The sequence below is a fragment of the Komagataeibacter diospyri genome (assembly GCF_006538165.1).
Lineage (GTDB): Bacteria > Pseudomonadota > Alphaproteobacteria > Acetobacterales > Acetobacteraceae > Komagataeibacter > Komagataeibacter diospyri.
The window spans coordinates 397390-443702 of the sequence record NZ_BDLU01000032.1; the positions used below are offsets into that span (position 1 = coordinate 397390).

Genomic DNA, 46313 nt, shown 5'->3' on the forward strand with positions numbered 1-46313 from the left:
TGACCACATCAAGGTCCAGCCCGGCATAGACATCCACATCCTTTTCCGGGCCAAGATGGATCATGCGCCGCCCAAGGGCTGCGAACCACGGGTCATCGCGGCTGGCCAACATGCGGTGGGTGCATTCGCCACTGGTCATGATGGCGTCATACAGATCCGCACTGATCCCCATGCGGCGCAGGTTTGGTTCCACCGTTGCAGTCCGGCGCGGCGCATTGGACAGCAGCACGACACGACGACCGGCTTCGCGCAGGCGCTGCAGACATTCCAGAACGCCGGGATAGGGCTGCACGCCATTATGCACCACACCCCACAGGTCAAGGATGTAGCCGTCATAATCCCCGTTCAGCGTGGACAGCCCGTCATGCCATTTCATTTGAGAGCGGTTCCCTTGGCATCGGCCAGTGTCTCGAACCCTTCCGCACGCAGCGCGCGCAGGGTTTCGGCCTTCAGGCGCGCGATGATGCCTGGCCCGTCATAAACATAGGACGTGTAGATCTGCACAAGGTCGGCGCCCGCACGCACCCGGTCCACGATATCCGCACCGGTTTCGATCCCGCCACAGGCCACCAGCGCCACACGGCCACCAGCCACCTGTGCCACGCGGGTCAGCATGTCCTGCGCCAGCGCGCGCAGCGGGCGTCCGGACAGGCCGCCGGTCTCGCTGGCATACGGGCTACGCAGTCCCGCCGGGCGGGAAATGGTTGTATTGGAGACGATCAGCCCCTGCGCGCCACCGGCAATCGCGGCCTCGACCACTGCGGGCACATCATCATGCGCAATGTCGGGCGATATCTTGACCAGCAGCGGCGGCCGTTCGGGATGGGCGGTATTGATCGCGTCCAGAATACCCTTCAGCCGCGTGGCCTCCAGCAGGTCGCGCAGGCCCGGCGTGTTGGGCGATGACAGGTTGATGACGATGTAGTCGGCATAATGCTTAACCCGCCCGACCAGCATGGGATAATCGCGTTCGGGGTCCGCGCCGGTCTTGTTGATGCCAAGGTTCGCTCCAACCGGCACCTGCGCGCCCGGCGTGCGACGCGGGGATGACACGCGGTGCAGACGTGCCAGACGCACGGCAAAGCGGTCGATACCCTGATTATTGAAGCCCATGCGGTTGATGATGCCGCGGTCTTCCGTCAGCCGGAACAGGCGCGGCTGCGGGTTGCCGGGCTGCGGACGCGGGGTCACGGTCCCGGCTTCGACAAAACCGAAGCCCGAACGCGCCAGCGGGCGCACGACCAGCGCATTCTTGTCAAACCCCGCCGCCATGCCGATAGGGTTGGGAAAACGCAGGCCCATGGCCCGCACCGACAGCGCCGGGTCATCTTTCCCGGGGCAGGATACCCCACCCAGTCCAAGCTGCAGGGCATCAAGGGCGACACGATGGGCGGTCTCGGGTTCCAGACGCCGCATGAGCGGCAGGATCATACGCGACATAATATTCATGACTGGGATTGTTGCCGCAATTCAGCGTCGGGGGAAAGGGGCAACTAACCGTGCGCGGGCTTTGTCGTGTCCACGGGCCCATGTACATCGGTGGGAAAGCGGATCAGGTAATAGGGTGGCACCCGCAGGTCATGCCCGCCATTCAGCCCTCCCAGACGGTTCCACTGTCCCAGCGTGCAGTAAACCATGTCGCCATCAACGAATATTCCGTCAGGCGAGAGAATGCGCGGATCATGCACCATGGTATCGAACGTGCCATCGGCATTACGGCGGAAAATGGCGTCATGTTCGAAATTGGTGGTGTAGATGCGACCTTTTGCATCAGTGGCCAGACCATCAGCCACGCCCTTTTCCCCAAGGTCGCGGATACCGGCGGCAAGTTGCACATCGGTTTTGGAAAAATCGGCCAGCAGGTCGGTGGGAATACTGTACAGCCGCCTGCTGGTCAGGGGGCTGTAATACAGCGTGGTGCTGTCCGGGGACAGGGTAATGCCGTCAACTCCACCCCAGACAAAGGCGGGCGGGTGCTGGGGGGGATCGAACACCAGAGGCCGTCCCTCCACCACTGCCATGAAGGGGCGCTCCGCCTTGATGGAGGGATGATCCGCCAGCACCCTGCGCTGCCGGCCTGTTGCAATATCCACCACCACAAGGGCAGGCGAGAGACCAAAGGAGGAATCGGTCACGTACACCGTGCCCTGCGCCCCATGCGTCAGGTCCACCCGCAGGTCGTTCATATGACTATCCGCAAGCAGGGTCGGCGCATGCAGGATGATGCTGGCGAAGATCCGGTCCGTTTCGGGGTCAATGCCGATAACCTTCGCCGCCCCTGGTGCCAGTGGCTGTCCCGCCAGCTTACCATCATCAATGGCCCATAACCGTCCCCGCGCATCCGTCGTCATGCCATGCACGGACATGAGACGGTTTGCAGGCGGCTGATCGGACGGCATGCTGTGCGTCACATCGGGATAGGGATACAGCTTTCCGCCCTTCAGTTCCGCAAGGGTCGCCCCGCGATGATTGACCGCGTGGCGGGGAAAGCCCACAAATATGCGCCCATGCGTCACCGCGATACCCGACGGGCCGGGACCATCAAACCGGGCCACGATGTCAAACGGGCCTGACGGGGCCACGCCATGATCACGGTTGGTGGCATCCCGCGCGGGTTCAGCCGCACGGGCGACACCGCCCATACCCATGGACAATGGCAGGATGGCACGGAACAGGTCACGCCTGTGCATGGACATGGTCATCGTCTTCCCCGGTGCTGGCTTGTACGGCCATTCATGCAAGTCCGGGGGACAAGGGCAATCGGCCCCGTCCCCGCACATGCTTCACAATCAGTTCATGGGCAGGGAGACGGGCGGATGTTCGGGCGACAGGGTGCGCCGTATCCGCGCGACATCCGCAACCGTTACCGCAGGCGCGTCATTGCCCCATGCCGCACGGATGAAGGTGACGGTATCCGCCACGGTCTTATCGTCCATACGCGTGGCAAACCCGGGCATGACAAAGGCGGAGGGCGCCTGCCGCGTGGCACGCAGGGTATTTCCCTCCAGCACGATACGGATCAGGGAGTCGGGTCTGGGGTCCATGACCACCGGGTTGCCCGCCAGTGGCGGGAACGTGGTGGGATAACCACGACCGTCGGTACGGTGACAGGCAGCACAGCTATCGACATAGGCACGGGCGCCACGGGCAGAAACATCACCCGCGCGCAGGGCATCGGTTACCGCAGGGTCATAGATCCAGCCCTGCGCCACAGCGGGCGCGGTGGGTGACAGGGTCTTGAGGTAGCGTGCGATCGCCAGCCGGTCATCGTCCGTCATATGCTGCGTGCCATGGCCGATGGCATCCGTCATGCCGCCAAATGCCGCCCCCAGCGGCATGCGCCCGGTGGCCAGAAAACGCACGATATCATGTTCGTTCCACCGTCCCAGTCCGGTGCGGTTTTCGCCGCGCAGGCTGACGGGACGCCAGCCATCCACCGCATCGCCCCCCGACAGGTACAATGGCCCGTCCACCGCCGTCAGGGCCTTTTCCTGCATGGTCAGGGCACGTGGCGTATGACATGCACCGCAATGACCCGGTCCTTCGACCAGATAGCTGCCACGGGCCACCAGCGGGTCGGCAAAGGTGCGGCGATCCATGTCGCGCAACGCCGCCTTCGGATCAGGAGCAAACAGCATACGCCAGATGGAAAGCGGCCAGCGCATGGACATGGGCCACGACATGCCATCCTGCACCACCGCGTGCGGAACAGGCTTCACGCCCTGCATGAAATAGACATACAGCACATGCACGTCCGCATCCGTCAGGCGTGCATATGACGGATAGGGCATGGCCGGGTACAGCGTGGCCCCGTCACGGCGGATGCCCCGACGCAGGGCACGACTGAATTCGGCCTCGGAATACTGGCCGATACCGGTCTGCCGGTCAGGGGTGATGTTGGGGGCATACAGCGTGCCGGTCGGCAGGTGAAAGGCCATGCCCCCGGCAAAGGGCGCGCCGCCTGGCACGGTGTGACAGGCTGCGCAATCAGCCGCGCGGGCCATGTATTCCCCGCGCGTGATCGCATCATCCCCGGCCTGATCATATGCCTGATGATCCTGTGCCATATCCTGCGCCCGTGCCGGTGGCATCCCCATCACCACCGCCGTCAGTATGCCAGCCAGCAGGCACAGCCGCTTTCCCCACGCCATGCCCCTCATCCCGCCAGCGGCCCGGGATGGGCAAGGTAGGTCGTGCGGATATGATGGGCCGCCCAGTACGCCAGCGCCGCAACCATGCCGGTCGGGTTGTAGCCTGTTCCCTGTGGAAAGGCGTTCGCCCCGATCACGAACACATTATGCACATCCCACGACTGCAGGTAGCGGTTGAGCGCGCTTGTCCCCGGATCACTGCCCATCACGGCCCCTCCACCCAGGTGGGTGGTCTGGTACTGACGGGTGTCGAACGGCTTGCCGAATTCGCGCCGGGTCAGGTTGACACGCCGCGCGCCCATGGCTTTTGCCACGTCGCCGATCCTGTCCACCACATAGCGGTTCATGCGGATGTCGTTGTCTTTCCAGTCAAACGTCATGCGTAACAGGGGCTGCCCGCAGGCGTCCTTCCATGTCGGATCAAGATCGAGGTACACGTCCCGATAGGCCATGTTCGCCCCGTGGGCATCAATGCGCAGGGAATGACGGTAGGTGTCGATCATGCCCGCCTTCCACGCACTGCCCCAGCGCGGCGTGCCCGGCGGTCCACCGGAATGGGCGGCTGCAATCGCCTTCACGCCCGCCTGGTTCACCCAGACCGGCGATCCCCCTACGAAACCCAGCGGCCCATGGTCGAAATTCTCGCTGTTGAAATCATCAAACGCGACGCCACCGCCGCCTGCGCCGATATACTGGTTGGTATCAATACCGCGATCGAGCCAGACATTGCTGGTTGTCACGTTCTGATAGACAAAATTGCGTCCCACCACCCCTTCGTTACGTACGGGATCATAAGGTTTGCCGATGCCTGACAGCAGCATGAGCCGGACATTATGGAACTGGAACGCAGTCAGGATCACCATTTCCGCAGGCTGGGTCACCACACTGCCGTCAGGGTCGATATAGGTCACGCCGGTCGCACGCCTGCCGTCCGTGTCCAGTTCCACCTTCAGCACATGACAGCCCGCGCGCAGTTCAAACAGCGGGTGCCGCCGCAGCACCGGCAGGATATTCACGTTGGGCGATGCCTTGGAATACATGTAACAGGCATACCCGCTGCAATAACCACAGAAATTGCATGGCCCCATCTGCACGCCGTACGGGTTGATGTACTGCCGCGACGCATTGGCCGCAGGCAGGGAATAGGGATGGAAGCCCACTTCTTCCGCCGCCTTGCGGAACAGGTGGGCAGTATAGACATCCTTCAGCGCGGGCAGCGGGAAATGGTCGGAACGCGAGGGGGAAAACACATTCCCCTTCCCCACGACCTGTCCCTTGACCATGTAGGCTTCGCCCGATGTGCCAAATACCTTTTCCGCCTTGTCGAAAAAGGGTTCCAGTTCCTCATAACTGACGCCGTAATCCTGAAGGTTCATGCCTTCGGGAATGAATTTGGCGCCGTATTTCTCGATCACGCGCGTGCGCAGGCGCAGGTCATCGGGCGGCATACGGAAATGCACGCCAGACCAGTGCAGGCCCGCGCCCCCCACGCCCTCACCGGGCAGGAAGGCGGCCATGCGGCGATAGGGCAGCGCCGTCTGCTGGCTGTTGTTGCGGATGGTGACGGTGTTTTTTGACAGGTCCTGAAACAGTTTATAGCGGAAATTGGCCTCCAGTTCGTCAATCGAGGCGGGATAGGCCCCATCCGCCGCCGTGCTGCGGTCCGGCCCGCGTTCCAGCATGACGACCGACCGCCCGGCCTCGGTCATTTCCTTGGCCATGATGGACCCGGCCCAGCCACCGCCCACGATCACCACATCAACCGGGTGCAGCCTGCGTGCGTCGTCGCTCATGCCGTTTCTCCCGATATGGACACACTGCCCAGCGGGTAATGCACGCCGTAGCGGTCCACCCAGTCCATGAAATCCGCCCGCGCACCGGGAAAGCCGAGCATGGTCCAGCCGCCAAGCCCGGTATTGCCACCATGGATGGGGTCCGAAAACGCGCCTTCCATCACATTGGCCAGCAACTGGTCAAAGAACACGGACGATGGCAGGTCGCCAAAGGTCATGCCGCCATTTTCCGCCCCACGCAGCAGGTCATCCTGCAATGCGGGCGCAAGGTCCGCGAACGGCCTGCCATGGCGGGTGGCGGCGTGGGCGTTCATGCCCGCAATCCCGCGCCGGTACAGGTCACGCGGGGCATGGGGCAGCTGGTAGCCAAGGTTGTCCGGCCCCTGCACGAAGGGGGCCTGCATGTACCACTGCGCCCCATGGGCGTAGGGGGTGTCCATCTGCATGTCGATGAAACGTGGCACATCCAGCGCCACTGCGCCGGGACCGTTTGCATCAGCCGGGATCAGACGGTCGCACGCAGCGATCAGGAAAGCCCATTCGGCGGGATTGAAGAAACGCGGGACATAGGGTGCGGGGGGACTGGAATGGGCCGGAAGGGAGGCAAGAACCGTACTGCATGCAGCAATCCCTGCCAGTCCCTGCATGAACCGCCGCCGCGACGAAGTGAACCGTAAATCACTGATACCCAAAAACGCCTACCTGCTGTGCCATGTCATTGCTGCTCCGAACGCTCACTATATCCGTGAGGTCTGGATAAATGCCTAGACCATTTTTTCGACATATTGATTAATGCAAGAAATATTGATCACGAAAAAATGGATGGCGGACAGGCCTTTCCACATGCCTTGCAGCATCCTGAAACGCCTGTTCCAACAGACTGCGGATCATAGGGAAATTTTTGGTAAAGCTTTTGTCAAAAAGCTTCAAAGGACACCGCAATTGTTGAAAAAAGGCAGAACTCGGAACTTTTATTATTTTACATCAACACGTTAATTTTAAAAGATCGCTGATACAGGCCGTACTCTTGACCCGTTGCGGGGCGCACCATATCCACGCAGGCATGCGCTCTGCTCTTTTTTTCATGTTACGAAACCTTGGCATCACCTGCATCGCATCGGTAACCGACATGGCCGTAGGTTATCCACAGGCGCTGGTGCGCCGTGTCGGGCATCCGGTCATGTGGATCGGGGGGCTGATCGGCATGCTGGACCGGCGCCTCAATACACCAGACACCACTCCGGCACGACGCCGGGCCAACGGTTTTGTGGCCAGTGTGCTGATTGTATCCGTGCCCACGGCAACCGCCATGCTGGTGGATCGCGCCATCCGGCGTATCCTGCCCCGGTGGCTGGCACTGCCGCTGACGGCGGTACTGGCCAGTTCCCTTGTCGCCCAGCGTTCACTGCATGACCATGTCGAGGCCGTGGCGATACAGGCACATGACAGCCTGCCCGCCGCCCGGCGTGCGGTCTCCCATATTGTAGGCCGTGACCCCGAACAGCTGGATAAGGCAGGTGTGCTGCGGGCCGCGACCGAAACACTGGCCGAAAACTTTTCCGATGGCATCGTCGCCCCCCTGCTGTGGATGGCTGCAGGCGGGCTGCCGGGCGCGGTCTTTTACAAATCGGTCAACACGGCTGACAGCATGATCGGCCACCGCACGCCCCGGCATGCAGCCTTTGGTTACGCGGCGGCAAAGCTGGATGACCTGGTCAACCTGCCCGCATCCCGCCTGTCGGCGCTGTGGATCATCCTTGCCGCCCTGACCCTGAAGGGCATGAGCGCACGGGACGCCTTGCGCATTCTGTGGCGCGACGCCCGCCACCACCGATCCCCCAATGCCGGTTGGCCCGAAGCCGCGATGGCGGGCGCGCTGGGCATACGTCTGTCCGGTCCGCGCGCCTATAACGGTATCAGCGTGGCGGAACCATGGGTGGGCGATGGGCCAGCCGCGTTGCGTCCTGCCGACCTGCACCGGGCCCTTGCGCTGTACCGTCGCGCCTGCCTGCTCCAGACCGTGGCGGGATTTTCAGCAGTGGGCATGCTTGCCCGTCACCTGTTCGCTCGCAGGCGTTGAAAGACTGTTAAAAAAAAACAACTCATCGATCAAAAAAAAACAATAAAAGTTTTGGAGCGCCGTCTTTTTCCAAAAAGGCAGCGTTCCATGAAGTCTATTAAAAATCTTCACCAAAAAACTTCATTTTTAATATTATGTCATGCACTGACTTTTCTGGCAGCCCTTATTTATTACCAACGGGACGGGCCAGTGCCAGCAGGCTATCAATATCCAGATGTGTTTCCAGATGATCGGCCAGCATATCAAGGGCTGCATCCACCGTCGCATCATGGTCATGCCCGTCCGAGTGACCACCCAGCCGTGCCAGCAATGCCGCCCGCGTCCCGCCACCGGCCAGCAGGCCATGGACATAGGTACCCCATATCCGTCCCGATGGGCTGACCGCGCCGTCATACCGCCCGCCCAGATCAATCAGCGGCCGCACGTCGTGATCGGGGCCGGTGGTCCGGCCGATATGCATTTCATACCCGCGCATGGCGGTCCCTTCGGGCAGCAGGCGGCCGGTTACATCCTCCAGCCGCTTGCTGCCTTCCATTACTGTGATGACGTCCAGCAGGCCAAGGCCGTCCACGGTGCATGGCCTGCCCTCGATCCCCAGCGGGTCGGCAATGCTGCGTCCCAACATCTGGTAGCCACCGCATATGCCCATGACATGACCGCCACGCCGCACATGGGCATGGATGTCAATATCCCATCCCTCGTCCCGCAGCACAGCAAGGTCGGCGATGGTGGCCTTCGCTCCGGGCAGGATCACAAGATCACATGGCGGCAGGACCTGCCCCCGCTGCACCATGGCAAGACTGACCCCATCTTCCGCCGCCAGCGGGTCCAGATCATCAAAATTGGCGATCATGGGCAGACAGGGCACGACAATGCGCACGCCCTGCGTCCCGCTGCCCCTACCGGCATGCAGATCAGCAGCATCTTCTGCGGGCAGGTCGCGCACGCGGTCAAGGAAGGGTACCAGCCCCACGGCCTGCCACCCGGTCATGTCGGCAATCGCCGCCATCCCCGCATCGAACAGTGACGGATCGCCACGCATACGGTTGACGATAAATCCCTTTATGCGCCGCGCATCATCCGCGGCCACAACCGCCTGCGTGCCCACGAGGCTTGCGATCACTCCGCCACGGTCAATATCGCCCACCAGAACGACATTGATGTCCGCCGCCTGCGCAAAGCCCATATTGGCGATGTCATCAGCCCGCAGGTTGACCTCTGACGCAGATCCCGCACCTTCGACCAGCACGATATCCGCCTGACCGGCAAGGGTGCGGAAACTGTCCAGCACCTCGGGCATCAGACCGCGCTTGAAGGACTGGAAATCTTTTGCCCGCACCTGCCCGCGCATGCGCCCGCGCACCACAAGCTGGGATCCGGTCGTGCCCTGCGGCTTGAGCAGGACGGGGTTCATATCGACCGACAGAGCCACCCCGCAGGCACGCGCCTGCAGCGCCTGCGCGCGCCCGATCTCGCCCCCGTCTGCTGTTACCGCCGCGTTGTTGGACATGTTCTGCGGCTTGAACGGACGCACACGCAGGCCACGGCGGGTCAGTGCGCGGCACAGTCCCGCCACCAGAACCGACTTGCCCACGCTGGACCCGGTGCCCTGAAACATGAGCGCGCGCGGGGCCATCAGAATTCGATCCCTGCCTGCGCCTTGACCCCTTTCTTGAAATGGTGGGCGACCTGCGTCATTTCGGTGACCAGGTCGGCGGCCTCGATCATGGCGGGACGGGCGTTGCGCCCGGTCACGACAACATGCTGCATGACGGGACGGGCCGCGATATCGGCCAGCACTTCATCAACCGGCAGGTAGTCATACCGCAGCGCGATGTTGAGTTCGTCCAGTATCACCATCGCGACATCCGCGCGCTTCAGTGCCGCGCGCGCCTGATCCCACGCCGCACGGCAGTTGGCGATGTCGCGGGTGCGGTCCTGCGTGTTCCATGTAAAGCCCTCGCCCAGTGCATGCCATTCCACCTGGTCGCCAAAGCGTTCCAGCGCCTTGCGCTCCCCCGTGTTCCACGCCCCCTTGATGAACTGGATCACCACGATGCGCCCGCCATGGGCCAGCGTGCGCAGCGCCATGCCGAAGGCTGCGGTGGACTTGCCCTTGCCCGCACCGGTATGGACCGCCAGCAATCCCTTCTCAATGGATTTGGTACTGACCTCCCTGTCCTGCACCTGCTTGCGTTTGGCCATTTTTTCACGGTGGCGGATTTCTTCGGGGGTAAGGGTCATTTCATCTCCATCGGCAGGCCAGCCACCACAAAAACCACACGCGCGACATCCCGTGCAACCGACTGGTGCAGCCAGCCTGCCTCATCACGGAAGCGACGCGCCAGCGTATTGTCGGGCACGATCCCCTGCCCCACCTCGTTCGACACCAGCACGGTCGGGCCCGCACGGCGGCGCAAGGCCGCCAGCAGCGCCTGCGTGGCCCCCGCAATATCATGTTCGCCCAACATGAGGTTGGTCAGCCACAGCGTCAGACAGTCCACCAGCACGGGCGACGTACCCGCTCCATCAAGGGCTGCGGGCAGGTCCAGCGGTTCTTCGACCGTATGCCAGCCTGTCCCCCGCCGCACCCGGTGGTGGGCCACGCGCGCGGCCATTTCCCCGTCATGGGGCTGACAGGTGGCAAGATAGGTCCATGGCGCGGGCCACCGAGGAAACAGGTTTTCGGCAAAACGGCTCTTGCCCGAACGCGCACCACCCAGCACGAAAATGCAGCCCTGCATGCCGGACATCGTATCAGGTTGGCCCGCCGCCTTCATTTTATCCTCCGCCATCTTGCATCCGGGCGCATAAGACCACACAACGCTGCCCATGCCATCCCATCTTTCCCATCCACGCGACATGGCCGCGCTGCGCCAGCTATGCCACGACCTGCCCCCGCCCGACATGGCGGCCGACGCCGCCATAACCAATCATGACAGCCAGCTGACCAAGCCACCTGGCAGCCTGGGACGGCTGGAAGACCTGGCCCGCTGGGCGGGACAATGGCAGCGCACCGCCCGCCCCCGTGCCGAACGGGTGGATATCATCGTCTTCGCTGGCAACCACGGCGTCACCGCGCAGGGTGTGACACCATGGCCTGTTGATGTCACGCGCCAGATGGTTGAAAATTTCCGCAATGGCGGGGCCGCCATCAACCAGATCGCCCGCGTAAGCGGCGCACGCCTGCATGTGCTGGAAGTTGAAAGTCTGCGCCCCACGGCCGACATGACCCATGCCCCTGCCATGGATGAGCCGACCTTCCTGCGCGCGCTGGCCTGCGGCATGCAGGCCGTGCGGCCGGATACGGACCTGCTGTGCCTTGGGGAAATGGGAATTGGCAATACGACCCCTGCCGCCGCCATCTGTGCCGCACTGTTTGGCGGGGGTGGCGCGAAATGGGCCGGGCGTGGCACCGGACTGGATGATGCGGGCGTGCGGCGCAAGGCTGCGGTGATCGACCGCGCGCTGGACCACCACGCCACGCACCTGACAGATCCGCTGGCCATCGCGCGTTACCTTGGCGGGCATGAGCTGGCGGCCATTATGGGGGCGGTCATCGCCGCGCGGTACAGGAACATTCCCGTGCTGCTGGACGGATTCATCTGCACGGCAGCCGCTGCCCCGCTGGCGCGGCTGAATCCTCATGGACTGTCCCATACCCGCCTGTCACACTGTTCAGCAGAAGGTGGACATGCACATCTGGCGGCGGCACTTGGACTGTCACCACTGCTGGAACTGGAACTGCGACTGGGCGAAGGGTCCGGCGCGGGGCTGGCCATTCCCCTTGTCCGCGCCGCCATTGCCTGCCTGTGCGGCATGGCGACGTTTGCTCAGGCGCAGGTCAGCGAAAAGGAATGACCATCATGGGCCGCCTGCGTGCCGACCTTGTCTGCGGGATCGGACTGCTGACCCGCATGCCGGTGGGATGGCTGGCGCATGACGGCCTGCCCTATTCCATGACGCGCAGCATATGGTGCTGGCCACTGGTTGGTGGGGGCGCTGGGGCCTGTGGCGGGCTGCTTTACGCCGGGCTGCTATGGCTGGGCATTGCGGCCCTGCCAGCTGCGGGGTTGGGTGTCGGGATGCTGCTGCTGGCCTGTGGCGGCCTGCATGAAGACGGGCTGGCGGACATGGCCGATGGCTGTGGCGGCGGGCAGGACCGCGCGCGCAAGCTGGAAATCATGCGTGACAGCCGGGTGGGCAGTTACGGCGTCATGGCGGTGGTGATCGCACTGCTGGTGCGGGTTACGGCACTGGCCGCCATGCCGGGCGCGATGGCCATCATGGCCATGTCGGTGGCAGGGGCGCTGGCACGTGCGGTCATGGTGGTGGTGCTGTGGCGGCTGCCGCCCGCACGCAGTGACGGGCTGGCCAGTTCCATGGCGGCCCTGCCGGGGTATGCGCTGGTGGCCTGCATGGGGCTTGCCGGTCTCTGCGCCACCGTGCTGCTTCCCCTGCCCCGCGCGACCCTTGCCTGTGCCGTGGCGATCGGGACGGCTGTCATAATGTGCCTGTTTGCGCGACGACAGATTGGCGGCCAAACCGGAGACGTTCTTGGTGCAACGGCAGTTGTGACGGAATGTGCGATCCTGGCTGCCCTGTCCTGAGTCCGGGCGGCCCCTGTTCGATCACCCGCACCGATCCCATGGGCGGCGACGGAGCCAGCAGACTGCCGGGCATGCCATGGACCATCCCCTGCATGAGCCGCAGCGGCCCCCCGTGGGTCAGCACGGCGCAGGACTGGCCATACTGCTGCATTTCGGTCCAGAAATGCCGCACCCGGACATGCAGCTCGCGACCGCTTTCCCCTCCGGGAGGCGTGAAATCACTGACATCGGCCGCCCATGCATCAAGTGCTGCACGTGAAATGTGACTCCATGGACGGCCCTCCCATTCGCCAAAACTGATTTCACGCAGACGTGAATCCACCTTCAGCTCCAGATTCATGAACCGCGCCACCCGTTCCGCCACCATCTGGCAGCGCCGGGCCGGTGAGGAGAACAGAATCCTGCATCCCACCCCCTGCATGACGGTGCGCAGGCCATCGGCCATGCGCTCCCATCCATCCGCCAGGGCAACGTCCCGCTGGCCGTAACACAGGCCTTCCGCCCCCATGACGGCGGGATGGCGCGCCAGCACAATTGCAAAACGGTCAGTCATCCGCTCCTGCCTTCCAATCTGTCCTGATGAACATCCGCGAAGTTCGTGAACATCGCCATAAGTTGGATAAGGGGGCAGCCCCCCGATAAGGACATGCCACTTTTTTGCCTCAGGATGTCGGGGCAGGATCAATACCGACAAACAGGACTAAATAAAGACTGTTTACAAAAAGATATGTATTCTGCATATCGGCATCTGTACATTAACACATTCCAATTTGCTGATACCCCGGGTCTGTTCATTCCCGTTTCCAGACCGGAAGGATAACGAGCATCATGCGGATATGGGCCAGTGCCTGCCTGCTTCTGTGCCTGCCGGCAAGCGCGAGCGCCGCAGGCCTGTTCAGTGCCGTCCACCCCACGCTGGCGTGTGGGGATGATGCCATCCTGCGTGCCCTGTCAGACCGGACCATCAGCACGCAGCAGTCACCCGCATGGCGCAAGACGCTGATCCGGCAGGGTGACTGCCATAGTGTCACGCCCGATATCCGCTGGGAAAAAATAGCCAACCGCAACGGCCTGCCACTCATGCGGCGCGTGCCACCGGTGCCGGGGCTGCCGCCGCTGTATTTCATGACGGGCGATATCGCCCCGATCGGCTCCATTCCGGCCGCGATGGCTGAAGAACACCCGATGGTCCGTGCCCCGGTCGCTCCCCCCGCGCCCGCTGCAGTCGATACTCCTACCCCCACCGGCCCGCAGCATACCGAAGCGGACGACAATCCGCCCGCCACCCCGCCAGTGATCGTGCAGCAGGCGGAAACGCCGCGACCGACCGACATCTTTTTCATGACGCGCGGTTTCCAGAAACTGGGCTCGCTGATCCTGACCCTGATGCTGGTCTGCGGGACGGGATGGATCATGGTCCTGATCCTCCGGGCATGCTGGCTCATGGCGCGGCGGCGCAAGGCCGTCAGGATCTGTCTGGAACTGGCGCAACGGCATTCCGCCATGCTGGGGCGGTGGTACCAGAATGCGCATGACACGACAGCGGCCGCCCCCGGGCACACGTCATGGGCGACGTATCTGGATCGCTTCACGCGCAGTACCCTGCTGCCCACACTGACACGACACGGATATCACGCGCTGTGGCCCAGCATATGCAGGACCGTGCAGGGACATATCACCACCATGGCCGCCAGCACGGCCACCAAGCCGCCCGCCGCCGCCATTACCCCCAGCACCTATCACCAGGACATGAATCAGGCGGAATACGCCGCCTTCTGTTCACAATGGATTGAAAAGGCGGGATGGGACACCCGCCCCCCCGTGGCCACGGGGCTGGGGTCTGTCATCCAGTGCAACCGCAACAATCTGAAAATGCTGGTGCATTGCTGGATGGACCGCAAGCCGGTGCATGATGACGTGATCTGGCAGGGCATAAAGGAAAAGACCGACAGCAAGGCCAGCGTGGGCGCGATCGTATCCAATGCGCCCTACACACAGGAGGCGCTGCTCCTGGGCAAGAAGCACCGCATTTTCCTGCTCCATCATGAAGATGTGTTCAAGTTCGTATCGGGCATAGAAGTGCCCGATGTCGCCTGAAACACCCAGAGGGCCGTAGTCCCTATTCCTTCCGTGCCTGACGGGCGGCGAGCGCGTTGAAGCACAGCGCCGCACCCTGCGCCTGAACAGGATTGCTATCCAGGAAACGGGTATCATCCTCACGCTTCTGCCCGGTCATGCGCTGGCTGCAGTAATCGAACAGCGCACGACTGTCACGCACGCGCGTGCAGTTCAGCAATCCGACAAAACTGACATATCCCGCATGGTCATGCAGTCCCGTGACATAAGCCGCGCACTGTTTAAGGACAGGCGGAGCGATCCGTTGGGACATGATGGTGGCATATGCCGCTTCTTCACGCGTAGTGCAGGCATTCACGCCCGCGCTGTCGTGGTGAAGGGTGCAGTACTGCGCCACCGCCCCATGCAGATATCCCCCTTCGGACGCACTGTGCGCCCACTGCGCATCCGCCGCACGGCGGTAACTGAACACCGCTGCGGCACGATCTGGCGTAATGCTGCGAAACGGCACGGCACGCGACCCGCAATACAGGGTCATGCGATAACTGTCCGCATCATCCGGCTGGCTGGCAAAATCCAGATAGACCGGATTCAGTGGCGGCGGACAGAGCATCCGCCCCGATGGCAGGGTCGGGTTCTGTCCATAATCCACCCTGTATACAAGATGGCCGTCCCCGCCCCGTTCCAGCGAGACTTCCAGAAGTTCACCGTTCGTAAAATCGATCCCGCTTTCCGACAGCCGCAATTCCCCTGTCGTGGCGGCGGTCTGGTGATCCTGCGGGCGCAGCACGAAATACTGCGGAGCATCCTGTGTCAGTTCACTGCCTTCAAAACGCTCGTTATCGGCACGGGCGGGCATTGTTGCCAAACCGGCAACCACAAGCCCCCCCATGATTACACCAAGACACAATGTCCGCTGCGCAGAGTCCTTTTTAAGCATGTCGAAAGACTTTCTTAACGATTAATTATTGTGCATTTACTGCCAAAGTTTTGATAAAAATGTCTAATTTTTAATCATAATGCTTTTATTAAGGCATCCATACTTGTCAGCCGTTATTTCGTCTGACAATGTTCATGACAGAACAACCAATTGATGCTGCATGATATTTCTTTCCGTTTCTGACCCGTTCCACCCATTGCCCCATGCACATGCCGTGTTTTCACCGGTTATGACATCCCGTCGGGTCATGAAAACAGGAACTGCTTATTTTTTAAACAATTTCCCGACCGAAATCGTAAAGATGCCTGTTGAGTTCGTGGTGCATCCTTCCCTTTTCCTTCCTCCCGCGCCGACCATGGCGGAGACCAGAGCATGAGCAAACCGGACCCCGCGCTGGAAGACAGCACCCCCATCCTGCCAGAGGAGGATGATGGCTATCACAAGGGATTGGGCGCACGCCAGATCCAGATGATCGCCGTAGGCGGCGCGATCGGTACGGGCCTTTTCATGGGGGCCGGATCGCGCCTGCAGGTAGCCGGGCCATCGCTTGCGCTGGTCTATCTGGTATGTGGCGTGTTTTCATTCCTGATCATGCGCGCGCTGGGCGAACTGGTGATGCACCGCCCCACCTGCGGCAGCTTTGTATCGTATGCACGGGAATTCATGGGGGAAAAGGCGGCCTTTGTGGCGGGCTGGCTGTCCTTCATGAACTGGGCCATGACCGGCATCGTCGATATCACGGCCGTGGCGATGTACATGCATTTCTGGGGCACGTTCGCCGCCGTGCCACAATGGGTTTTCGCCCTTATGGCGCTGTGTATCGTCACCACGCTGAACATGGTGGGGGTCCGGTGGTTCGGAGAAATCGAATTCTGGTTCTCCCTCATCAAGATCGTGGCGCTGTGCCTGTTCCTGATCACTGGCAGTATCATTCTGGGCGTGCGCATGCCGGTGGGCGACCATACGACGGGGCTGCACCTGATCGCTGATAACGGCGGCATCTTCCCCCATGGCCTGATCGCCAGCCTGCTGCTGGTGCAAGGCGTGGTGTTTGCCTATTCCGGTATTGAACTGATCGGGACAGCAGCAGGGGAATGCGCGGATGTACGCACGGTCCTGCCGCGCAGCATCAACAGTGTCATCTGGCGTATCGGTCTGTTCTACGTGCTGTCGGTGGTGCTGCTGGTCAGCCTGCTGCCATGGACGGCCTATCATGGCGGAACCAGTCCGTTCGTGACCTTTTTCCAGACACTGGGCGTACCCGGCGTCGATACGATCATGAACATCGTGGTGCTGACCGCAGCGCTGTCCAGCCTCAATTCCGGCCTGTATTCCACCGGGCGCGTACTGCGCGCCATGGCGCTGGGCGGGGCGGCCCCGCAATCCCTTGCCCGCATGAATGCAAGCTCGGTGCCCGCCAACGGCATCCTGCTGACCGTCGCGGTCTATCTGGTTGGGGTCGGGCTGAACTATATCGTCCCGTCACAGGTGTTCGAAATCGTGCTGAACATGGCAGCAATCGGCATCATCAGCACATGGGGCTTTATTGTCATAAGCCAGATGAAGCTGCGTCAGGCCGTCCGCAGCGGACGCATCAGGTCAGCCGGTTTTGAAATGCCGGGCGCGCCCTTCACCTCATGGCTGACGCTTGGCTTTCTGGCCAGCGTTCTGCTGCTGATGCTGTTCGATTACCCCAATGGCACCTGCACGCTGGCCACCATGCCCGCAATTGCCATCATACTGATGCTGGGATGGAAATACCTCAACCCCAACGACACGACACCTGACAGCGCGGGCGAACAGCCGCGGATTCCGACAACCTGAAAAGAAACTGGCGGGGGAACTGCCATTCCCCCGCCAGATCATCCGGCCTGTTGGCCCAGGAGCACAGCATTGATGTCCTGAGATCCCCACATACCCGCTGCTGCAGAGCATGTAGCAGACATCCCCTACCCCTGCCCCCAATACCAATAAGGCCCGCCACGCACTGCCATGCGTGAAGGGACGCCCCGATCAGGAAATGGCCACAACCATGCTTTCCTTCATACGTGCCCGCGCCGCCACACGGCGGGGCAGCGCATTCGCGCGCAATGCAATCGCATTACCACATGATGCCGGTCGCCCCTGTAGAAGAGCATCATATATTTCGATACCGGAATCAATGTTATTTGTTGCGGTATCGATCGCATCGACCTTTTCCGCCCTGCCCGCGGCCCATGCGGGCGGCACGGGCAACGGCACGGCTGCCGGGTCACAGGGACTGCATGAAGATTATGCCCAGTGGTATACCGGGTCTCTGGTATCGCCATCGGGCGCCCTGACGAAAAAGGGCGTGTTCGCGTGGGAACCCTACTTCGCTTACAGCCAGCCCGTCGGGTATCTGGACAGCACGGGACAGGGCATGTCGCTGAAGGACAAGGCGCATAGCGTGTCGAACTTCACGCTGTACAAATATTCCATCACCAATTCGATCAGCCTGCAGATGACACCGGACATAAGCTATGGCTGGCGCAAGGGGGGGCATGGCGGCACGACCAGCGGACTGAAAATGGGCGACCTGCCAGTGGATGTAATGTGGCGCTATCTTGATGCAGATCCGAAGCGCTACATTCCCGCCCTCAGCCTGTTTGTGGGGGTCGCGTTTCCATCGGGTGACTATACCAAGCTGGGCCGTGACGAGGACGGGGTGGGTACCGGCACCTATACCTTCCGCGTGGCGCTGACGGAACAGTCCACCTATACCCTGCCCGGTCACCATGAACTGCGGCTGCGCATGTGGGGCACGTTCCGCCGCGCACTGACGCAGGCACATATTGCCGATATCAGCAGCTATGGCACCTCGGCCGGGTTCCGGGGACTGGCGCATCCGGGCATGTACGGGGAAAGCGGCTTTTCGCTGGAATATGGCGTCAACCAGAAATGGGTGATCGCCATGGACATGGCCCGTGACTGGGCCAACGGGTCCGTAGTGCATGGTTACAATGCACAGGGAAAATACCAGAACATTCTGGGGCAGGCATCGGGTGACTGGGTCATTGCCCCCGCGATTGAATACAACTGGTCCCCCCGCTTTGGCGTCATTGCCGGTGTCACCGCGATGTTCGCGGGGCATAACACCGGGCAGGTCATTTCACCGCAGGTCGCCTTCAACAGCGTGTTCTGAAATTTTTCCCATAATTTTTTGGATAAACAATACAACGGTTCCGGATACCGCTTTTTGAAAAAAGCTTCACCAGAACCATCTTACTCTGCAACCGCCACTTACGGCATATCGAACAGCGTCTGGATGGCATCCCTGTCCACCCCGGCCATCAGCGCAAGGGCCAGCAGGATACGGGCCTGACGTGGCCGCATGTGACCGGCGGCCAGGATGCCACGGGAATATAATTCATGCCGACGGACCGCGCCGCCACAGTACCCGCTACTGGCCTGCACCACGACAATGCCCTGCGCCACCGCTTCATCGATCGCCACGTTTTCCGCTGGCGTACACATGCCTGGCACCATGCCCGCCGAAACGATGCCGCACGCCCCTGCCCGTATAAAGGCCCGTATGCCCACGCCATCCGCCCCGGCATGGCTATAGCTGATATCCACGCGCGGGATTCCGGCACCGCTGCCATATCCGGCTGGCCAACCGACATGGCGGCGATAGTTTATCGAACGCCCGAAAAAAACCCGGTTGGCCTCGATCATGCCAATCGGCCCGAAATCAGGGGAACGGAAGGTCTCAAGCTGGTATGTTGATACCTTGGTCACTTCCTGCGCGGCATGGATTTCATTATTGGACACAACCAGCACACCCCGCCCGGCAGCGTCCGGGCATGATGCCACCTGCAGGGCGGCATACAGGTTGGCCGGGCCATCGGCACTGATGGCGCTGGCGGGGCGCTGTGCGCCCACAACCACCACGGGACAGGGCAGATCCAGCACGAGATCAAGGAAACAGGCCGCTTCCTCCAGCGAGGATGTGCCATGCGTGATGACGATACCATCCAGATCCGGCTGGACCGCAATGGTCTGGTTCACGACGCTGGCCAGATCGAACCAGCGCGCCAGCGTCATCTCCACACTGTCACAGCTTGAAAAGGGAATGTCGCGCACCACGAACCGCTTGCGCACCGCCTGCGGCAGGGCGCCCAGCAGGTCACCCCCGCCAATGCTCGCGCCAATTTCCGCGTAATCGACCGTATCACGTGGGTCCATGGACCGCCGGGCGATGGTGCCGCCGGTCGAGATAATGGCAATGACAGGTCGCTGCATCTGGCTTTTCCCCCGGTCCGTATCCTGCCCGTGAACAATCACGTAGACATGAGAGAGACTGTTTTGAAATAACTCATTGATAGATAAATATAAAAGTTTCCCGGTGCCACCTTTTTTCAAAAAGGCGGCGCCTGACGAAGCCTTTTGAAAAAAGCTTCACCAAAAACTTCTTTACAATTTATGCAATATTTCAAAAGAGGCCTTCTCAGACGGTCTCCTGGCCTGTCAAACCGGAACTACTGATAGGGCCCGGGTTCCGGTTCCCAACCGGTCAGCAGATGACGCCCGATTTCGGCATTCTTCCAGTCCACCGGGTCATGCAGCGACAATGTGCGGGCATCGCGCCAGTAACGGTCCAGACCGTTCACCTTATCCGTGCCCCGCGCGCCCGCCGCCGCTGGCGCATCCGATGCCGCACGCAGGGCCGCGCGGGTTGCGACCGAACGGGCCGCGCTGGCAGCCATGGCGACCGCCTTGCGCGATGTCTGCCCGCTTTCATACAGTTCCAGCATCGTACCCGACTGCATTACGCTGCAATAGGCCGCAAACAGGTCCGCCCCGATTTCACCCAGCAGGCGGCGCACGTACGGGTCCTGATCCGCGCTGTCTACGCCCGCAGCCCCCCACGGTCGGGCACGTTCAGGCACGAAGGTACAGACCTTACGTAGCGCTCCGATGCCAATACCGGTCAGGATGGCGCTGAAACCGGCCTGAAAACGCAGTGAAACATGCAGGGGCAACACCGCATCCGGGTCCAGCGCATTCCACAGATCCGTTACCCTGACATCTTCCAGCGTCACGGTGCCGGAATCCGTTGCGCGCTGACCCATGCGGTCCCAGTCATGGTGAAAGACAAGGCCAGGCGCATCGCGCGGCACAAGGTCCATACGCACGCCAGCGCGGACCGATCCCAGCCGTTGCGCCCGCACGGGGTCAAAGGAAGACACCGCAATCAGGTCCGCCCCGGACGCGCCGGTGGCATAGATCTTGCGCCCCGACAGGAAATGCGTGCCATCGGGACAGGGCCGCGCCAGTGTTTGCAGAAAGCCATCAGCCGTGCGCCCGTTTTCAGCCACTGCCATACCAAGGATGGCATGATCGTGCATGATACGATGCGCCAGACGCTGGCGCAGGTCGGGTGGAGAATAGATAAATATCTCACGCACCAGATCATCATGCACCTTGTAGATCTGGGCTACTGCCGGGTCGGCCACGGCAATACGCAGCATGAGTTCAAGCGACAGGCCCTGCGCCATGCCCAGCCCGCCCCATGCGCATGGCACCGCCAGCGCAAGAATACCCGTGGCCTTCAGCGCCGCCATTGCCTGATGGGGATAGCCCCCCGCGCGATCATGGGCTGCGGCGGCAGGTGCGATTTCGGTATCAAGCACGTGCTGCACACGCAGAATCACCTCCCCCACCATCCCGGCGACCTGTCGTGCAGGAAACAGATCTCGCAGCAATGGCGGCAGCGGATGATCGCGCTTTGGTACACTCGTCATGGAAAAAAGATAGGCATAACGGGACGGGCCATCAACCGCCCCGCCCTGTCCGGATCAGCCGCCTGCCTGCCTGCGGGCGGCGGCGCGTATGTCGCTTAACGTCAGCAGCCAGATCACGAATCCGCCCATGGCCAGGCAGCTACCGACCCAGCCCACGGATTCCCAGCCCAGACCCACACTGATCGCCATGCCACCCAGCATGGGACCGATCGCGTTGGCCATGTTGAACGCGCTCTGGTTCATTGCCGCCGCCAGCGCCTGCGCATCGACCGCGACACTCAGCAGACGCGACTGGATCACGGTACCCAGTCCGCCACCACAGCCGATCATGAACACGATCGGCATCATGCCCCACACGGAATGCACCGAACCGGGAAAACCGGCCAGGGCGGCGGCATTGACCAGCAGCGTGCCACCAATGGTCGGCATCATCTTGCGATCCGCCGCCCACGCGCACGCCATGGTGCCCACCGTCATGCCCACGCCAAAGACCGCCAGCATGACCGGGGTCATGTAGGCCGGAGCACGGGTCACTTCCTGCAGGATGGAAGCAAGATAGGTATAGACGCAGAAAATACCCCCGAATCCCACGACGCCAATACCCAGCGTCAGCCAGACCTGCCGGTTGCGCAGGGCGCGGATCTCGGTCATGGCGCTGGCATTGGGACGCGGTGGGTCGGTGGGTACAAAGCGCATGATCAGCAGCATGGTCAGAAGCGCCAGCCCCGCAATCAGTACGAAGGCCCAGCGCCAGCCCACCAGCATACCCAGCCCGTTGGCCATGGGCACGCCACCAATGGTGGCGATGGTCAGGCCCAGCACGACCCTTGCCACTGCCTGTGTGCGTTTATTTTCCGGAACCAGAGAGGACGCGACAATACCCGCTGTACCAAAATACGCGCCATGCGGCAGGCCACTTATGAACCGGCACAGCAGCAGGCACAGGTAATTGGGGGCCAGCGCGGTCAGGCCGTTACCAATCACATACAGGACCATCATGCCGATCAGCAGGTATTTGCGGCTGTATTTGGCACCCAGCATGGCGATCAGCGGGGCGCCGACACATACACCGGCGGCATAGGCCTCGATCGCATGACCTGCCTCCGGCACGGTTACGTGCATGCCTGCTGAAATCATGGGCACAAGGCTCATGGCCGCGAATTCGGCCGTGCCGATGGCAAATCCCCCCAGCGCCAGAATAAAGAAGATCAGACCGGGATGACCGGAAGGCTGCACGGGCGCACGAACGCCCCCACGCGCGATGGTGATTGTATCAGTCATGCATGTGCTCTGGACAAAAATAAAAAAAGCGCACTTTCGCACGCCGTTACTTTTGTGGCCGATACACCCATGCCGGGTTACCTACAAGCCTGTGCGAACACATCGCTTTGCACCGACATTCCCCGATCAACGGCCATAAAGGGCGAAAAATGTTTCTTCCGCTTTCCAGTGACATATTTTGTCAAAAGATTATGGGGGATTGCACACCTGTCCGCAGTGTCCTGACCCGTCCTGTTACGCGGCTTCCGCCTGTTGCCGGATACGGGCCAGCATACGTCGCCGGATCAGACCACTTACAGGTCGGATCAAATACCAGTACGGCGCGAAACGTCGCCTCAAGGCTGGCGTAGGACACGATATGCGTGTTTCGGTGACCAGCAGGGACTGGCCGCCTGCCGCGTGTTCGACCCTGAAGCCCATGACCAGCCTGCAGACATCCCGACGCCGGCATGCGGCAAAATCCGCACGTGAAGCAATATCCAGCAGTCCATAATCCATCCGCCAGAACGCCCCGACCAGCCCCATGGCCATTTCCTGATCACCCACACGACCAAGGGGTATGAAAGCATCCAGATCCAGCGTCCTGCGCTGCGACAGGCCCAGCAGCCGCGCGGGCTTTTCACGCATGCTGATGGCAATACGGATCAGGGGATCGTCATGGGCACGATAGCGGCTGACGCAATCCAGAATGACCTGGCCCGTGGCATGGATGGCCACGGCGTGGCGTTCCCTGAACGTAAAACAGGGCAGCAGGTCATCAAGCAGGGGCATCATCATGGCTTCATGGAATAAAGGGGACGTTCCAGCCCCATTCTACAGGCATAAAAAAAGACGCCGAAGCGTCTGGACCCGTCTTGTTTCATCATGCCCTGCTGGCCGCCGGCCATTCCCACATTACGTGGGAATTCCGGCTGCAGGGGTATCAGGACAGAAACCCCCTGGCTCAGGCAGCGCGATCGGACACGATGGTAGCAACCATCAGGGCAGCGATCATGGGCAGGAAAGCAACCATGGTCAGGGAAGACATGGCGTTCACGGAATGGGCAATCATGGTGCTGACGTTTTCAATAAACATGTTTCAGTTCCTTTGGTGTCGAGTTGGTAAGCCGGAAGGAACACCAGAACCGAAATACTCGCAATCGAAATCACACGCCAATCGGAGGCGATTTACCGATCATTACATGATGAGAATATTATAACTGTCCAACAAATACCCAACAGACGGTAGAGAGATAGTTATCTATTCCAGAAAAAACAGAATATATGCCAAAAAAAATGGCAAACCCTTTTATAGGCTTGCCAGCAGCGATATGAGGAAGATTAAACTCCATGCAAATGCATAAAATTTAACCATCAGACTTCACGATTTCGTGATGTTAAGCTGGTCTTTTTTGCCTGCTACCGGACCGGACGGGAGGCATCTGGACCCTGCTTTGCAGCGGCACAAAAAAAACATTCGTATTTTCAATAACCTGCCTGACCTCTCCCGTCCAGCCTAAAAACAGGTCATTCCTGATTAATCGAAAAATGACCTGTCCGCTGTCCATCAGAATGATTCGGGGGTTTCGATTCCATAATCGTACCGCCGCACCGCCCGCCCCATCACATCCAGCCCGGCAGGAGCATCCATGGGGATAAAGCCAACCTCGATAAAGGCCAGCCCTTCATGCTGCGCCACCTGTGCCAGCGCGGTATCCAGTTCGGCCTGATTCTCCGCCTTCAGCGACAGTATGGCTGCCGCATCGCCCCCCATTGCCGCAGGCAGGGCCGCGTAATTCCAGTTGGCGATGTCATTGTAGGCAGCCTGCGGCCCAAGGATCATCCGTTCGATGGTATAGCCACCGTTATTGATCAGAAAGATCGTGATATTGCACCGGTGCCGCAGCAGGGTGGACAGTTCCTGCGCCGTCATCTGGAATGACCCGTCCCCGATAAACAGCACATGCCGCCGGTCCGGCTGGGCCAGACATGCCCCAAGACTTGCAGGCAGCGAATAGCCGATCGCGGCCCAGACCGGCTGGACCAGCAGGCTGCACCCGGCAGGCAGCCGGGCGTGCAGCATCGCCACCATGGATGACCCGTTATCAGCCCCCACGATGTCACCCGGTCGCAGAAAGGCTTCGACCTGCTGCCAGAATACCGCCTGCCCCCATGGCTGCGCACCAGATGACGCCAGCACGGCATGGTCGGGGGATACGGGCAGCGCCGGGCGCGCAGGCTGTTTGCCAGAGATGTTCCGCCCCACGGCACCCAGAAGATCGGCGGCCGTAATGCCCTGCATGTTTTTGCCATCACAGGTCAGGCTGAACGGCTGCACGTCAATCAGCGCGCCGGGCTGCAGTTCCTGTGAGAAATAGCCCGAGGTGGAATCGACAAACCGGACACCCAGACCGATAACGCAATCAGCATTCTTCACATAATCCGCCACACCGGGGGCAGATGCCTGCCCTCCATACGGCCCCAGCCATAACGCCCCCGTTTCCGGCAGCAACGTGCGCGCGGAGGAAAGGGCAGCATAGGGAATGCCGTACTGCGTACATAACCGCAGCACAAGGTCATGCAATCCGTACTGACGCACCATGGCGTCCACCAGCACCACGGGCTGACGTGCCTGCGCAATACGCTGCACGACCCATCCGGCCGCCTGCGCCAGCAGGTCGGGATCCGATACCACAATCGCTGACGGCGGCGGCGGCACGTCAATGCCCACGTAACAGATGTCGGATGGAAACTGGATGTAGACCGGACGTTTCAACGCCTGCACGGCATGCAGCACACGATCGGTTTCCGCCACGGCGGTTGCCGGCTGCAGGCGGGTGCTGGCTACCGTAAACTGCCGGTAGCAGGCCATGACATTGTCATAGTCACCATCGGCCAGGGTGTGATGCACCAGTGCACGCGACCCGATGGCGTGCATGGGCGGCATGCCCGAAATCACCACCACCGGCACACCTTCCGCACAGGCCCCTGCCACGGCTGACAACGCGGACAGGTCACCCACGCCATAAGTCACCAGCACGGCCCCGATACCCGTCATCCGGGCATCGCCATCGGCTGCATAGGCCGCATTGAGTTCATTGCAGGTGCCAATGAACGCGATTCCCGGCGTGCGTTCGATCAGTTCAAGGAATTCGAGATTGTAATCACCGGGAACGCCGTAAATGCGCGAAATACCGAGTTGCTGGAGCCGGTCCAGCAGCATACTTCCGATTGATCCGCGCATGCCGTCACTTCCCTAACCTGTTGCCTCCCGGCCTGAATTGGCCGGACGGGATTCAATAGATATCAAAATCATTGTTTCCCGTGGATGAAAAGGCCATGCGACGTTCGGTCAGGTTCAGGATCCATGATGACATGTCCGAACGCGTGCGGGGAAACGGCAGGCGATGCACCATGGAGCGCATGCTGTAGAATTTGCGGTACATGGTCTGGATGCGCTGTTCCATCTGGCCGGGCGTGCAGTTCTTGGGCCAGATATGGCAGACCTGCCCGGGCCAGCGGTCGATGTCCTCGGGATCGATGATCCGGCCCGCCTTTTTCATCCGTTCAAACAGGGCCGTCCCCTTGGTGGGGGTCAGGATGTTGAAATAGGCCGCAGGCACCTTGTGCGCCTCAAGAAATGACAGGGTAGCGTTATAGACATCGGGATGTTCATCATCATAACCGAATATGAAGTTGAGCGAGTAGCTGATGTCACGCTTGCGCAGGTTATCGAACATCTCGCCATAACGGCTGGCCTTGTTCCAGCCCTTTTTCATGCCCTGCAGCATCTCCTCGTCAATGCTTTCGATGCCGATATTCACGTGCATCACGCCGCTGCGCTGTGCCAGGTCAAGGAAATCGGTATCAAGACACAGATTGGATGACCACAGCGTGGACCAGCGGATCTTCAGCGGCACCAGGCCTTCCATCAGTTCCATCGCGCGGCTTTTCTTGCCGCCGAAATTGCTTTCCCCGAAGAAGAAGTGACTGCCCTTGTTCTTGATCCGCTCCAGTTCGGCCACCATCTGGTCCACCGGCCGCCAGCGGTAGCGCCCGCCAAGGTAAAAACGCTCGGAACAGAAATCACACACGAACGGGCACCCGCGCGAGGACTGCACGGCAAACGTGCGGAAGGGGCCGAATTTCTTCAGGTCCAGCAGATCGTAACGCGGCGCGGGCAGGTCATTGAGTTCCTTCAGCGGCGCTGCGCGATAGATCTTCTGCAACCGGTCGGCGGCCGCGTCCTCCAGCATGGTTTTCCAGATCGGTTCGGCTTCACCCACGCCCACGGCGTCACAGTGTTCGGCAGCCTCATCGGCATAGAAGAAGGCATGCGGCCCCCCCATGATGACCTTGACCCCACGCCTGCGGAATTCAGCCGCGATGTCATAGGCGCGCGGGGAATGCAGCGTCCAGGCAGACAGGGCGACCACATCCACCGGCACGTCAAAGTCAATGTCCTCAAGCTGTTCATCAAGCAGGGTCACGGTCCATTCCCGTGGCGTCAGCGCCGCAAGGTATGGCAGGGCAAGCGGTACCATCTGCCGTCGTCTGGTCTTGAAAATGGTCCGGTCGGTCTTGGACCGGTAATGCGATGGCTGGATAATCAGCAGCTTGAGATCTGTCTTGGACATGCTTCAGCTCTATGGACCCGAATGTGGTAAGGAATATCCTGATAAATAACTCTTTCTCATATCGTACGTTTTTTGTCCCACATGTCCAATGCACGAAATAAACAGCACCTAATCATTCATATTTGTATAGAATTCGTATATTTCACCTATCAAAAAATTGCATGATTATTTATTGTATTTATATAATTGTTACTTTTTTATTATTTACATGATTTGTTATTATTATTTACCTCACCGTCTAAGCTGGAATAATGCACATATCTGGTTAAAGCCTGCTGCATATCTACATTCCAGGTCAGCAGACGCACGCTACCCGCGATGGCCGGACACATCGCATCAAGCTGACCCATCCTCCCGTCCGCAACAGTACAGACGCACGCCGGCACCCGCCCATCCAGCGGGGGCGAAGGCGCGCGGCATGCCCAGACCGGAGACATTGCGGACAATCATCATTTTTTAAGGAAACATCTGGCGGACTGCCAGCACACCGGCATGGTCCGGTTCAGCCTGCCGTGCCACAATCCAAGGCATCCGGCAGGCCGCATTGCAGTGTCATTATCAGCGCAATGGCGCTTTTGCCCCGCAGTGTGCAGGCATTACGGTCCCGGCCAGTCCATATCCGGTGGGGTGCCCGTGACGCCATCATGTTCCAGCATGTCGATAATGGCGGCAGCCGTTTCCTCCACCGAGCGATGGGTCACGTTTATGACCGGCCATTTATATCGCGTGCACAGGCGCCGCGCCCATTGCAGCTCTTCCTGCACGCCCTGCGGGTCAATGTAGGGTTTTACCGAAGATTCGGACATGCCGGGGGTTGCAATCGAACGGCCCGGTAACATCATTCCCACGCGCGAACGCCGGATTTCCAGCAATGTATACGGGTCGATCGTCAATCCCACTACAAGGCCGGGAAAGTCACGCAACCCCGTGGGCAGCGGGGCATGGGGCACCAGCGGGATATTGGCGGCCCGGATCCCGCGATTGGCAAGATAGAAACATGTCGGCGTCTTGGATGTACGCGACACCCCCACCAGAACCACATCCGCCTTGGTCAGGTCGGCTGTCTTCTGCCCGTCATCATGGGAGATGACGTACTGCATCGCGTCGATACGCCGCCGGTAGGTATCATCCATCACATACTGGCCGCCGGGGTGGCGTTCCGCCACGATCCCGGTCTGCTGCTCCAGGAAATGGATGGTGCCATCAAGGATATTCTTGACCTGCACCCCCATGCGCGCGCACCCCATGCGCAGCATGTTCTGCAGGTCCGGTGAGGTTAGCGAGGACAGTACCGGCCCCGGTTCATCCCCGATCCCGGCCAGCACGCGCGAGACCTGTACACGTGTGCGGATCAGGTTCCAGTTACGCGGCGAAAACGCGGCGGACTGGAACTGGGCGCTGCAGGCGCGCATGACCGCCTCCAGCGCCTGTCCTGTCGCTTCGGAGACAAGATGCAGGATAACTTCGCCCATGGCCCTGCCTGACAGGACGCCCCACCCACAGGTGGGACGTCCTTTGTTTGTGGTATGTTACACGACGCGAGACAGGCCTGTTTAAACTGCCTGACCGGCCTTCTGCCGTGTGGCCAGAGCTGCCTGAGCTGCAGCAAGACGGGCCACCGGCACGCGGAAGGGCGAGCACGAGACATAATCCAGCCCGACTTCATCAAAGAAGGCAATGGAATCCGGGTCACCGCCATGTTCGCCACAGATGCCCAGCTTCAGGTCCGGGCTGGTCTGCCGCCCACGTTCCACACCCAGACGGACCAGCGCGCCCACGCCATCACGGTCGATGGACACGAACGGGTCGCGCGGCAGCAGGCCGTGATCGACATAGTACGGCAGGAACGATCCCGCATCATCACGGGACAGGCCGAATGCCGTCTGCGTCAGGTCGTTTGTCCCGAACGAGAAGAAGTCGGCATATTCCGCGATCTTATCCGCCTGCAGCGCCGCACGGGGCAGTTCGATCATGGTGCCGATGTAGTAGTTGAGGTTGGTACCCTCTTCCTGCAGCACGCGGGCGATCTCATCTTCGGCGGTCCGGCGGGTGGTCGCCAGTTCCGCCTGCGTCGCCACCAGCGGAATCATGATTTCAGGACGGATGGGCTTGCCCAGTTCCTTTTCAACCATAACCGCCGCCTGAATCAGCGCACGGACCTGCATGGCATAGATTTCCGGGCTGGTCAGGCCAAGGCGGCAGCCACGATGGCCCAGCATCGGGTTGGTTTCAGACAGTGCGGCACAACGCGCGCGCACGTCGTCCACGCTTTTGCCCAGCGCCTGCGCAACCTCGACCATTTCGGCTTCGGCATGCGGCAGGAATTCATGCAGCGGCGGGTCCAGCAGGCGCACCGTCACCGGCAGACCCGCCATAATGCGGAACAGGCTGGCGAAATCATCACGCTGGAACGGCAGCAGGGCGGCAATGGCCTTCTGACGCACGCTTTCGTCATCAGCAATGATCATCTGGCGCACGAACCCGATCCGGTCGGGACCGAAGAACATGTGTTCCGTACGGGCAAGACCGATCCCTTCCGCGCCGAAGCGGCGGGCAGTGCGCGCATCGTCCGGCGTTTCGGCATTGGCGCGCACGCCCAGACGGCGCACCGCATCCGCCCAGCCCATCAGCGTGTTGAAATCATCCGACAGCGCGGGTTCGATGGTCGGCACGCGACCAAGATAGACCGCCCCCGTCCCGCCATCGAGCGTGATCCATTCACCCTGCGCCACGGTGTGCGAACCGACCGTCATGGTCCCCGCCGCGTAATCGACATGGATGCCACCTGCACCCGCCACACATACCCGGCCCATGCCACGCGCCACGACGGCGGCGTGCGATGTCATGCCGCCACGGGTGGTCAGCACGCCACGGGCGGCGTGCATGCCATGCACGTCCTCGGGCGAGGTCTCGATCCGCACCAGGATCACATCCTCACCCTTCGCAGCGCGGGCTTCGCATTCTTCCGCCGTGAATACGACCGCACCAGCCGCGGCACCCGGCGATGCGGGCAGGCCACGGGTCAGCTGTACGCGTTCGGCCTTGGGATCAAGGGTGGGATGCAGCAGCTGGTCAAGGGATGCGGCCGGCACGCGCTGGATGGCGTCTTCCTGCGTGATCAGCCCTTCGCGCGCCATGTCGATGGCGATCTTGAGTGCTGCCGCAGCCGTGCGCTTGCCGTTGCGGGTCTGAAGGATGTACAGGACGTTGCGCTGGACGGTAAATTCGATGTCCTGCATGTCCTTGTAATGGGTTTCCAGCACGGACCGTACACGCAGCAGTTCACCGTAGGCTTCGGGCAGCGTGGTTTCCATCGGGTGCTGACCGGCCTCGGCACGGGCACAGGCCATGGGCTGCGGGGTGCGGATGCCCGCCACCACGTCCTCGCCCTGCGCGTTGATCAGGTATTCACCGTAGAAAATGTTTTCGCCCGTGGACGGGTCGCGCGTGAAGCACACGCCGGTAGCGCAGTCATCGCCCATGTTGCCGAACACCATGGACTGCACGTTGACCGCAGTCCCCCACGAGGCCGGGATTTCATGCAGCTTGCGGTACGTATTGGCGCGCGGGTTCATCCATGAGCCGAATACCGCGCCAATGGCGCCCCACAGCTGGTCATGCGGATTGGTGGGGAATTCGGTCCCGGCATGGGTGGTGATGATATGGCGGTAGTCCACCACGATGGCGCGCCACTGGTCAGCCGTGATCGCCGTATCGTCTTCCACGCGGTTCGCGCGCTTGAACTGTTCCAGCACGTCTTCGAAATGGTGATGCGGCACACCCATCACGACCGAGCCATACATCTGGATGAAACGGCGGTAGCTATCCCATGCGAACCGCGCATCACCGGAGGAGCGGGCAAGCCCTTCCACCGTTTCGTCATTCAGGCCGAGGTTCAGCACCGTATCCATCATGCCCGGCATGGAGACGCGCGCACCCGAACGGACCGAGACCAGCAGCGGCGCATCCGCATCGCCAAAGCGCAGGCCCATTGACTGCTCGACCCGCTGCAGGGCCGCGGCCACCTGCGCCTGCAGGTCCGCGGGGTACTTCCGGCCGTTTTCATAAAAGGCCGAACAGACTTCCGTTGTAATGGTAAAGCCCGGCGGCACAGGCAGGCCGTTCGCAGCCATCTCCGCCAGGTTGGCACCCTTGCCGCCCAGAAGGTTGCGCATGTCCGCGCGCCCCTCGTTCAGGCCATCTCCGAAGCTGTATACCCATTTGGTCATGTCTGTTCGTTCCTACGCGCGTCCGTCTGTCAGAAATGACGCCTGATCCGGAACAGGGTAAAAAAACAGGCGACCGCGCTATTAGTATTGTTTGTTGTTGGCAGGTCCGGGCATTGAAAATAACCGCCACGGGCAACTCCGGGCAATCACTATTTTACTGACCCGTGCGCTTCATGCCGATGGCCACGGACGTACGACAGGCAGGACCGGCCAAGCAAGGCCACGAATAATATTGTTATTTTACAATATGTTATAAGATTAATTTTATTGCAGCAGGATAAAATGGACAACGCTGCAGTCACTAAAATATTATATTTAGTGATATAAGTTATACATTTTATTAATTTATTCCTGGTCAGTTCAGTCCCGGCAATCCACGTTCAATGGTTGTGCGATGCAACAAGAAGTTTGCGCACCGCACAATAATAAAAACGTAATTACAAAAAATATCCTTAAACATTTCAAAATTACTTTGAAACTATCTTAATTATGTTGACACCCGAACCTTATTTCCAGAAACATCCCCTGCGGCCACACAAAAAACAAGAAGTCACGGTCAAAATGAAAAAAGCCATACTCCTTCTCCTGCCCTTTGCGGGCCTCCTGTGGGTTCCATTGTACAACCGGCATGATCCGGTGCTGTTCGGCTTCCCGTTCTTTTACTGGTACCAGTTCGCGTGGGTGCCCGTCACATCTGTCCTGATCTGGATGGCATGGAAAACGGACCGTCAGTCATGAACACATCAATCCTGCCTGATAACGCCGCCATCAGCGTATTCGTCGTGTGTTTTGTCGCGACCATCGTGCTGGGCAGTACGGTTCGGCTATGGCGCCCGCTGCTGAACCGCCACAAGGCCGTGAACCGCCATAGCGAAGGAGAGGAATGGGGACTGGGCGGGCGCGAATTCGGCGCCTGGGTCACGTGGTTCCTGGTGGGGGGGGATTTCTATACCGCCTATACGGTCATTGCCGTGCCGGCGCTGGTCTATTCCACCGGCGGGTTCGGCTTCTTCGCGCTACCGTACACTATTATCGTCTATCCCTTCATTTTCGCCGTCATGCCCCGGCTATGGACCATCGCGCGCGATGGCGGCCATGCCACGGCGGCAGATATCGTACGCGCGCGCTTTGGCAGCCGGTCGCTGGAACTGATGGTGGCGCTGAGCGGCCTTGTCGCCGTGCTGCCCTATATCGCGCTGCAGCTGATCGGCATCCGCACGGTGATCGAGGCCCTTGGCTTCACCGGCATGCTGCCGCTGCTGATCGCGTTTGTCTCCCTTGCCGCCTATACGTGGCTGGGCGGGCTGCATGCCCCCGCGCTGACCGCCTTCATCAAGGACGTGATGATCTACATCGCGGTGCTGGCGGCTGTCATTATCGTGCCGATACATCTTGGTGGCTACGGGACCATGTTTCAGTCCGCAGCCGGTCACCTGCCCAGCCTGCCGGACGGCCATATCGTGGCACAGGGGCAGGTGGTGCCTTATGCGACGCTTGCCCTGTCCTCCGCCTTCGCCGCTTTCCTGTATCCCCATACGCTGACCGGCATCCTGGCGGCGAAGTCGGCTGATACGATCCGGCAGAACGCGGTTTTCCTGCCCGCCTATACGATCGTGCTGGGGCTGATCGCGCTGCTGGGGCTTATGGCGCATGCGGCGGGGATCGTGACCACGTCTTCGTCCCAGGTGGTGCCGCAGCTTTTCCTGGCGATCTTCCCGTCATGGTTTGCAGGGTTCTGTTTCGCCGCCATCGCGGTGGGGGCGCTGGTGCCAGCTTCCGTCATGGCGATCGGGGCGGCCAACCTGATCATGCACAATATCCTGCCCCACCGCAGCGACTCGGTCACCGGTTCGCGCGTGGCCGGATTCGCGGTCAAGGTCGGCGCGCTGGGCTGCGTGATTTTCCTGAACGCCAAATTCGCCATCGACCTGCAACTGCTGGGTGGCGTCATTATCCTGCAGACCTTCCCCGCGCTGATCATGGGCCTGCTGCCGCTGCGCCTGCCTGCGCCCGCACTGATCGCGGGCTGGGTGATCGGGTCGGTTGCGGGACTGGGGCTGTGCTGGGTTGATGGGCTGAAACCGGTGCACCCGGTGGTCTTTGGTGGCTTTTCGGCCTCCGTTTCAACCGGGTTACTGGCGCTGGGCATCAATATCGCCGTGACCCTGATGCTGGGGGTCGTAATCCGGCTGGCGCTCGGGGCGTCCCCGTCCACCCTGCGGCCGGGCAGCATCCGTCGGTAAATATCCCCCAATGTTCACATGACACACATAGGTCATGTGAATGCCCCTCCTGTTTCCACAAGAACACGGCCCCTGTCACATAACCGGGGCCGTTTTTGTATTTACCAACTGCCAACCCACGTCAGGCCATGAACCATCCGGCGGGTCTGGTGGCTGTCTGGAAAACCAGATCAGACAGCAATCCTGCACTCATCAAGAGACTGTCTTTGGATCATCGGGCAGATTAATAAGGAAGTTTCTGATGCAGCTTTTTTTCAAAAAGCTTCAGAAAACGCCACCTTTATTGGGACCTGTCAGGAATTATGCTTTTTTGAATCCTCTGAATATGAATCAAAAACCATATAAATCGCTTCATCCTGACCGATGTCCAATGGGCAAAAATGGAGCAGCTGTGCGTTGGTAAAAAGACAGATCGCGGACGTAGCGGGAAGGATAATCGCCTCTTTATCGAAGTGGTCTTATGGATCGCCCTGACGGGCAGTCCGTAGCGGGACCTGCCACCGTATTGCGGACACTGGAACCCGGTTTACCTGCGCTACACCGACTTGGACGAAGCCGGGGTTTTTCAGCGAATTTCCGAAGCTGTCTCTGGCGATACCGATATGGAATATGGGAGGGTACGACGGTACGGTGATCCGGGTTCACCGCCATGGGCAGGGGGCAAAAGGGGGACCGGAAAAAAGGGGTCAGACGCAGTGTAACGGGATGGTCAACCAAGATCATCGCCATGACCGACGCTCTGGGTAATCTGCTCCGCTTTACCCTCATTCCCGGCCAGCATTACGACACGGTCGGGGTTGCGCCCCGTCTCCAACGGCGGATTTCAGGAGGCTTCCTGCTGACAGGGCGTTTGACGTCCACTGGATCGTGTATGCCATCCGCGCGCAAGGCGCCTGCGTGGTCATTCCCCAGCACAAAAACCGTCTCGACAGACGCCCGTTCGATGGGGCCTGTTCAAAGTGCGCCATCTCATTGAGAACTTCTTCTGCAGGCTCAAGGCGTTCAAGCGCATCGCCATGCGGAGCGACAGGACAGACAGATCATTTGCAGCCATGATCCACCTCGTCGCCGCAATCATCAATTCACGGCAATTCCCAACAGGCCCTGAAAAAAGCAACGCCTAACATTTTTGTTGTTTTTAAACAGCCACTTACATTGCCTGTGGCTGGATATCAGCATGCCGGTGCATGGTGTCCGCGATGGTTGCGCGGCCCTGACGGGCAATCTGCCGCAGCAGGCACACCACGCCGGGCACGCAGTTACCGCACTGAGCGCGACATCCCTTGGATTCATAAACTTCTTTAGGCCGGACAGCCCCATTACGCGCGGCTGTTTCAACATCTGTATCGGTCAGCATATTGCAGGAGCAGACAAACATTTATCTATCCCAATCGATGATGTGGGCACACCATAATCACGAATGAGAACAAATCGCAATACACTTATTTCATCCTGTCTGAAACCGGTGGAGATTTTCCTGTCCCACGGCGGAGCCATATATATGGCTATTCATTACCATTACGTGCGATAATTTTTATGACATGCCAAAAAAACATGACGGGCTTCATGCCATGATGAAGGTCAGCGCCAACCCGGCATACTACCTTGCAGTTTCATAGGTCGCCTGAAACAACTCGTTGATAAATAGAAATGAAATTTGGCGGACACGACCCTGTTTCAATAAGGTGGTGTTTTCTGAATCCTTAAAGCTTCGCCAAAAAACTTCTTTATAATTTGCAGGACATTTTCAAAGCGGGCGTTTCAAACAGTCGTTCAGCCATTCGGTTTGGTGGCCGTAACTGCGGGGCAATATCCATCCGCCCGCCACCATGCCAGAACCCTGTCCCTGTCGTCCCCTGCCAGCGTGAGGGGCCATTTTATTTCGTGGCACGACATCGTGACAATAATGGGTGCAAGGCTGAAGCCTGTGATCCGTAACCCTGATGAAAATACAATGATCAGGCCACAAGCGCATCGTTGCACATGCCGGACGAAGTCGACAGAATAAACAACAATATCAGTCACCGGCACTGGTGTAGCCATTGTCATACATCCATACCAATACGGGGTGATGGGCATGAAAATATATTCCGATCAGGAAACCCGCGACTTTCTTCCGTTTTCTCCCCTGGTCAATGCGCTGGCACTCGCCATGCAGGAACTGGAACGGGGCCAGATCCAGTGCCCGGAACGGACAACCGTGCGCACCCATGACCATGCTGGCGCGCTGATGACCATGCCCTCGGTTGGCCGGGATATCATGGTTACCAAACTGCTGACCCTGTTTGGCAACAATCCCGCCCTTGGCCTGCCAACCATACAGGGACAGGTCATCTGTGCCGAAGCCCGCACCGGGCGTTTCCTGTTCACGCTCGATGGGCCAACCGTCACCATGCGCCGCACCGCAGCCGTCAGCATGCTGGGCATCCGCACACTGGCGCGCGGCCCGGTCCGGCGCGTGCTGGTGATTGGCACCGGCACGCAGGCGCTCGCCCACCTGCAGGCATTATGCGCCCTGTATCCCGGTATTACCGTTGTCATTCGCGGGCGTACACTCCAGCGGGCACTGGATTTCTGCACGCTGCACCAGACACCCGCCCTTACCCTCCGCCCGGAAGGCACGCAGGAGGAACCGTTTGATGTCATCATCACCGTCACGGCCAGCACGTCGGTCATTTATAATGAACCTGCGCGCGCGGACTGCCTGATCATAGGTGTGGGCGCCTACCGGACCGACATGGTCGAAATCGGCCCGGACACCATCGCGGGTAGTGCGCTGTATGTGGATGACGCCATCGGCGCGCCAGTCGAGGCAGGGGACCTGTATCAGGCGGGCGTGGACTGGAACGATGTCCATTCCCTATCCCGTGCACTGGATGACGGGCCGCCTGCGGATGGCAGGCCTGCCTTTTTCAAATCGGTCGGATGTTCCGCATGGGATCTGGCGGCCTGCCGGGTGGCGCGCCTGCATGGGGCGGAATGAACCCGTACAGGCGTCCCTTTTTCATCCCCTGAAAGCCAGTTTTAAAATCAGCTTGAGAAACACCCTGCAATCATAGGAAAGTTTTTTGATGAGGCTTTTTTAAAAAAAGGCGGCACCTAAAAACTTTTGTTTTTTATCAATCAGTTGTTTCCGATCAATCTTTGATAGGATAATGGCCGTGAGCCAGATACCCAGTCCCAACCAGACAATCTATGTCGCGCATGAATATTACAATATTCACGCGGAACTGGAAAAACGCCCCGGCGCGCCCCGCTGCGTGCAGGTCCAGACATTCGCCCAACTGGAACAGATCATACCACAGGCGGAAGTGCTGGTGGTTTCCATGTTATGGCGCAACGCCCTGTTGCAGCAGGCGCCCCGACTTAAGCTGATACAGTCCATCAGTTCCGGGGTGGAACAGTTTGACCTGACACAACTCAGGACACGTGGCATCCATCTGTGCAATGCGCGTGGGGCGAATGCCGCGGTGGTTGCGGAACATGCGCTTGCCCTGCTGCTCAGCCTGTCACGCCGTCTTTATGAGGCACGTGACAACCAGCACCGCGCCCACTGGTCAGGCACCGGCATGGACGCGCGGCCCCGCCTGCAGGAACTGACCGGAAAAATGGTACTGATCGTAGGCATGGGCACCATTGGCAACCGGCTGGCGCAGATCTGCCAGGCACTGGGCATGCGCGTCTGTGGCATGCGCCACAGCCCCCGGCCACTGGATATTCCGGGGGTGGCACAGGTCAGGCCCGATGAACTGCATGCGGCCATAGGTCAGGCCGACCATATCGTGCTGACCTGCCCCCTGACCCCGCAGACCGAAGGGTTAATGGACCAGCGCGCCTTTGCCGCCATGAAACCCGATGCCTGCCTGATCAACGTAGCGCGCGGTCGTGTCGTGGATGAAACCGCCCTGACTGCCGCCCTGCGCACGAACGCCATCGCGGGCGCGGCCCTCGACACCTATGCGGATGAACCGCTGCCGCCCGCTTCCCCGTTGTGGCAACTGCCCAATCTGGTCATGACCAGCCATGTTGCGGGGGAAACGCAGTTCTATGAACACAATGTCGTGGATATCCTGCTGGATAATGTCAGGGCGCTGGAAACCGGGGGACCGTTGCGTAATCAGATTGTCTGAAAATTTGAAGCATAAAGATCTGGTGAAGCGTCAGGAAACGCCGTCTTAAAAAAAAGACGGCGCCCAAAAACTTTTATTACCTTTCAAATACTTTCCCTGGCAGGCTTTTTCAGCATAATCAGCGCAAACAGGTATACAATCAGTCCACCCACTGAAAACAGCGCGCCCCCCCAACCCAGCGCACCATAACCAAACTGCCGCGCCAGCAGGAAGCTGCCCCCGGCCGCCCCCACTGCATTGGCAATATTGAACGCTGAATGATTGAGGGAGGCTGCGAGTGTCTGCGCATCCCCCGCAAAATCCATCAGACGCGTCTGCAACGCAGGGCCAAGCGCATTGACGAAGGTTGGTACCAGAAATACGTCAGCCATCAGGGCGATCTGGCTGTGCAGGATATAGGGAAATACCAGCATGGCCACCGCACTGCCCGACAGCGCGATCAGTGCAGCAAGATCAAGGTTACGGTCCACCAGCCATGCGCCCGCATTCGCGCCCGCCAGCATACCCGCGCCCCATACCACCATATACACCATGCTTTCCCATTCAGGCACGTGGGTCACGTTCTGCAGCACACTGGTCAGGTAGGTATAGATCGTAAACATGCCGCCAAAGCCGATTGCCGCAGTCAGCAGTGTCAGCAGCACCTGTGCATTGCCCATGGCGCTGACTTCCCTGAAGGGCGAATTCTGCCGGTTCGGCTGATCGGCGGGAATATAACGCCACACCCCCAGAAACGTGACGCAACCAAGGATCGCGATCGTCAGATACGCCATACGCCAGCCAAGGTGATTGGCGGCGAATGTTGAAAACGGCGCCCCGATCAGGGTCGCAATAGCAATACCCGACAGCACCCGCCCCACGGCCCAGCCCCGTCGCGCGCGTTCCACCATGGATGCGCCAACCAGCGCGGAAATCCCGAACAGCGCCCCGTGCGGCAGGCCGGTAATGAAGCGCGCGACCTCCACCAGGCCCGGCGTGGGCATGACAATGCTCAGGACATTCCCGAAACAGAACAGCAGCAGCAGTACCAGCAGCAGTTCTCGCCGCGAAAGCCGCGCGCCCAGAATGGTGATGAGCGGCGCGCCGATCACAACCCCCAGCGCATAGGCGGTAATGACATAGCCGGCATCCGCCACGGACAGTTTGAGGGATGCCGCGAATTCCGGCAGCATTCCCATAATGGCGAACTCCCCCGTTCCCACGACAAACGTGCCAAACGTCAGGATGAAGAAAGCGGCTGTTTTCCCGTGGGGGGACGTGACCTGCGTGATCGTGCCTGCAGCCTGCGTATTATCTGACATGATGGACCATCCACAAACGGCAATCAGGCGGCAGGCTGCGCGGCTGCGGCACGGGCGATGGCAATGTCATCTTCCGTGCTGGCTCCCGACACGCCGATCGCACCCATGACAGACCCATCCGTCCCTTTCAGCACGACACCACCACCGAAGCTGGTCAGGCCGCCATTGGTGTTTTCCAGGCTGTAAGCCCCGCCATCAGGATGCGCAATCTTTGCAAAATCAGCGCTGTCCATCTGAAACAGGACGGCCGTTCGCGCCTTTTTATGACTGACCTCGATCGCACCCAGCGGGCAGCCATCCATGCGGATGAAAGCCATGGGCCACGCGGCGGCATCCACGATGGAAATACTGACGCTGACACCCAGATGGTCCGCTTCGGACCGGGCGGCGGAAAGCAGGGACATGGCATGGGAAAGCTGCATGGTAAAACCCTCTGTCTTACGAAGAATAAAGACAGGTTAGACACACGCCCGCGGAATGGAACATGCAAAGACGTGACCGCGTCATTTCTTCAACATTGTTGAACACCCGCCTGTTCCACCTGCTTCATCATCATCCACCCCAGTTGCACAAGGCGTGCGCGGGGCAGGCGTGACGCCGGGCCGGTCAGGCCGATGCTGGCGCGGACTTCCCCCTGTTCCCGCCATGGGATGGCGACACAGTTCCAGCCCGGGCGACAGGCCTCGATATCGATCGCGTATCCCTTCACCCTGACATCCTCGATCCGGGTCAGGGTGCGTGCATCCAGTGCGCCAGTGCGGGTCGCCATGACCCGTTTGCGCAGGCCGGGCACGAACGCAAGGAACACCAACCCCACTGCGGAGCCTTCAAGCTGCTCATGCAGCGGTGGCCTGCTGTCCGTTGCCGCGTCACCACATTCGACCACCTCCAGATATGCGGCTTCGTCCCCGCTGGGCACGGCAAGATAGACGGTCATGCCGCTGTCACGTGCAATCGCCAGCATGACGGGACGCAGTCGCGCGCGCAGGGCGTTGTCGTCGCCCGCGATGCGCGCGAGGTTCAGGATGCGCCCACCCAGATGGTAACGCACATCCCCGTGCCTGCGCTGCACGTATCCCAGATGGTCAAGGGTCTGGAGAATGTTGTGCGCCGTCGTCTTGCCCAGTCCCGATATCTCGGCAATTTCCTGCAGGCGCGCGTGACCGCCCTTCTGCGCGATGATTTCCAGAATGGCAGCAGAACGTTCAATGGACTGGATCAGTCGGGGTGTTTTTTCCACGGGGTACTTTTCCGGCTATATCAGGGACATCCCGCCCCCTGTCTTCGCATTACGCTGCCGGGCCCCGGAGTGGAATGGCCACTGCAGGATTTCATTATTCCGAGACAGCCCCGAACAGAACAGAAACCGGAAGCGTTATATTATTTTACAGGTCTGGAAATAATATGCAGATCGTATATATCTTCTTTCATGCGCCTGACCCTGCATACAGATTACGCACTGCGGACACTGATCTATCTGGGGATCCATACGGATCGCCTGACATCCATCCGTGAAGTAGCGCAGGCCTATGGCATTTCGGAAAACCATCTTGTCAAGATCATACACAAACTGGGTCAGGCGGGTTTTGTGGAAACCATACGGGGCCGGAATGGCGGGCTGAAGCTGGGGCGCCCGGCAGCCAGCATCGTGCTGGGCGATGTGGTGCGGCATACGGAAGAAGACATGGCCCTGGTCGCCTGCATGCACCCCGTGGATGAAGGCGGCAGGTCCAGTTGTATCCTGGCCGATGCCTGCCGCCTGCGGGGCGTGCTGGCGGAAGCCCTTGGGTCCTTCATCGCCGTCATGGACAATTATACGCTTGCTGATGTCATAACAGACCAGGAACGTGAGCGCCTGCCACGTCCCCTACCCGTCTAATACCCATACGCCCGTTGGGGTTGTGGAATAAACTCCATTTTACAATTCCACTGCCATAGGGGCCAGTTGCTGACACAGGACCGGAAAACTGGCATTTTTCCCCCGCCTGACATAATCCCGGTTCATGCGGGACCACGATTTTTTGCACGTTTCCAGGGTTGGTGATACCTGAAACGATTCTTGCACGCCTGCCGGTGAAATATATACTTCTTGACGAAACTCTGAGGAACATACTGCCAATGGCTTACGCTACGACCAACCCCTATACTGGTGAAACGCTCGAGACGTTTCCCAATGCCACGGATCAGGAAGTCCAGACCGCACTGACCGAAGCATATGATGTTTTCAAGACATGGCGGCATACGTCCTTTGCCGAACGCGCGAAGGTCATGACGGCGGCAGGCCAGATCCTGCGCCGCGATATCGACAAATACGCCCGCCTGGTGACACTGGAGATGGGCAAGACCTTTGCCGAGGCGAAGGCCGAGACCATCCTGTCGGCTGAAATCTTTGAATACTACGCAACCCATGCCGAACGCCTGCTGGCACCGGAAAAGCTGCCGGTTGCGGACCCGAAGGAAGGCGACGCCATCCTGATCCACCAGCCGCAGGGCATCGTCTTCGCAATCGAGCCGTGGAACTTCCCGTACTACCAGATCGCCCGCATCATCGCGCCGCAGCTTTCGGCCGGTAACACGGTGCTGCTCAAGCATGCCTCCAACGTGCCGCAGTGCGCCGCAGCCTTCGACAGCCTGATGGTGGAAGCCGGCCTGCCCAAGGGCGGGTTCCGCAACCTGTATGCAGCACGCCACCACACGGAAATGATCCTGAGCGACCCGCGCGTGTGCGGTGTTGCCCTGACCGGGTCCGAAGGGGCTGGCACCATCATTGCAGGCGTCGCGGCCAAGGCGCTGAAGAAGTCCACCATGGAACTGGGCGGTTCCGACGCCTTCGTTGTGCTGGATGACGCCGATCTGGAAAAGACCGTGAAGTGGGCCGTGTTCGGTCGCCACTGGAATGCCGGTCAGGTCTGTGTATCTGCCAAGCGCCTGATCGTGGCGGATGCGATCTATGACAGGTTTGTCGAGCTGTACAAGAAGGGCGTTGCCGAACTGAAGGCTGGCGACCCGATGGACCCGTCCACCACGCTTGCGCCGCTGTCGTCGCAGAAGGCGGCTGATGACCTGCTGGCGCAGGTTGAAGAAGCCAAGAAGCATGGTGCGGTTGTTGAAACCATTGGCGCGCCGGTTCCCGAAAAGGGTGCGTTCTTCCGTCCGCTGCTGATGACCAACCTGCACAAGGACAACGAGGCCCGTCATTGGGAATTCTTCGGTCCGGTCACCCAGCTGTACCGTGCAAAGGACGATGCGGACGCCATCCGTATCGCCAATGACTCCCCCTACGGTCTGGGCGGCGCCGTCTTTACGCGTGACACCCAGCGTGGCGTGAAGGTGGCCGAACAGATCTATACCGGCATGGTGTACATCAACCACCCGACCATGGTGAAGGCCGACCTGCCCTTCGGTGGCGTTGCCCGTTCCGGCTACGGTCGTGAACTGATCGGCCTTGGCATCAAGGAATTCGTCAATCACAAGCTGATCGACGTCGTGGACATCGACGCCCCGTTCTGATCGGGTAAATATCCGGACATGCGGCCTGTCATGAATACAGGCCGCGCCACTGGCGCCCCGCAGGTCAGCCAGTGGCATGTCTGGCCTTCTTTCACCAGATATTTCCATTCCATATTTTATTTATGATATGGAATAATTATACATTTCTATTTTATATAAAATCTTTTCAATTACATATAAACAGACGCATTACCGTCCGCCTGATGAAGCGGTTCATAATACCTGTCTGAATATTGATAGATCATCCAATACATGGTCTATACGCACCATGTCGCTGCGTTACGCGCCCACATACCTAGCGGCAGCAAGCAAACAGACATATTGATAAATCAAAGATCTGATCTTGAAAGATAGCCCTTACGCAGCATGATTTCTGCGGAGGACGAAATACAGTAAACAGACCGGTTTGTTCCGCAGCAGATAACAGGAACGCAAATACCTGCCCATCATACAGGCTGACAAAGGAAATCCCGGCACCCCTTACGCATATTCTGTCGCGTTATCACGGCTGCCGGGATTTCATATCGTGTTACGGTGTCTTGGGAAGCTGCTTGCGCATCTTTTCAACCTGGTCCGCAGTCACACCATGGTCACCACTGCCGAACGTGGCGGTCACGTAATTGACCAGTGCAGCGACCTCGGTATTGCTCAGGCGCTGCACATCGGAACCATGGTCAAAACCGGGCATATAGGCATGCAGCCCACCTGCCGTCCGGTCCACACCATTCAGGACTGTCATGATCAGGTCATCCGGATGGGCAGACCCAACAACCGAATTATGGAACAGTGACGGCGCATAATGGTCACTGGTGCCCGCACCGTTACCCCCATGACAGGCCGCACAGTTCGCATCATAAATATGCGGGCCGCTCATTTCATCGAGCCTGTCGATCCGTGTCAGCTCACCCGAACGGATATCCGGCACATCAAGCGCCTGTCCGAACCCTTCACGTGGTCCATGTTCAGCCTCGTCTTCCTTGGCCGGGACCTGAAGAATGTAGGCGGCAAGGGCATGCAGGTCATCATCGGTCAGGTGGCTGGTGCTGTGTTCCACCGCCTCACCCATCGGCCCTGCGGCCTGACTCAGCCCTGCGACATGGCCGGTCTTGAGATAGGTGACAAGGTTATCCTCGCTCCAGTTGCCAATGCCGCTTGTCTTGCTCGACGTGATATTGGGCGCATACCAGCCCAGCAGGGGCGCTCCAGCAAGGAAGCTGTCTTCCTTCTCGCTCAGCATCATGTTGCGTGGTGTATGGCAGGTTCCGCAATGCGCCAGGGCATTGGCAAGGTACCTGCCACGGCGCATCTTGTCATACGTGGCGGAATCTCCGGTTTCAGGCGTGACGCTGCCCGCGACAAGGTTCCACACCGCCATGGTGATACGCAGGTTGGCAGGGAAGTTCAGTTCCGTCACCGGCGGTGTTACGGCCACCGGCTTCACCCCATGCATGAACCACGCATACATGGCCTTCACATCATCATCCGTCATGCCGGAATACGAAACATATGGCATTGCGGGATAAAGACGGCTGCCGTCACGGCGAAGGCCATGGCGCACGGCCTTTTCAAAATCCTCTTCCGTATATTTCCCGATGCCATGGTCGGGGTCCGGGGTGATGTTGGTTGATACCACATCTCCCATGGGCGTGGTAATGCGCAAGCCCCCGGCAAAGGGCTTGCCCCCTGGCGCGGTATGGCAGGCGACACAGTCACCGGCCGTCGCGATATATTCACCACGCGCCGTAAGCTCCGCCGAAGGTTCAGCCGATGCGGGCACCGATGGAGTGGCCGTGGCCAGAGCCGGGGCCGACGATGAAGGGGGTGAAGGCTCATCCGCCCGCACAGGCGTTGCGGACAGGGAAGCAAGGGCTGTGCCCGTGACCAGAACCGACCACAAGATCTTGCGTTTGACGTCAGGCATGGGTCAGTTCTTTTTTAAGTGTATCAGCAACACGCAGGGCAAGTGCTGCAACCGTCAGGGTGATGTTGCCGGTTCCGACCGATGAAAAGACGGACGAACTCGCGATGAACAGGTTTTCATGGTCATGTGTGCGGCAGAAGCCGTCGACCACGGAATCCTTGGGGTCTGTGCCCATGATGGTGCTGCCGGCGGGATGGTCCTGCGGAAAGTAACCCGGTGTCCACTGCTCGTCCGTGCCATGCATGAGACCGATCAGATCCTTGAACAGGCCACGGGTATGGTCGCAGCTTTTCACCGTATATTCAGGCAGCTTGTAATAGACTTCCGGGTGCGGAATACCCAGCGCGTCCTTATATGTGGCACTCAGCGTCAGCCGATTATCCGGATCGGCCAGCCCTTCGTTATGGCTGAACAGCCGCACTGTGTGGGAAGCAAGATAGCGGATCTGCTCCTCCAGTTCACGCCCGACATATCCCTTGGAAATGGCGAGTGCGGTTGCAAGGTCCACCTGGTTGTCATCCACCATGTGTACCAGGTACGCCCCCCGTTCGTTGCGCCAGTCACCGTCACGGAAATTGTCGATCACGTTGGTTTCAAGCGGGCCACGGCCGGGCCACAGGGCCTTGTCACCACTGATGAACGTTACCTGCACGCCGGTATGGTCCATCATGTTGCGACCGACATGACCGGAACTGTTGGCGATACCGTCGGGGCTCTGTTCATCAGCTGAGAAGAGCATAAGCTTCGCAGTTTCGATGCAGTGCGCCGCGATGACGAAATACTTGCCGGTCACACGGTGGGACCCCCTGTCGGGATCGTAATAATGCACCGCCGTCACGCGCCTGTTCGCGCTGTCACGTTCAATCCGGTATACTACCGCGTTGGGCACGAACTTCGCCCCTGCCGCTTCGGCATGATAGACGGAATAGCTGCCGTTGTACATCGCCCCGATGGGGCAGATCGGCATGCAGTTGTTATGCCCCTCGCAGGTCGGTCGGTTATCATAGGGCCGCGTGTTGCGGGCCTGCGGTTCATGCACGACGCGGTACGGGGTCTTTTCCCGGATCAGGTTGCGAAACTGTTCCGCTGCATAGGAAATGGGCAGCGCGTCCATGGGATAAGGCTGCCTGCGCGGCGAACCGAGGTCTTCCACCGCCGGGTCCGGGCCGCAGACGCCCATCATCACCTCGGCCTGGTAATAGAACGGCTCAAGGTCGTCATATTTCAGCGCCCAGTCACGGCCCTGCCCATAACGGGTTTTCAGTTCGAAGTCCGACGGCAGGTAGCGCCACGCGCACCCGGCCCAGTGCCATGTCGTGCCGCCCATCATGCGCAGGTAGACCTGCTGGTAGGCTTCGGCGTCCGGCCCTGTCGTATGCAGGTATTTGTTGGGCGTTATCTGGTTGGGCGGATGTTCGGCCCATGGCACACAGGGGAACGGCCCCTGATAGGAGGGCTTGTTTTCCAGATTGCGGAAATTATCGACAAAATGCTGGCGATCGACACGCGGACCGGCTTCCAGCACGATGACGGAAATACCCGCGCGCGCCAGTTCATTGGCAATGGAACTGCCAGCGACGCCGGATCCGAGGGACTATCCTGAATTTTGTGCGGTGCAGTGATAATCTGCTCGAAGAGGAGCCCCCGCATGAGCATTGATAAAGATA

General features: G+C 60.0%; 38 protein-coding genes and 1 pseudogene (1 of these 39 running past the window's edge). 13 read left to right on the forward strand and 26 right to left on the reverse strand.

The window, feature by feature from the left end; genetic code table 11:
* The 6 genes from MSKU9_RS07835 to MSKU9_RS07860 form a co-directional block, all read right to left on the reverse strand.
* Positions 1-376 carry the beginning of a TIGR01459 family HAD-type hydrolase gene (locus MSKU9_RS07835; RefSeq protein ID WP_141260717.1) on the reverse strand. Its footprint begins 500 nt before the window's first position, so only the first 376 of its 876 coding nucleotides appear in the window; its start codon is at positions 374-376; the stop codon falls past the left edge of the window.
* Complete coding sequence (locus MSKU9_RS07840; RefSeq protein ID WP_141260718.1) at positions 373-1449, reverse strand: quinone-dependent dihydroorotate dehydrogenase; 1077 nt, start codon at positions 1447-1449, stop codon at positions 373-375. Before MSKU9_RS07840 ends, MSKU9_RS07835 begins: the two co-directional genes overlap by 4 nt.
* 44 nt (positions 1450-1493) lie before the next feature.
* Positions 1494-2702 carry an L-dopachrome tautomerase-related protein gene (locus tag MSKU9_RS07845; protein ID WP_141260719.1) on the reverse strand — a complete coding sequence of 403 codons (1209 nt, stop codon included), beginning with the start codon at positions 2700-2702 and terminating at the stop codon, positions 1494-1496.
* Positions 2703-2789: 87 nt separating this feature from the next.
* Positions 2790-4091, reverse strand: a complete 1302-nt coding sequence (locus MSKU9_RS07850; protein WP_370685918.1) for a c-type cytochrome — start codon at positions 4089-4091, stop codon at positions 2790-2792.
* Positions 4092-4156: 65 nt separating this feature from the next.
* A complete protein-coding gene (locus tag MSKU9_RS07855; RefSeq protein WP_141260720.1) occupies positions 4157-5944 on the reverse strand; it encodes a GMC family oxidoreductase in 1788 nt (595 codons plus the stop codon).
* A complete protein-coding gene (locus MSKU9_RS07860) occupies positions 5941-6591 on the reverse strand; it encodes a gluconate 2-dehydrogenase subunit 3 family protein (RefSeq protein ID WP_162853803.1) in 651 nt (216 codons plus the stop codon). The genes MSKU9_RS07855 and MSKU9_RS07860 overlap by 4 nt, the downstream gene beginning before the upstream one ends.
* A 380-nt stretch (positions 6592-6971) precedes the next feature.
* Here MSKU9_RS07860 and cbiB point away from each other — a divergent pair, with 380 nt between their 5' ends.
* Complete coding sequence (cbiB, locus tag MSKU9_RS07865; protein ID WP_141260722.1) at positions 6972-8024, forward strand: adenosylcobinamide-phosphate synthase CbiB; 1053 nt, start codon at positions 6972-6974, stop codon at positions 8022-8024.
* A 163-nt stretch (positions 8025-8187) separates the two neighbouring features.
* Here the strand turns inward: cbiB and MSKU9_RS07870 are convergent, their stop codons facing one another.
* From MSKU9_RS07870 to cobU, 3 genes are read right to left on the reverse strand one after another with little or no spacing between them, the layout of a single operon-like run.
* Positions 8188-9660: a cobyric acid synthase gene (locus MSKU9_RS07870; RefSeq protein ID WP_141260723.1), complete on the reverse strand. Its 1473-nt coding sequence runs from the start codon at positions 9658-9660 to the stop codon at positions 8188-8190.
* Positions 9660-10268: a cob(I)yrinic acid a,c-diamide adenosyltransferase gene (gene cobO / locus MSKU9_RS07875; protein WP_141260724.1), complete on the reverse strand. Its 609-nt coding sequence runs from the start codon at positions 10266-10268 to the stop codon at positions 9660-9662. The genes MSKU9_RS07870 and cobO overlap by 1 nt, the downstream gene beginning before the upstream one ends.
* On the reverse strand, positions 10265-10858 hold the full coding sequence (gene cobU, locus MSKU9_RS07880) for a bifunctional adenosylcobinamide kinase/adenosylcobinamide-phosphate guanylyltransferase (RefSeq protein ID WP_141260725.1): 594 nt from the start codon (positions 10856-10858) through the stop codon (positions 10265-10267). Before cobU ends, cobO begins: the two co-directional genes overlap by 4 nt.
* Between cobU and cobT the strand changes: the two genes are divergently transcribed.
* On the forward strand, positions 10857-11885 hold the full coding sequence (gene cobT / locus MSKU9_RS07885) for a nicotinate-nucleotide--dimethylbenzimidazole phosphoribosyltransferase (RefSeq protein WP_141260726.1): 1029 nt from the start codon (positions 10857-10859) through the stop codon (positions 11883-11885). The genes cobU and cobT overlap by 2 nt on opposite strands.
* Positions 11882-12634 (forward strand): adenosylcobinamide-GDP ribazoletransferase, encoded by a 753-nt coding sequence (cobS, locus tag MSKU9_RS07890; RefSeq protein WP_141260727.1) that lies wholly within the window; start codon positions 11882-11884, stop codon positions 12632-12634. The genes cobT and cobS overlap by 4 nt, the downstream gene beginning before the upstream one ends.
* Here the strand turns inward: cobS and MSKU9_RS07895 are convergent.
* Complete coding sequence (locus MSKU9_RS07895; protein WP_141260728.1) at positions 12528-13187, reverse strand: histidine phosphatase family protein; 660 nt, start codon at positions 13185-13187, stop codon at positions 12528-12530. The two genes, cobS and MSKU9_RS07895, sit on opposite strands and share 107 nt — an antisense overlap.
* Positions 13188-13462: 275 nt before the next feature.
* Between MSKU9_RS07895 and MSKU9_RS07900 the strand changes: the two genes are divergently transcribed.
* On the forward strand, positions 13463-14731 hold the full coding sequence (locus tag MSKU9_RS07900) for a restriction endonuclease (RefSeq protein ID WP_141260729.1): 1269 nt from the start codon (positions 13463-13465) through the stop codon (positions 14729-14731).
* 22 nt (positions 14732-14753) lie between these two features.
* On the opposite strand, the gene MSKU9_RS07905 is transcribed toward MSKU9_RS07900, so the two are convergent.
* Positions 14754-15650 (reverse strand): hypothetical protein, encoded by an 897-nt coding sequence (locus MSKU9_RS07905; protein WP_141260730.1) that lies wholly within the window; start codon positions 15648-15650, stop codon positions 14754-14756.
* A gap of 372 nt (positions 15651-16022) precedes the next feature.
* Between MSKU9_RS07905 and MSKU9_RS07910 the strand changes: the two genes are divergently transcribed.
* Both MSKU9_RS07910 and MSKU9_RS07915 read left to right on the forward strand, forming a co-directional pair.
* Complete coding sequence (locus MSKU9_RS07910; RefSeq protein WP_141260731.1) at positions 16023-17474, forward strand: amino acid permease; 1452 nt, start codon at positions 16023-16025, stop codon at positions 17472-17474.
* A gap of 337 nt (positions 17475-17811) precedes the next feature.
* Positions 17812-18813: a hypothetical protein gene (locus MSKU9_RS07915; protein ID WP_370685915.1), complete on the forward strand. Its 1002-nt coding sequence runs from the start codon at positions 17812-17814 to the stop codon at positions 18811-18813.
* A gap of 98 nt (positions 18814-18911) precedes the next feature.
* Here the strand turns inward: MSKU9_RS07915 and MSKU9_RS07920 are convergent, their stop codons facing one another.
* From MSKU9_RS07920 to ppdK, 9 genes are all read right to left on the reverse strand, one after another.
* Entirely contained in the window at positions 18912-19913 is a 1002-nt protein-coding gene (locus MSKU9_RS07920) for an asparaginase (protein ID WP_141260733.1), read from the reverse strand.
* A gap of 236 nt (positions 19914-20149) precedes the next feature.
* Positions 20150-21415 (reverse strand): acyl-CoA dehydrogenase family protein, encoded by a 1266-nt coding sequence (locus MSKU9_RS07925; RefSeq protein ID WP_141260734.1) that lies wholly within the window; start codon positions 21413-21415, stop codon positions 20150-20152.
* 54 nt (positions 21416-21469) lie between these two features.
* Positions 21470-22696 (reverse strand): MFS transporter, encoded by a 1227-nt coding sequence (locus MSKU9_RS07930; protein WP_141260735.1) that lies wholly within the window; start codon positions 22694-22696, stop codon positions 21470-21472.
* A 234-nt stretch (positions 22697-22930) separates the two neighbouring features.
* Positions 22931-23473, reverse strand: coding sequence for a hypothetical protein (locus MSKU9_RS07935; protein ID WP_306343013.1), 543 nt, complete (start codon positions 23471-23473; stop codon positions 22931-22933).
* A gap of 166 nt (positions 23474-23639) precedes the next feature.
* A complete protein-coding gene (locus tag MSKU9_RS18765) occupies positions 23640-23771 on the reverse strand; it encodes a hypothetical protein (protein WP_010506875.1) in 132 nt (43 codons plus the stop codon).
* A gap of 471 nt (positions 23772-24242) precedes the next feature.
* Positions 24243-25919 carry an alpha-keto acid decarboxylase family protein gene (locus tag MSKU9_RS07940; protein WP_193557655.1) on the reverse strand — a complete coding sequence of 559 codons (1677 nt, stop codon included), beginning with the start codon at positions 25917-25919 and terminating at the stop codon, positions 24243-24245.
* A gap of 52 nt (positions 25920-25971) precedes the next feature.
* Complete coding sequence (locus MSKU9_RS07945) at positions 25972-27312, reverse strand: B12-binding domain-containing radical SAM protein (protein WP_141260736.1); 1341 nt, start codon at positions 27310-27312, stop codon at positions 25972-25974.
* A gap of 596 nt (positions 27313-27908) precedes the next feature.
* Positions 27909-28784 carry a pyruvate, water dikinase regulatory protein gene (locus MSKU9_RS07950; RefSeq protein ID WP_141260737.1) on the reverse strand — a complete coding sequence of 292 codons (876 nt, stop codon included), beginning with the start codon at positions 28782-28784 and terminating at the stop codon, positions 27909-27911.
* A gap of 81 nt (positions 28785-28865) precedes the next feature.
* The gene (gene ppdK / locus MSKU9_RS07955; protein WP_141260738.1) at positions 28866-31541 is read right to left on the reverse strand and encodes a pyruvate, phosphate dikinase; all 2676 of its coding nucleotides are present in this window, start codon (positions 31539-31541) and stop codon (positions 28866-28868) included.
* 561 nt (positions 31542-32102) lie between these two features.
* Here ppdK and MSKU9_RS07960 point away from each other — a divergent pair.
* The 3 genes and pseudogenes from MSKU9_RS07960 (at position 32103) to MSKU9_RS07970 (ending at position 34908) form a co-directional block, all read left to right on the forward strand.
* Positions 32103-32279, forward strand: a complete 177-nt coding sequence (locus tag MSKU9_RS07960; RefSeq protein WP_025439145.1) for a DUF3311 domain-containing protein — start codon at positions 32103-32105, stop codon at positions 32277-32279.
* Complete coding sequence (locus MSKU9_RS07965) at positions 32276-33784, forward strand: sodium:solute symporter family protein (protein ID WP_141260739.1); 1509 nt, start codon at positions 32276-32278, stop codon at positions 33782-33784. The genes MSKU9_RS07960 and MSKU9_RS07965 overlap by 4 nt, the downstream gene beginning before the upstream one ends.
* Before the next feature lie 341 nt (positions 33785-34125).
* Positions 34126-34908: pseudogene (locus tag MSKU9_RS07970) on the forward strand (IS5 family transposase).
* Positions 34909-34934: 26 nt separating this feature from the next.
* On the opposite strand, the gene MSKU9_RS07975 reads toward MSKU9_RS07970, so the two are convergent.
* Positions 34935-35162 (reverse strand): (2Fe-2S)-binding protein, encoded by a 228-nt coding sequence (locus MSKU9_RS07975; protein WP_193557656.1) that lies wholly within the window; start codon positions 35160-35162, stop codon positions 34935-34937.
* A 699-nt stretch (positions 35163-35861) separates the two neighbouring features.
* Between MSKU9_RS07975 and MSKU9_RS07980 the strand changes: the two genes are divergently transcribed.
* Both MSKU9_RS07980 and MSKU9_RS07985 read left to right on the forward strand, forming a co-directional pair.
* Positions 35862-36767 (forward strand): delta(1)-pyrroline-2-carboxylate reductase family protein, encoded by a 906-nt coding sequence (locus MSKU9_RS07980; RefSeq protein ID WP_141260740.1) that lies wholly within the window; start codon positions 35862-35864, stop codon positions 36765-36767.
* Positions 36768-36939: 172 nt separating this feature from the next.
* The gene (locus MSKU9_RS07985; protein WP_227000867.1) at positions 36940-37914 is read left to right on the forward strand and encodes a D-2-hydroxyacid dehydrogenase; all 975 of its coding nucleotides are present in this window, start codon (positions 36940-36942) and stop codon (positions 37912-37914) included.
* Between the two features lie 83 nt (positions 37915-37997).
* On the opposite strand, the gene MSKU9_RS07990 is transcribed toward MSKU9_RS07985, so the two are convergent.
* From MSKU9_RS07990 to MSKU9_RS08000, 3 genes are all read right to left on the reverse strand, one after another.
* Entirely contained in the window at positions 37998-39215 is a 1218-nt protein-coding gene (locus MSKU9_RS07990) for an MFS transporter (RefSeq protein WP_141260742.1), read from the reverse strand.
* A gap of 23 nt (positions 39216-39238) precedes the next feature.
* Positions 39239-39637, reverse strand: coding sequence for a GlcG/HbpS family heme-binding protein (locus tag MSKU9_RS07995; protein ID WP_141260743.1), 399 nt, complete (start codon positions 39635-39637; stop codon positions 39239-39241).
* 89 nt (positions 39638-39726) lie between these two features.
* On the reverse strand, positions 39727-40455 hold the full coding sequence (locus MSKU9_RS08000) for an IclR family transcriptional regulator (RefSeq protein ID WP_141260744.1): 729 nt from the start codon (positions 40453-40455) through the stop codon (positions 39727-39729).
* A 189-nt stretch (positions 40456-40644) separates the two neighbouring features.
* On the opposite strand from MSKU9_RS08000, the gene MSKU9_RS08005 reads away from it, so the two are divergent.
* Both MSKU9_RS08005 and MSKU9_RS08010 read left to right on the forward strand, forming a co-directional pair.
* Positions 40645-41094 carry an Rrf2 family transcriptional regulator gene (locus tag MSKU9_RS08005; protein ID WP_141260745.1) on the forward strand — a complete coding sequence of 150 codons (450 nt, stop codon included), beginning with the start codon at positions 40645-40647 and terminating at the stop codon, positions 41092-41094.
* A 239-nt stretch (positions 41095-41333) separates the two neighbouring features.
* On the forward strand, positions 41334-42725 hold the full coding sequence (locus MSKU9_RS08010; protein WP_141260746.1) for an NAD-dependent succinate-semialdehyde dehydrogenase: 1392 nt from the start codon (positions 41334-41336) through the stop codon (positions 42723-42725).
* Between the two features lie 529 nt (positions 42726-43254).
* Here MSKU9_RS08010 and MSKU9_RS08015 read toward each other — a convergent pair.
* Together MSKU9_RS08015 and MSKU9_RS08020 are read right to left on the reverse strand one after the other, a co-directional pair.
* Positions 43255-44646, reverse strand: a complete 1392-nt coding sequence (locus MSKU9_RS08015) for a c-type cytochrome (protein WP_141260747.1) — start codon at positions 44644-44646, stop codon at positions 43255-43257.
* Entirely contained in the window at positions 44639-46210 is a 1572-nt protein-coding gene (locus MSKU9_RS08020) for a GMC family oxidoreductase (protein ID WP_141260748.1), read from the reverse strand. Before MSKU9_RS08020 ends, MSKU9_RS08015 begins: the two co-directional genes overlap by 8 nt.
* Between the last annotated feature and the right edge of the window lie 103 nt (positions 46211-46313).

Excerpts from the sequence above, each read along its gene's own strand:
- MSKU9_RS07995 (WP_141260743.1), bottom strand. The coding sequence starts at position 39,637 with ATGCAGCTTTCCCATGCCATGTCCCTGCTTTCCGCCGCCCGGTCCGAA.
- MSKU9_RS07965 (WP_141260739.1), top strand. The coding sequence starts at position 32,276 with ATGAACACATCAATCCTGCCTGATAACGCCGCCATCAGCGTATTCGTC.
- MSKU9_RS07840 (WP_141260718.1), bottom strand. The coding sequence starts at position 1,449 with ATGAATATTATGTCGCGTATGATCCTGCCGCTCATGCGGCGTCTGGAA.
- MSKU9_RS07845 (WP_141260719.1), bottom strand. The coding sequence starts at position 2,702 with ATGACCATGTCCATGCACAGGCGTGACCTGTTCCGTGCCATCCTGCCA.
- MSKU9_RS07985 (WP_227000867.1), top strand. The coding sequence starts at position 36,940 with ATGGCCGTGAGCCAGATACCCAGTCCCAACCAGACAATCTATGTCGCG.
- MSKU9_RS07920 (WP_141260733.1), bottom strand. The coding sequence starts at position 19,913 with ATGCAGCGACCTGTCATTGCCATTATCTCGACCGGCGGCACCATCGCC.
- MSKU9_RS08005 (WP_141260745.1), top strand. The coding sequence starts at position 40,645 with ATGCGCCTGACCCTGCATACAGATTACGCACTGCGGACACTGATCTAT.
- cobS (WP_141260727.1), top strand. The coding sequence starts at position 11,882 with ATGACCATCATGGGCCGCCTGCGTGCCGACCTTGTCTGCGGGATCGGA.
- MSKU9_RS07950 (WP_141260737.1), bottom strand. The coding sequence starts at position 28,784 with ATGGGCGAAGTTATCCTGCATCTTGTCTCCGAAGCGACAGGACAGGCG.
- MSKU9_RS07925 (WP_141260734.1), bottom strand. The coding sequence starts at position 21,415 with ATGACGAGTGTACCAAAGCGCGATCATCCGCTGCCGCCATTGCTGCGA.
- MSKU9_RS07930 (WP_141260735.1), bottom strand. The coding sequence starts at position 22,696 with ATGACTGATACAATCACCATCGCGCGTGGGGGCGTTCGTGCGCCCGTG.
- MSKU9_RS07905 (WP_141260730.1), bottom strand. The coding sequence starts at position 15,650 with ATGCTTAAAAAGGACTCTGCGCAGCGGACATTGTGTCTTGGTGTAATC.
- MSKU9_RS07855 (WP_141260720.1), bottom strand. The coding sequence starts at position 5,944 with ATGAGCGACGACGCACGCAGGCTGCACCCGGTTGATGTGGTGATCGTG.
- MSKU9_RS07935 (WP_306343013.1), bottom strand. The coding sequence starts at position 23,473 with ATGATGATGCCCCTGCTTGATGACCTGCTGCCCTGTTTTACGTTCAGG.
- MSKU9_RS07990 (WP_141260742.1), bottom strand. The coding sequence starts at position 39,215 with ATGTCAGATAATACGCAGGCTGCAGGCACGATCACGCAGGTCACGTCC.
- cobO (WP_141260724.1), bottom strand. The coding sequence starts at position 10,268 with ATGACCCTTACCCCCGAAGAAATCCGCCACCGTGAAAAAATGGCCAAA.
- cobT (WP_141260726.1), top strand. The coding sequence starts at position 10,857 with ATGCCATCCCATCTTTCCCATCCACGCGACATGGCCGCGCTGCGCCAG.
- MSKU9_RS07860 (WP_162853803.1), bottom strand. The coding sequence starts at position 6,591 with ATGCAGGGACTGGCAGGGATTGCTGCATGCAGTACGGTTCTTGCCTCC.
- MSKU9_RS07900 (WP_141260729.1), top strand. The coding sequence starts at position 13,463 with ATGCGGATATGGGCCAGTGCCTGCCTGCTTCTGTGCCTGCCGGCAAGC.
- MSKU9_RS07975 (WP_193557656.1), bottom strand. The coding sequence starts at position 35,162 with ATGTTTGTCTGCTCCTGCAATATGCTGACCGATACAGATGTTGAAACA.
- MSKU9_RS07960 (WP_025439145.1), top strand. The coding sequence starts at position 32,103 with ATGAAAAAAGCCATACTCCTTCTCCTGCCCTTTGCGGGCCTCCTGTGG.
- ppdK (WP_141260738.1), bottom strand. The coding sequence starts at position 31,541 with ATGACCAAATGGGTATACAGCTTCGGAGATGGCCTGAACGAGGGGCGC.
- MSKU9_RS07895 (WP_141260728.1), bottom strand. The coding sequence starts at position 13,187 with ATGACTGACCGTTTTGCAATTGTGCTGGCGCGCCATCCCGCCGTCATG.
- cobU (WP_141260725.1), bottom strand. The coding sequence starts at position 10,858 with ATGGGCAGCGTTGTGTGGTCTTATGCGCCCGGATGCAAGATGGCGGAG.
- MSKU9_RS07910 (WP_141260731.1), top strand. The coding sequence starts at position 16,023 with ATGAGCAAACCGGACCCCGCGCTGGAAGACAGCACCCCCATCCTGCCA.
- MSKU9_RS07940 (WP_193557655.1), bottom strand. The coding sequence starts at position 25,919 with ATGCGCGGATCAATCGGAAGTATGCTGCTGGACCGGCTCCAGCAACTC.
- MSKU9_RS08015 (WP_141260747.1), bottom strand. The coding sequence starts at position 44,646 with ATGCCTGACGTCAAACGCAAGATCTTGTGGTCGGTTCTGGTCACGGGC.
- MSKU9_RS07850 (WP_370685918.1), bottom strand. The coding sequence starts at position 4,091 with ATGCCACCGGCACGGGCGCAGGATATGGCACAGGATCATCAGGCATAT.
- MSKU9_RS08010 (WP_141260746.1), top strand. The coding sequence starts at position 41,334 with ATGGCTTACGCTACGACCAACCCCTATACTGGTGAAACGCTCGAGACG.
- MSKU9_RS07980 (WP_141260740.1), top strand. The coding sequence starts at position 35,862 with ATGAAAATATATTCCGATCAGGAAACCCGCGACTTTCTTCCGTTTTCT.
- MSKU9_RS07870 (WP_141260723.1), bottom strand. The coding sequence starts at position 9,660 with ATGGCCCCGCGCGCGCTCATGTTTCAGGGCACCGGGTCCAGCGTGGGC.
- MSKU9_RS07945 (WP_141260736.1), bottom strand. The coding sequence starts at position 27,312 with ATGTCCAAGACAGATCTCAAGCTGCTGATTATCCAGCCATCGCATTAC.
- MSKU9_RS18765 (WP_010506875.1), bottom strand. The coding sequence starts at position 23,771 with ATGTTTATTGAAAACGTCAGCACCATGATTGCCCATTCCGTGAACGCC.
- MSKU9_RS07915 (WP_370685915.1), top strand. The coding sequence starts at position 17,812 with ATGTTATTTGTTGCGGTATCGATCGCATCGACCTTTTCCGCCCTGCCC.